Source organism: Streptomyces sp. NPDC046215, from assembly GCF_040646215.1.
Taxonomy (GTDB): Bacteria; Actinomycetota; Actinomycetes; order Streptomycetales; family Streptomycetaceae; genus Streptomyces; species Streptomyces stramineus.
Genome location: NZ_JBEYZW010000015.1, coordinates 56,524 through 109,618, shown reverse-complemented (window position 1 = coordinate 109,618; position 53,095 = coordinate 56,524). Strand labels below are relative to the sequence as shown.

Here is a 53,095-nt window from a genome sequence, read left to right as displayed (position 1 = left end):
GGTTGATAGGCCAGGTGTGGAAGACCGGTAACGGTTGGAGCTGACTGGTACTAATAGGCCGAGGGCTTGTCCTCAGTTGCTCGCGTCCACTGTGTAGGTTCTGAAGTAACGACTGTGTGTGTTCCGGTTGGTTAACTTCATAGAGTTTCGGTGGTCATAGCGTTAGGGAAACGCCCGGTAACATTCCGAACCCGGAAGCTAAGCCTTTCAGCGCCGATGGTACTGCATGGGGGACCGTGTGGGAGAGTAGGACGCCGCCGAACAAATTTTAGCCTCAGGCCCCGAGTTGATACTCGGGGCCTGAGGCATTTTTGCGTTTAGGGTGACCCCATGCGCTATGACCTCGTCATCTTCGACAACGACGGCGTGCTCGTCGACAGCGAGCCGATCGCCAACCGGATCCTCGCCACGTACCTCTCCGAGCTGGGCCACCCCACCAGCTTCGACGACTCCCTGCGCGATTACATGGGCGCCGCGGTCCACCATGTGCACGACGTCGTGCTCGAGCGCACCGGACAGCAGCTGCCCGTCGACTTCGACGACACCCTGCACGCGCGCACCTTTGCCGCCTTCGAGCAGGAACTCCAGCCGATAAAGGGTGCCCTCGAAGTCCTGGAGCTGCTCGTCGCCGAAGGCGTGTCCTACTGCGTCGCATCCTCCGGAACCCATGAGCGCATTCGCGTCGCACACCGGCGCACCGGACTCGACGAGTGGTTCGAAGACGAATGGATCTTCAGCTCCGCGGACGTCGGCAGGGGAAAGCCGGCACCCGACCTCTTCCTCCACGCTGCCCGCTCCATGGGCGTCGAACCGAGCCGGTGTGTCGTGATCGAAGACAGCCCCCGAGGCGTCGAAGCCGCGAAAGCCGCCGGAATGGACGTCTACGCGCTTACCTCCATGACCCCCGGCGACAAGCTCGCCGGCGCCACCGGGCTCTTCGGGGACATGGGGGAACTCCCGCGGCTCCTCGCGTAATCCACGCCACGCCCCGCCCGTCGGCCCCCGGGCGTTCACCCACCGCTTGATCCGGCTCCAGGGCGGACGGCTACCGTGACGGGCATGAGCGGCCGCGCACAGCTGATGTGGGACGAGGCAGTAACCGGATACGACTTCGGCCCCGGGCACCCGATGGACCCGGTGCGCCTCGCGCTGACCATGCGCCTGATCGAAGCGTACGAGCTCGACCGGGCCGTCCACGTGGCGGCGGCCAGGCCCGCCGGAGACTCCACACTGCGACTGGTGCACCGGCAGGACTACGTCGAAGCGGTACGGCGGGCATCGGCGGACCCGGCATCCGCGGACGGCTCGTACGGGCTCGGCACAGCCGACGTCCCCGCCTTTACGGGCATGCACGAGGCCGCCGCGCTGATCGCGGGCCAGTCCGTGGGCGCGGCCGAGGCGGTCTGGCGCGGCGAGACGCTGCACGCGGTGAACTTCACGGGCGGGCTGCACCACGCCATGCCCGGCGGCGCCTCCGGGTTCTGCGTCTACAACGACGCCGCCCTGGCCGTGGCCCGGCTCCTGGAGCTGGGGGCCGAACGGGTGGTGTATGTGGACGTCGACGTCCACCACGGCGACGGGGTGCAGGCGGCCTTCTGGGAGGACCCGAGGGTCCTCACGATCTCGCTCCACGAACACCCCCGGACCCTCTTCCCGCAGACCGGGTGGCCCCAGGAGACCGGCGCCGCGCGTGCGGAAGGCGGTGCCGTGAACGTGGCGCTGCCTGCGGGGACCGGGGACGCCGGGTGGCTGCGCGCCTTCCACGGCGTCGTCCCCGAGCTCCTGGCCGCCTTCCGGCCGCAGGTCCTGGTGACCCAGCACGGAGCCGACACACACTTCGAGGACCCGCTGGCACACCTGGCCGTATCGCTCGACGCCCAGCGGGCGGTGGCGGAGGCGTGCCACGCGCTGGCCCACGAACACGCGGACGGCCGCTGGGTCGCCCTCGGCGGCGGAGGCTACGCCGTCGTGGACGTCGTGCCGCGCTCCTGGACCCACCTGGTGGCGGTCGCCGCCGGCCGGCCCGTCCCGCCGGAGACCGCGGTGCCGGAAGGCTGGCGGGCGGAAGTGTTCCGCCGCACCCGCCAGTTGGGGCCGCTGCGGATGACCGACGGGCGAACCCCGCAGTGGCAGGACTTCACCGATTCGGGGTACGACCCGGCCGACCGCTTGGACCAGGCGATCCTCGCGACGCGGCGCGCGGTCTTCCCCGCCCACGGGCTCCTGCCCTGACGCGTCCCCCGCACCCGCAGTTGGCCGGCCGGTTAGGCCGGGCGTGGGACACCGGGGGTGATTTCCCGCGCGCCGGGCGGCGGTCCGGCAGCATCGTGGGTGTGTTGAGCCCTCGCACCTTGCGTGCACATCTGCTTGCCGCCCGGCTGGCCGGGACCGTGGCCACGACCAGGGAACGCAGTCTCAGCCGATATCGCATGTTCGTGGCCCGGGACCCCCGGGCGCTGATCGGCCTGGAGCCCGAACACGACTGGCGCATGGGGGATTTGTTACGCCTGATGGGCCGGCAGTGTGGGGTTTCGGACGATCCCCGACATGCTTCGGGGCAGGATGTGATCGACCCCGATCGTACGATCGTGGCACTCGATGCCTTCGCCGACCGGCTCGCGGCCGTGGCAGCGGCAGGCGCCCCGGTGCTGATCGGCACCGGCCACCCCCACCGACTCCTGGGCTTCTACGCCGGGTTGGCCGCAGGTCTCTCGGCGGCCGGATGCACTGTCCTCACCCCTGCGCAGGGTCGAAGTGTCGACATAACGACCCGGTTCGGAGTACGTACTTACCGCCTTGACTACGTTCAGGGAGTCGCGATGGTGCGCGAACCCGGCGCACGGGGGTCTCGAAGTGAGCCGGGCGCACATACGCATTCCCCGCTGCCGCTTCGGGTGGCGCTGGCCGCCGTGACGGACGCCGGAGGGCCGTTGCCGGCCTTGGTCATCGGGGACCATGGCTGGGTCTGCGGGGCAGGTCAGCTGGGCATTGAGGCCATCGGGCCGGCCGATACGGACGACCCCGCGCCGTTCGTCGGCGAGGCCGAGGGCCGGGTGTCCGTCGTCGTTCCGCTTGATGACACTGTGCGGTCTGATTACTACCGACCGCTTACTCGCTATGTACTCAATCGAGCGTGTCTGTCACAGTAGGCGGCCGATGGCTGCTCCTCTTCCCCACTCGCATCACCCGCCCCTAATCTGGGGAGTGAGCGCGCAGCGACGAGGAGTCACCGGAGGGGAAGCCGGTGCGCGTCATGTGCGGAAGGTTCAGGTGTGTCATGGCTGCTGGCGAAAGGCCTCTCAACGAGGTCGTGTTCCTGACCGTGGCGGAAGTCGCCGCGGTGATGCGAGTGTCCAAGATGACCGTGTACCGCCTGGTACACAGTGGTCATCTGCCGGCGATCCGGGTGGGAAGGTCGTTCCGGGTCCCAGAGCAAGCGGTGCACGAATACCTCCGAGAGTCCTACGTGGGGGTGGAAACAGCCTGACGGGGGCCTCGGATTACGCTGTTCGCCCGGTGCCGGGTAGGCTGGCCCGATGTAGGTCGTGTGGGCTCGGACGCCCCGCACCGAGTGAATCGATGTAAGCGAGGGTAGTCGTGGGCTCTGTTATCAAGAAGCGGCGTAAGCGGATGGCCAAGAAGAAGCACCGCAAGCTGCTCAAGCGCACGCGCGTTCAGCGTCGCAACAAGAAGTAAGCAGCGTCGCTGTGATCGTCCCGCAGCCCTCCCACCGCTCAGCGGTGGGAGGGCTGCGGTGCGTCCGGGGCCGGATGGCCTCACGGGGGTCGCGTTGAGTGACCTTCTCGCTACGGCTTGAAATGTAGCTCCCCGCATCGGCCGCTCATCACAGCGCGACAACGACCCGCTACGGTGGCGGCCACACCACTCGCGGGCGCGTCCCGAGCCGCCCCGGTGGTCCGCGCAAGCCGAGCAGGGGTGGGAAGGAAGGCGCTGATCTTGGGCAAGGTCGTGCTCGTCACCGGAGTCGCACGGCAGCTGGGGGGCCGGTTCGTCCGCCGCATCCAGCGCGAGCCCGACGTGGACCGGGTCATCGGGGTGGACGCGGTGCCGCCCGAGCACCATCTCGGCGGGGCCGATTTCCTGCGGGCGGACATCCGCCATCCCGCGATCGCCAGGGTGCTGGCCGAGCACGGTGTCGACACGGTCGTCCACATGGACGTCAACGGCACCCCCCTGGGCAAGCGGGGCAGCCGGGCCACGGTCAAGGAGACCAACGTCATCGGCACGATGAGCCTGCTCGGCGCCTGCCAGAAGACCCCGTCCGTGCGGCGGCTCGTGGTCAAGTCGAGCACCAATGTGTACGGCTCCGCGCCCCGCGACCCCGCGATCTTCACCGAGACCACCCCGCCCAAGTCGCTGCCCAGCGGTGGGTTCGCCAAGGACGTCGTCGAGGTCGAGGGCTACGTCCGGGGCTTCGCCCGCCGCCGACCCGACGTGGCCGTGTGCGTGCTGCGCTTCGCCAACATCCTCGGGCCCCGCGCCGACTCGCCGCTCGCGGAGTACTTCGCGCTGCCCGTCCTGCCGACCGTCCTCGGCTTCGATCCCCGGCTGCAGTTCGTCCACGAGGACGATGTGATCGAGGTGCTGCGGATCGGCGCCGGGGAGCCCCGCAGAGGCACCCTCAACAGCGGCACCTTCAACATCGCCGGTGACGGCGTGCTGCTGCTGTCCCAGGCCGCACGGCGCCTCGGGCGGCCCACCCTGCCGTTCTTCCTGCCGACCGTCACCTGGGTCGGCTCCGCGCTGCGCTCGGTCGGCGTGACGGACTTCTCGCCCGAGCAGATCCGGCTGCTCACCCACGGGCGTGTCGTCCGCACCACCCAGATGCGCGAGACTCTGGGCTTCGAGCCCGGCTACACCACCGCGGGAGCCTTCGCGGACTACGCGCGCAGCCAGGGGCCCGGGCTGCTGCCGCCCGAGGTCCTGGCCCGTACCGTCGACCGGATCGCCGCGGCACTGCCTGCCGGCCGTGGCCAGAACTGAGGAGCGCACTCACCATGGCGGACGCGAAGGTCATCCCGTTCGGCGAGGAACCGCGGGCCAAGCGACGGGGTAAGCGCGTGGGCCGGGCCCGTACGGACAGGACGCCGTCGACGCTCGCCCCCGTCCCCCCGCAGCGGGACGAGGAGCCGGCCGCCGCCGCGGACGGTGCCGCCGGGCCGACGGCGGCGGACGGGCGGGGCGGGGACGACGGCTGGGAGCGCAAGCTCGCCCACGGCCTGAGTTTTCTGCGGCGGCGGGTCACCGGCGAGTACGAGGTCGACGACTTCGGCTTCGACGAGGAGCTCACCGACCAGGTGCTGATGTCCGCACTCCGCCCCCTGTACGAGAAATACTTCCGGGTCGAGGTGAAGGGCCTGGAGAACATCCCCGACAAGGGCGCGGCGCTGGTGGTCGCCAACCACTCCGGCACCCTGCCGGTCGACGGCCTGATGCTCCAGGTCGCGCTGCACGACCACCACCCGGCCGGGCGCCACATCCGGATGCTCGCCGCGGACCTGGTCTTCGTGCTGCCGGGGGTCAACGAGATCTCCCGCAAGCTCGGGCACACCCTCGCCTGCGCGGAGGACGCGCAGAAGCTGCTGGAGCGCGGTGAGGTGGTCGGGGTGATGCCGGAGGGGTTCAAGGGGATCGGGAAGCCGTTCTCCGAGCGGTACAAGCTCCAGCGCTTCGGCCGGGGCGGTTTCGTCTCCACGGCACTGCGTGCCGGGGCGCCGATCGTGCCGTGCTCGATCGTGGGCGCCGAGGAGATCTTCCCGATGGTCGGCAACGCCAGGACGCTGGCGCGGCTGCTGGGGATCCCCTACTTCCCGCTGACGCCCACGTTCCCGTGGCTGGGGCCGCTGGGGATGGTGCCGCTGCCGACGAAGTGGACGATCCAGTTCGGCGAGCCGATCCCCACGGACGGCTATCCGCCGGAGGCGGCGGACGACCCGATGCTGATGTTCAACCTGACCGATCAGGTGCGAGAAACGATTCAGCACACGCTGTACAAGTTGCTGGTGCAGCGGCGGTCGGTGTTTTTCTGAGCGGAGTGCGCTCGCGTCGGGTGCGGCCGGTGTCGAAACACCGGCCGCACCCGGCCGCGCGACTGTTTTTCCTGCTCGGCTACTTGTCCTCGTCGCCGCGGATGCCGAGGCCCGGGAGGATGTCCGGGAGGAGCGGCGGGATGGTGATGTCCGGCTGCTTGGACGGCTTGCCGTCCTTGCCGCGGTGGAGCGGGCCGCCGGCCGGGGCGGAGCTGCCGGGGCTGGGCCTGGACGGGATCAGCCCGGTGTCCTCCAGGAGGCCCTTGCGCTCGTCGTGGCCGCCGGGCGCCGAGGAGTGGTGCTGACGGCTCCCGGGGTGCTTGCCGTCGGCGGCCGAGGAGGACGCCGAGGGCGGGGGCGCGGGGTGGCCCGTACGGCTCTTGGTGCCGTGCGAGGACGTGCCGGGGCCGGGAGCGGCACCGTGCTTGTCCGGGACGGGCAGCAGGGACCTGAGCGGTCCGACCTCATCGTCTATGGCGGCGAGGACCGAGGTGACCTCGGCGCCCACGTCGGCCAGCTGGACGGGCAGCTTCTCGCGCAGCTGACTCCAGCCCTCGCGGTGCGAGGAGGTGAAGGAGGAGAGGCGCTGGATCGGGCCGAGGGAGCCGTCGCGCTGGTAGACCGAGTGCAGCAGCCGGTGGCCTTCGGAGACGTCGTGGCGCATGCCGGACAGCGTCTTGCGGATCTCGCTCAGGGACTCGTGGTCGAGATCGCCGGACCGGCCGCGTTCCATCAGGCGCCGGGTCTCGTGCAGCCGGGTGGACGCCCGGTCGAGGAGGAGGCCGCCGCGGTCGGCGTCGTCGTCGGCCATGCCGAGCTTGAGATCCTCTATCCCGCGCTTCAGCCCGTACAGCGAATCGCCGGGCAGGGCGTTGGAACTCGCCGCGGCGACACCGCCGAAGGCCCCGGCCGCCACCCCGACCGTGAGCCCGCCGGCCGCGAGGCCCTTGGACCACCGGGAGCGCGGCTTGAGCCGGCTGAGGGCGCTCGCACGGTGGGCTCCCTTGCCGGCGGACCTGCCGGCCCGGGGCTCGGGAAGTGCGGCGGAGCCCCCGGCGAACTGGGTCTCCATGGCGGCGATCAACTGCGCCCGCTGCACGGTTTTGGTCTCGGGGTCGAGCTCGGGCGCGGGCATGCCGCCGAGCTCGCCGACCAGGGCCAGCAGCTTGCCTTGCTCGGCGTCGTCCACCGATGGGCCGGGCTGTGTGGCCGCCGTGCCCTGGAGTGTTGTGTCCTCCAGCGCCTGGGCGAAGGCGTTTGCCCGCCGGTGCGCCGAAACGTTCGCGATCACAGGCGGCACCTCCTCTCGTCATGACGGTCGACTCCCCTGAAGACCTGGAGGGTTGCACGCCTTGAGAGCATCCACTCGAACGAGTGAGTGGCTGCGGGCATGGCGCGACCGCAGGGAGTCTGCATCCCCCACAACGACTGGCGCGGCGGCCGGGTTACGCGCCCGTAGAGATGTGACCGCTGGTGAGTGAACGAGCGCACAGAGTTAGCGTGCGTCGTCCGGAAGGAGGCGGGCCAGAGTGCGGACGGCGCGGTACTGGAGGGTCTTGATCGCTCCCTCGTTCTTGCCCATGACGCGGGCGGTCTCGGCGACGGAGAGGCCCTGGAGGAAGCGGAGGGTGACGCACTCCTGCTGCTGCGGATTGAGCTTGCGCACCGCTTCCAGGAGGGCGGCGTTGGAGAGGGACTCCAGGACGGAGTCCTCGGGGCTGCGCTCGACCTCATTGGCGTCGAGCATTTCGCCGGTGGTCACTTCGAGCCGGAATCTTGACGACTTGAAGTGGTCGGCGACCAGGTTGCGGGCGATGGTCACGAGCCAGGCGCCGAAATCGCGCCCCTGCCAGGTGAAGGTGCCGATCCGGCGCAGGGCGCGCAGGAACGTCTCGCTCGTGAGGTCCTCGGCCGTGGCCCGGCCGCCCACGCGGTAGTAGATGTAGCGGTAGACCGTGTCGGCGTACTGGTCGTACAGGCGGCCGAACGCGTCGGCCTCGCCGGCCTGGGCGCGCTCGACCAGATCCAGCATGCGGGCGCTGTCGCTGTCGGCGCTCGGGCGGCGGGTCGTAGTGGACGTACCGGCGCCGGCGCCGCGGCGGGCGCGTCTGCCGACCGCCGCGCTGCCCTCGGCGAGGGCGTAGCAGGGGCCGGCGGGGACGGGTGTGGCGAAGGCAGGGACGGCGTACGCGGTGGGGACGAAGCCGCGCAGACGGTCGAGGACCGTTGCGCGCAGCGTAGCCAGGCCCGAGGCGTCAACCCCGACGTGTGGGTACACGGGACTCCCAGAGGCAGAGCTTCCATCACGTGCAGTACGGGACCGTTCACTCGTCGTAGGGACAAGAGGGGTACCGGTTTGCGTCTGAGGAGAATAACGCTTCGTACAGGCGGCACTACACCGAGTTGCTCAAATCACCGTTTCCGTTCGATCTCTTACCGCTTGGCGATCGATCAAATATCGAACTATGAGCGGGAGTTGACCGTATTTGGCGAAGGTGTGGCCGAATGGGCAGCGTGTTGTGGCAATCCGGGCAGGGGAGGACTGGGAGCGGCCGTGTGAGGGTATGACGACAGGATTGCCTGAGGGTGACGGCCGATTACGCAGCGTGCCGGGCGTGCCGCGTCCGTACGACACGCCGGTGGCGTGAAGTGAGCGGTACGGAAGGGACGAAGGTTGACCCCGGCCGGTGCCGGGGCGGCACCGGCCGGGCGGGGCGCCGGTGGCGTCAGCGCCGGCGGCGGTGCAGCGCGATCGCGGCGGCCGTGCCGCCCGCCAGCGCGCCCACCCCGGCCGCCGCCGGGATGCCGACCTTGGCCGCCTTGCGGCCCGTGCGGTAGTCGCGCAGCCGCCAGCCGCGCTCGCGGGCGTGCTTGCGCAGCCGGCTGTCGGGGTTGACGGCGTAGGGGTAGCCGACGATCGACAGCATCGGGATGTCGTTGGCGGAGTCGCTGTACGCCGCGCAGCGCGAGAGGTCGAGCCCCTCGGCCGCGGCCAGCGCGCGCACCGCCTCCGCCTTCGCGGGGCCGTGCAGCGGCTCGCCGACGAGGCGGCCCGTGTAGACGCCGCCGATGGACTCGGCGACGGTGCCCAGCGCGCCCGTCAGGCCCAGCCGGCGGGCGATGATGGTGGCGGTCTCCACCGGGGCGGCCGTCACCAGCCATACCTTCTGCCCCGCGTCGAGATGGGCCTGGGCGAGGGCCCGGGTGCCGGGCCAGATGCGCTCGGCCATGTACTCGTCGTAGATCTCCTCGCCGATGGACATCAGCTCGGAGACCCGGTGGCCCTGGACGATCGACAGGGCGCTGTCGCGCGCGTCCTGCATGTGCTCGGGGTCCTCGACCCCCGCCAGCCGGAACCAGGTCTGCTGCCACGCGAAGCGCATCAGCTCGCGCTTGCGGAAGAAGTGGCGCTTGTAGAGGCCGCGGCCGAAGTGGAAGAGGGCGGCGCCCTGCATGACGGTGTTGTCGAGATCGAAGAACGCGGCGGCTCTCACATCGCCGGCGACCGGGAACTCCGGCTCCGCGGCCCCGCCGGCGGCGGCCGCGGGCTCGCTCTCCCCGGCGCGCCCGGCGGCTTCCTGCGCGGATTTGCGGGCTGCCTCCGCCGCGGCCTCGCCTGCCAGCACGCTGCGTGCGGTGGCGGAGCGCCTGCGCGGAGTGATCCATCCCAGTGCGGCCATGGCGCGAGCATAGCCAGTTTGTTCGGTGCATCCGGAGTCGGGACGATGCGGCGGTGTGAACATCCCGCGACGGTCCGGTTACTCCCCGCGTGTCAGCCGCCCAGGGCCTTGCGCAGGCGGGCCGGATCCACCCGCCAGAAGTCGTGCTGCGCGCCGTCCACGAGCACAACCGGAATCTGCTCCCAATACCTGCGGTGCAGTTCCTCGTCCTGGGTGATGTCCTTCTTCTCCCACCGGGCGCCCAGCTCGCCGCAGACCTCGGCGATCACTTCCTCGGCGGCGTCGCACAGATGGCAGCCGGGCTTGCCGATCAGTGTGACCGTGCTGTCGGCGGGGTTCTTCCGGGCGCGGCGGCTCAGCAGCGGGGTCATGCCCGCCATTGTGCCCGGCCGGGCGCCGCTCCTCGAAACGTCCTGATTGGGTGCCTGAGTCGACTACCATCATGTGGCGATTTATTGGTGTCCGGTGGTATGGCGATGAGGAGTGACGGTCCGTGTCCTCATCGACGTCCTCATCGGCGAAATCCGGGCGCGGGTGCGCCCGGCCCGGCGGTCGCGGTGGTGCGGCCGATGGTTCCCGGACCCGGCCGAAACAGCGCGTGACGCCGGTCACTTTGCCCGGACAAAGCGGACACCATCTTTGTGCACGCGTTCACAAAGGCATAGCCTGCGTTCGACGGGGCGGTCCTGGGAAGAGGCGCCGCCCGCAGCCCCGCTCTACCCGCAGGAGCACCGTGGCAACTGGCCGAACTCACCGACCGGCGACCCGAAGCCGAGGGATTCCCGAGGCCACCGTCGCCCGGCTACCGCTGTATCTGCGCGCACTGACGGCGCTCTCCGAGCGCTCGGTGCCCACGGTCTCCTCCGAGGAGCTCGCGACCGCCGCGGGAGTCAACTCCGCCAAGCTCCGCAAGGACTTCAGCTACCTCGGCTCGTACGGCACCCGCGGTGTCGGCTACGACGTCGAGTACCTCGTCTACCAGATCTCCCGTGAGCTCGGCCTGACCCAGGACTGGCCGGTCGTCATCGTCGGCATCGGCAACCTCGGCGCCGCGCTCGCCAACTACGGCGGCTTCGCCTCCCGCGGCTTCCGGGTCGCGGCCCTCATCGACGCCGACCCCGCCATGGCCGGCAAGCCGGTCGCCGGGCTGCCCGTGCGCCACACCGACGAGCTCGAAGCGATCATCAGCGACAACGGCGTGTCCATCGGCGTCATCGCCACCCCCGCCGGCGCCGCCCAGCAGGTCTGCGACCGCCTCGTCACCGCCGGGGTCACCTCGATCCTCAACTTCGCGCCCACGGTGCTCTCCGTGCCGGAGGGCGTCGACGTGCGCAAGGTCGACCTCTCGATCGAGCTGCAGATCCTCGCCTTCCACGAGCAGCGCAAGGCCGGCGAGGAGACCGCGGCCGCCTCCGCGGCGACCGCCGGCGCCACGCCCGTACCGCCGCGCGTGGCCCGCGCCGCGGGCGGCGGCAGGAAGGGTCCGGACGGGGACGTCCCGGCGGTGATGCCGGCATGAGCGAGCGCATCATCGAAAGGCGCGTCCAAGGCGAAGGCTTGCCCGAGCGAAGCGAGGAAAAAGCATGAGTCTCCTCGTCGTCGGCCTGAGTCACCGCAGCGCGCCGGTCAGCGTGCTGGAGCGGGCCGCCCTCACCCGTGACGCCCAGGCCAAGCTCCTCCAGGACACCCTGGCGGCGGAGCCCGCCACCGAGGCGACGGTCCTCGCCACCTGCAACCGCATCGAGCTGTACGCCGACGTGGACAAGTTCCACGCCGGTGTCGCCGAGCTGTCCACGCTGCTCGCCCGCCACACGGGCGTCGGCCTGGACGAGCTGACCCCTTATCTGTACGTGCACTACGAGGACCGGGCCGTCCACCACCTCTTCTCGGTGGCCTGCGGGCTGGACTCGATGGTCGTCGGCGAGGGCCAGATCCTCGGCCAGATCAAGGACGCGCTCGCCCTCGGCCAGGAGCTGCACACGGCCGGGCGCCTGCTGAACGACCTGTTCCAGCAGGCCCTGCGGGTCGGCAAGCGCGCCCACAGCGAGACCGGCATCGACAAGGCCGGGCAGTCCCTCGTCACCTTCGGCCTGGAACAGCTCGCGGCCGGTGCCCCGGTCGCCGGCTGGGCGGCGGGCAAGCGCGCCCTCGTCATCGGCGCGGGCTCGATGTCCTCGCTCGCCGCTGCGACCCTCGCGCGCGCGGGCGTGGCCCACGTGGCCGTCGCCAACCGCACGGTGGAGCGGGCCCGGCGCCTCGCGGCGATCCTCACCGAGCCCGGTGCCCCCGGCACCGCCGGCTTCACGGCCTCCGCCGTGGAGATGAGCGCCGTCGCCGGTGAGCTCGCCCGCGCCGACGTCGTCGTCTCCTGCACGGGCGCGACCGGCCTGGTCCTGACGGCCGACGCCATACGCGCGGCCCTCGCGGACCGGACGGACGCCCGCGGCGCGGACGCGCTGTGCGCCGTCGACGCCGAGTGCGCCCCGGCCGAGCAGCCGGGCCGCGCCGCCGCGCCCGCGGCCCCCGTCGTCCTGGCCCTGCTCGACCTCGCCATGCCCCGCGACATCGACGCCGCCGCGCACCGCGTCGAAGGCGTCCGCCTCGTCGACATCGAGTCGCTGGCCGAAGCCTCCGCCGACGCGCCCATGGCCGCCGACGTCGACGCGGTCCGCACCATCGTCTCGGACGAGGTCGCCTCCTTCGGCGCCGCCCAGCGGGCCGCGCACATCACGCCCACCGTGGTCGCCCTGCGCACCATGGCCGCGGACGTCGTCGCCGGCGAGATCGCCCGGCTCGACGGACGCCTGCCCGACCTCGACGACAAGCAGCGCGCCGAGATCGCACAGACCGTGCGCCGCGTCGTCGACAAGCTCCTCCACGCGCCCACCGTGCGCGTCAAGGAGCTGGCCTCCACCCCCGGCGGCGCCGGCTACGCCGATGCGCTGCGGGAACTCTTCGACCTCGATCCGCAGGCCGTCGCCGCCGTCAGCCGGGCGGATACGCGGGCCGATCGGCAGAACACAGCACGGGAGCCGGCATGAACGACACCTCTTCCAGGGCGGAGCGGGGGCCGGGGGACCAGCGTCCGCTGCGCCTCGGAACCCGCCGCAGCAAGCTCGCCATGGCCCAGTCGGGACAGGTGGCACAGACGGTGCGCCAGCTGACCGGGCGCCCGGTGGAGCTGGTGGAGATCACCACGTACGGGGACGTCTCGCGCGAGGCCCTCGCGCAGATCGGCGGCACCGGGGTCTTCGTCTCCGCGCTGCGCGACGCGCTGCTCGCGGGCGAGATCGACCTCGCCGTGCACTCCCTGAAGGACCTGCCGACCAAGCAGCCGGACGACCTCGTCCTGGCCGCGATCCCGGTGCGGGAGGACCCGCGGGATGTCCTGATCGCCCGTGACGGTCTGACCTTCGAGAACCTGCCCTCCGGTGCCCGCGTCGGCACCGGTTCGCCGCGCCGCACGGCGCAGCTCAACGCGTGGGCGCGCTCGCTCGGCCTCGACATCGAGACCGTGCCGATCCGCGGCAACATCGACACCCGCCTCGGCTATGTCGCCGCCGGTGAGCTGGACGCCGTCGTCCTGGCCGCCGCGGGGCTCAGCCGGATCGGGCGGCTCGGGGACGTCACCCAGTTCCTGGAGCCCGACGCAGTTTTGCCCGCCCCCGGTCAGGGGGCCCTGGCAGTGGAGTGCGCAGCGACCAACGCGCAGCTCATTGCCCGGCTCGCCGAGCTCGACGACCCGTTCACCCGGGCCGCCGTGACCGCCGAGCGAACCCTGCTCGCCGCCCTGGAGGCCGGCTGCTCCGCACCCGTGGGTGCGTTGGCCGACCTGTTGGCCGACGGGCAGGTTGTCACCGAAATGCGCCTGCGCGGCGTCGTCGGCTCGGCCGACGGCAAGACGCTGGTGCAGCTGTCCACCACCGGTCCCGTACCGTCGTCCAGCGAGGAAGCCGTGAACCAGTCCGTACGGATGGGGCACGAGCTTGCCGCAGCGATGCTCGACAAGGGTGCGGCCGGTCTTATGGGGGAGCGAGTACTTTGAACCCCACCGCCCCGAACCGCCCCGAGCACGGGCACGTCACCTTTCTCGGTGCCGGCCCCGGAGACCCGGGACTGCTGACGCTCCGCGCCGTGGAGGCCCTCTCGGCCGCGGACGTCCTGATCGCCGATCCGCAGGTGATCGACGTGGTGCGCGCTCATGCGCGCGCCAGTGTGGACATGCCTGCCCAGACGGTTACTGATGAGGCATCAAAAACCGTCGGCACCCCCGAAGTACCTGTCCTTCGGGACACGGCCAATCTTGTCATGACGGCCGCGCGCGGCGGCAAGCGGGTCGTCCGTGCCGTCCTCGGCGACCCCGGCCTCGACGGCAACGCCGCCGACGAGATGCTGGCCTGCGCCACCGAGGGCATCACCTTCGAGGTGGTGCCGGGCGTCGCCACGGCCGTGGGCGTGCCCGCCTACGCCGGGGTGCCGCTGCGGGACGGCAAGGGCGCCGACGTGCGCTTCGTGGACGCCCGTACCGCCTCGGCCACCTGCTGGTCCGAGGTCGGCGCGAGCGAGGTCACCGCGGTCGTCTCCACGACCCTCGACTCCGTCGTGGCCGCGGCCGGCGAACTGGTCTCCGCCGGCCGCAAGCCCGACACCCCCCTGTCCGTCACGGTCGCCGGCACCACCACGCGCCAGCGCACCTGGACGGCCACCCTGGGCACGGTCGGCCAGGTCCTCAAGGCCGCGAAGGTCCTGCCGTCCCCGGACGGCGGGCAGCCGGTGATAGCCGTGGTCGGGGAGCGCAGCGCCGCGGCGCAGCGGGACCGGCTCTCGTGGTTCGAGTCCAAGCCGCTGTTCGGCTGGAACGTGCTCGTGCCGCGCACCAAGGAGCAGGCGGCCTCGCTCTCCGACCAGCTCCGTTCGTACGGCGCCGTGCCCAGCGAGGTCCCGACCATCGCGGTCGAGCCGCCGCGCACTCCGCAGCAGATGGAGCGCGCGGTCAAGGGCCTGGTCACCGGCCGCTACGAGTGGATCGCCTTCACTTCCGTGAACGCCGTCAAGGCGGTCCGCGAGAAGTTCGAGGAGTACGGTCTCGACGCGCGTGCCTTCGCGGGCATCAAGGTCGCGGCCGTCGGCGAGCAGACGGCCCGGTCGCTGATCGAGTTCGGGGTGAAGCCCGACCTGGTGCCCAGCGGTGAGCAGTCGGCCGCCGGTCTCCTGGAGGACTGGCCGCCCTACGACCCGGTCTTCGACCCGATCGACCGCGTCTTCCTGCCCCGCGCCGACATCGCCACCGAGACCCTGGTGGCGGGCCTGATCGAGCTTGGCTGGGAGGTCGACGACGTCACCGCCTACCGGACGGTGCGCGCCTCGCCGCCGCCGGCCGACACCCGGGAGGCGATCAAGGGCGGCGGCTTCGACGCCGTGCTGTTCACCTCCTCCTCCACCGTGCGCAACTTGGTCGGCATCGCCGGCAAGCCGCACAATGTCACCGTCATCGCCTGTATCGGCCCGGCCACCGCGAAGACCGCGGAGGAGCACGGCTTGCGGGTGGACGTGCTGTCGCCCGAGCCCTCGGTGCACAAGCTCGCCGAGGCGCTCGCGGACTTCGGCGCGGCGCGCCGGGACGCGGCCCTGGAGGCCGGCGACCCGGTCACCCGCCCGAGCGAGCGGCGGCCCGGATCGCGTAGAAGGGCACGGAGTTGAGCACGTACGGCACGTTCCCCGGGGCTCGTCCCCGGCGGCTGCGGACCACCCCCGCCATGCGCCGCATGGTCGCCGAGACCCGGCTGCACCCGGCCGAGCTGATCCTTCCCGCCTTCGTGCGGGAGGGCGTCGCCGAGCCGGTGCCGATCTCCGCGATGCCGGGGGTCGTCCAGCACACCCGCGACACCCTGCGGAAGGCGGCCGTCGAGGCGCGTGAGGCCGGCGTCGCCGGGATCATGCTCTTCGGCGTGCCCGAGGACGCCAAGAAGGACGCGGCCGGCACCGCCGGGACCGACCCCGACGGCATCCTCCAGGTCGCCATCCGCGACGTGAAGGCCGAGGTCGGCGACGAGCTCGTCATCATGTCCGACCTGTGCCTGGACGAGTACACCGACCACGGCCACTGCGGGGTCCTGGACTCGGAGGGCCGCGTGGACAACGACGCGACGCTGGAGCGCTACGCCGAGATGGCGCAGGTCCAGGCCGACGCGGGCGTCCACGTGGTGGGCCCGAGCGGGATGATGGACGGCCAGGTCGGCGTCATCCGTGACGCGCTGGACCAGACGGGCCACGAGGACGTCTCCGTCCTGGCCTACACCGCCAAGTACGCGTCGGCCTTCTACGGCCCCTTCCGGGAGGCCGTCGGCTCCTCCCTCCAGGGGGACCGCAAGACGTACCAGCAGGACCCGGCCAACGTCCGGGAGTCGATGCGCGAGCTCGCGCTCGACCTCGCCGAGGGCGCGGACATGGTCATGGTCAAGCCGGCCCTGCCCTACCTGGACATCCTCGCCAAGGTCGCCGAGTCGGTGGACGTCCCCGTCGCCGCCTACCAGATCAGCGGCGAGTACGCGATGGTCGAGGCGGCCGCCGCCAACGGCTGGATCGACCGGGACCGGGCCATCATGGAGACGCTCACCGGCATCAAGCGGGCGGGCGCCAACATGATCCTCACGTACTGGGCGACCGAGGTCGCGCGGCAGCTCTAGCCGTTTCGCCGTCCGGCGGTTTCTGGGGTGCACCACCGCTGCGCGGCGGTGTCCTCAACCGCCGGACGGGCTGGAAAGCCCGTCCGGCCCCTCAGAGTTCCCGTGCGACGAGGCGGATCAGGTCGCGGGATCCGGCCGGGTCCAGCGCCAGCTCCTCCAGGCGCCGCAGGAGCTGCCGGTAGCGCTGGAGCTTGGACTCGGCGTCGTGGAAGACGACGCCGTGCGACTGGTCCAGCTGAATGGTGTCCAGGGCCTGCACCGGACCCGTCGCGTAGCAGAGGGTCTGCCCCGAGCCGGGGAACTCGCCCGCCGCGAACGGCAGCACCAGCACCGTCACCCCGGGCCGCTCGCTCATCGTCAGGATGTGTTCGAGCTGCCGGCGGGTGATGTCCCGGCCGCCGAACCGCATCCGCAGCGCGGCCTCGTGGATGATCGCCGTGTACGGCACGGGGTCGTCCCGGAAGAGCACGTCCTGCCGCTTGACGCGGTACGAGATGCGGTGCTCCACCTCCGGCGGCCGCAGCGAGGGGATGCCCTGGCCGAAGACGACGCGCGCGTGCTCCACGGTCTGCAGCAGCCCGGGCAGGGTCGCCGTCTGCGCCGTGCGCAGGCTGGTGGCGTGGTGCTCCAGCTCCGCGAGGTCGAGCTGGCCCGCGGGCAGCAGGGTGCGGTACTCCTCCCACCAGTGGCGGGTGCGGTCCCCGACCATCGCCACCAGCGCCTCGACGAGCTGCTCGTCCGCGCACGCGTAGTGGCCCGCCAGCGTCCGCAGCCGGTCGGCGCTGATCCCGACACGCCCGGACTCCATGTTGCTGACCCGGGCCTGGTCGGCACCCAGCAGGGCACCGGCCTGGGAGGCGGTCATTCCGGCCCGTTCGCGCAGTTTGCGCAACTCCGCGCCCAGCCGTCGCTGGCGTGCTGTCGGGCTACTCCTCGGTGGCATCCAACCCCTCCCGTGTGCGGCCCAGTCTGCCGTGGCGGCCCCTGTGATCCAAGGGAACATGTATTTTCCGGAAGTCGGGAAAACTATGGTCCCGGGGCCCTACGGTGTGTGCCACGCCACTCAGAGTGCGGAGGTGTGCGCATGGACAACGATCCTGAGACCGCCGGGGACTGGGAGTACACCCTGCAAGTCCCGTGCGACCCGCTGGCCCCCTGCATCGCACGGCGTACGCTCCGTACGATCTTCCAGGAGCACGGCTTCCCCGAACTGGCGGACATCGCCGAACTGTTGACGTCCGAACTGGTCACCAACGCCTACCGCTACTCCGACGGGCCCGCCTCGGTGCGCGTACGGCGCGAGGGCCCACGGGTGCGCGTGAGCGTCTGGGACACCAACCCCAAGCTCCCCGGCCTCGGCATCCCGGGGCAGCCCGCGGTGGACGCCGAACAGGGCCGGGGGCTGAAGCTGGTGATGAAGTGCGCCGACAGCTGGGGCGGCTTCGCCCTGCGCGATCAGCCGCAGGGGCTCACCGGCAAGCTGGTCTGGTTCGAACTGGGGGCGGGGTGAGACACCCCGCCCCCGCTCCGGTGGATCAGAGCTGCTCGGGCGTCCGGATGCCCAGCAGGGACATGCCCTGGCGCAGGGTGCGGGCCGTCAGGTCGCACAGGAAGAGGCGGTTCTCGACCTGCTGCGGGGTCTCGGCCTTCAGGACCGGGCACTCGGCGTAGAACGTCGTGTACAGCGACGCCAGCTGGTACAGGTAACCGGCCAGCTTGTGCGGCTCGTACGAGGCCGTGACCTCGGCGAGGTTCTCCCCGAACTGGTCCAGGTGCATGCCCAGTGCCCGCTCGGCCGGGGCCAGCGGCAGCTCCGGGTGGGCCGCCGGGCGGGCCTCGCCCGCCTTGCGCAGGATCGACTGGATCCGGGCGTACGCGTACTGGAGGTAGACGCTGGTGTCGCCGTTGAGGGACACCATCTGGTCCAGGTCGAACTTGTAGTCGCGGGAGACGGACGTCGACAGGTCCGCATACTTCACGGCGCCGATGCCCACCTGGGCACCGCGCTCGGCGATCTGCTCCTCGGTCAGGTTCTGCGCCTTCTCCCGGACGACCGCCGTCGCCCGGTCGATCGCCTCGTCGAGCAGGTCGACCAGCCGGACCGTCTCGCCCTCACGCGTCTTGAACGGCTTGCCGTCCTTGCCGAGCACCGTGCCGAAACCGAGCTGGACGGCCTTGACGCCCTCGGTCAGCCAGCCCGCCCGGCGCGCGGTCTCGAAGACCATCTTGAAGTGCAGGGACTGCCGGGCGTCCACCACGTACAGCAGCGTGTCGGCCTTGAGGCTGCCCACCCGGTCACGGATCGCGGACAGGTCCGTGGCCGCGTAGCCGAAACCGCCGTCCGACTTCTGGACGATCAGCGGCGACGGCTTGCCGTCCGGGCCCTTGACGTCGTCGAAGAAGACGCACAGCGCGCCGTTGGAACGGACGGCGACACCGGACTCCTCCAGCAGGCGGCACGTCTCGGCGAGCATGTCGTTGTAACCGGACTCGCCGACGATGTCCTCGTCGCGGATCTCCACGTCGAGCTTCTCGAAGACCGAGTAGAAGTAGATCTTCGACTCGTCGACGAAGCGCTGCCACAGCGCGAGGGTCTCCGCGTCACCGGCCTGGAGGTCGACGACCCGGCGCCGGGCGCGGGCCTTGAACTCCTCGTCGGAGTCGAAGAGCGTCCGCGACGCCTTGTACAGCCGGTTCAGCGACGACATGGCCTCCTCGCCGGAGACCTCGCCCCCCTTGTGGTCCAGCTCGTGCGGGTGCTCGATCAGGTACTGGATGAGCATGCCGAACTGGGTGCCCCAGTCACCGATGTGGTGCCGGCGCACGACCTGCTCGCCGGAGAACTCCAGGATCCGCACGACCGCGTCACCGATCACCGAATTGCGCAGGTGACCGACGTGCATCTCCTTGGCCACGTTCGGCTGGGCGTAGTCGATGACCGTGGTGCCCGGGTGCTCCGCGAGCGGCACGCCCAGACGGTCGTCGGCGGCGCGCGCGGCGAGGGTCCGGGTGATCGCCTCGTCGGTGATCGTGACATTCAGGAAGCCGGGGCCCGAGACCTCGATGTCCTTGATCAGCTCACCGGCCGGCAGCTGCTCGACGACCTTCGCCGCGAGCTCCCGCGGGTTGCCCTTCAGCTTCTTGGCCAGCGCCAGCATCCCGTTGGCCTGGAAATCGGCCCGGTCGCTTCGTCGCAGCAGCGGGTCGGCGGCGCCGGCCTCCGGCAGGGCGGCCGAGAGAGCGTCCGCGATGCGCTGGTGGAGCGAGGAAGCGAGGGAAGGAACCGAAGCCATGGGGTGGGTGCCATTCCGGTAGAGGGCATTTTCGATACGACCGAGTATCCCACGCGCCCCTCAGGGCCCGGCATGCCGTTTTCGTGTGCTTCGCCCGGCCGCGAGCAACCCCGGAGCCGCCCCGTCCGTCTGGGACAATGGTCATGCCAGGACCGTAAGGAAGGAAGTGCCGCACGTGGCTCAGAGCACCGAGGCCGACTGGGTCTCCCGATTCGCCGACGAGGTCATTGCCGAAGGGGAGCGCCGGGCCCCGGGCAAACCCATCGTCGTCGCCTCCGGGCTCAGCCCCTCCGGCCCGATCCACCTGGGCAACCTGCGCGAGGTCATGACCCCGCACCTGGTCGCGGACGAGATCCGCCGCCGGGGCCACGAGGTCCGCCACCTGATCTCCTGGGACGACTACGACCGCTACCGCAAGGTCCCGAACGGCGTCCCCGGCATCGACGAGTCCTGGGCCGCCCACATCGGCAAGCCCCTGACCTCCGTGCCCGCCCCGGCCGGCTCCGCCTACCCCAACTGGGCCGAGCACTTCAAGGCCGCCATGGTCGAGGCCCTGGCCGAGCTCGGCGTCGAGTACGACCCGATCAGCCAGACCGAGCAGTACACCTCCGGTGTCTACCGCGAGCAGATCCTGCACGCCATGAAGCACCGCGGCGACATCGACGCCGTCCTCGATCAGTACCGCACGAAGAAGGACCCCGCCGCGGCCGCCAAGAAGCCGCAGCAGAAGCAGCAGAAGCCCCTCGACGAGGCCGAGCTGGAGGCCGCCGAGGGCTCCGGCGCCGCCGCTGAGGACGACGGCAGCGGCTCCGGCGCGGGCTACTTCCCGTACAAGCCGTACTGCGGCGCGTGCGAGAAGGACCTCACCACCGTCACCGCGTACGACGAGACGACCACCGAGCTCGCCTACACCTGCGCGTGCGGCCACTCCGAGACCGTCCTGCTGAGCGAGTTCAACCGCGGCAAGCTGGTCTGGAAGGTCGACTGGCCGATGCGCTGGGCCTACGAAGGCGTGATCTTCGAGCCCTCCGGCGTCGACCACTCCTCGCCCGGCTCCTCCTTCGTCGTCGGCGGCCAGATCGTCCGCAAGGTCTTCGGCGGCGAGCAGCCCATCGGCCCCATGTACGCCTTCGTCGGCATCAGCGGCATGGCCAAGATGTCCTCCTCCAAGGGCGGCGTCCCCACTCCCGGCGACGCCCTGAAGATCATGGAAGCGCCGCTGCTGCGCTGGCTCTACGCCCGCCGCAAGCCCAACCAGTCCTTCAAGATCGCCTTCGACCAGGAGATCCAGCGGCTCTACGACGAGTGGGACAAGCTGGCCTCCAAGGTCGCCGACGGCACCGTGCTACCCGCCGACGCCGCCGCCTACAGCCGCGCCGTCCGCACCGCCGCCGGCGACCTGCCGACGACCCCCCGCCCGCTGCCCTACCGCACGCTCGCCTCCGTCGTCGACATCACCGGCGGCCACGACGAGCAGACCCTGCGCATCCTCGGCGACCTCGACCCGGAGAACCCGGTCACCTCCCTGGACGAGACCCGCCCCCGGCTCGACCGGGCCGAGCACTGGATCAACACCCAGGTCCCGGCCGAGTCCCGCACCATCGTCCGCGCCGAGCCCGACACCGAGGCCCTCGCCGCCCTCGACGACCAGGCCCGCGAATCGCTGCGCCTGCTGAGCGCCGGGCTGGACGACCACTGGTCCCTCGACGGCCTGACCACGCTCGTCTACGGCGTGCCCAAGGTCCAGGCCGGCCTTGCGCCCGACGCCAAGCCGACCCCCGAGCTCAAGGTCGCCCAGCGCTCCTTCTTCGCGCTGCTCTACCACCTGCTCGTCGGCCGTGACACCGGCCCGCGCCTGCCCACGCTGCTCCTCGCGGTGGGGGCGGACCGGGTGCGCAAGCTGCTCGGCGCCTGACCCGCGAAAAACGCCGAAGGGCCGCCACCCCGTTACCCGGGTGGCGGCCCTTCGGCGTTTTCGCTCAGCTCTTCTTGTTGGCCTCGGCGACCGCGGTCACGGCCTCCTTCGCCGCGCCCTGCGCGTCCTTCATCAGCTCGCCCGCGTCCGGGTTCTTCGCCCCCTGGAAACCGGCACCGCTGTACTTGACGGTGATCACCACGTTGGCCGTGCGGGTGACGACGATGGCGTTGCGGTAGTCGTCGTCGTCCTTGCGGTAGTCCGAGGCGACGCTGCTGGAGTCGTCACCGAGGTCGGCGACCTTCTCCGTCTTCGCGTCCTTGGCGCCGTCCTCCGTGGCGGCCTTGGTGACCCGCTGGGCGGCGAACGTCTCGGCGCGCTTCTCGCCCGAGCCCAGCGTCGGGTCGGCGACGAAGCGCTTCAGCGAGACCGTCAGGGTACGGAACTGCAGGTCCTTGGCGTCCTCGTCGTTCAGGCCGTTCCAGAAGCAGCTCGCGGAGTCGTTGGCGTCGCTGGCCGGGAGGGACTCGCCCTCCTTCTTCTTCGCCTTCGGCACCAGTTCCTCGGCGGTCTTCGCGGTGACCGCCTTGCACGCCTCGGGCAGCTTGGTGAAGGTGGCCGCCTTCACCGACGGCGTGGCGCTCGGCGTCGCCGAACGGGACGGCGACGCCTTGTCCTTCTTCTTGGAGCCGTCGTCGTCCGAGCAGCCGGTGGCGACGAGCATCACCGGTACTGCGGCGCAGGCGAGGATTCGGGCGAGTCGCGGGGCTGTTCGGTGCATGGGTCCTTCACTCGTTCAGTGTCGGGGGCGGGGTGTGCGCCTGTTTGTCTGGTCGGCACGGTAGCTGGCCGACGCGCGGAGGCGGTCGAAATGGGGCGGTACTCGCCGGGCTAGTTGCCGAAGTGCCCCGCGTCCAGCTCACGGGCCAGGCCGTGGGCCTTGCCCTGGAGGTCCTCGCTGCTGGGGACGTGCTGCTTGTCCGTCGACCACTGGTCGTAGGTGACCTTGACCAGCACATTGGCCGACCGGAAGACGATCGTGATGTCCCGGTGCACCCCCGAACCCGAGGCGGACAGCTTGTCGTCGACGAACGCGTCGTCGCCGATGTCGTCCAGCACCCGGGGGCGGAGGTCGGGGCCGGTGGAGGGCGCCGGAGAGGACGCGGAGGGCGCGGACGAGGGCGCCCCGGGCGTTCCCGACGGGGACGCCGGGCCGCTGGGCTTCTCACTGCCCGAGCCGCCCTGGGCGTGCGGGCCCGGGCTCGCGCTCGCGGCGGGGGAGCCGGAGCCGGACGGGCTCGGGCCGGTGGACGGGCTGCCGGACGCGGCCGGGATGTTCGCGGCGGTCGACTGGCGCTCGTAGAGCTGCTGCGCCCGCTGCTCGTCGCTGACCCCCGCCTGGTACGACACGACGCGCTCGAAGTCGACGGCCAGGTGGCGGGTGCCCTCCGGGGCCTCCTGCCGCCAGCGGCAGCCGACGCGGCGGTCCGTGTCGTAGGTGATCGTCGCCTGGCCGCGGTAGAGCTTCTCCGCCTCGGCCTCGCTCTCGTCCTCGCCGGCGGGCAGCAGGCGGCGCAGCGTGTCGCGGCTGACGTAGCCGCAGGGCTCGGGGAGGCCGCGGTACTTGCCGGGCTCGGCGGCGGGGGCCGACGAGCCGGGCTGCCCGGGCTTCGCGTCGTCACCGCCACTGCTGGTGCCGGAGGCGCCGCTGCACGCGGTGAGCCCCGCGGTGAGCACGGCCGCAGCCAGTGCGGCGGCCGGTGCGTATGCCCTTGGCTGCACGGTCCGTGGCTCCTTTCGCCCGATCTTCGCCCGGCTTTCGCCCGATCGGCTCGGCGATCGCTTCGTCTGCTTCGTCTGGCCGCCCGAAAACGTGTTGCCGCCGGGAAGCGGTGGGCTGGACAGTATGTCTACCGCACAGGCCGCTGCGTCCGCCGGTTCGCTGCCGTGAATCGTGAGATATGTCCGGCTTTTGCGTTATCTTTCTTTTACGGGGTTATGAGGAAAAGCCATGTCCTACACCGAGGTGCCCGGCGCCCGCGTACCGATCCGCATGTGGGCCGACCCGGCCACGGTCGAGGACGTCGCCATGCAGCAGCTGCGCAACGTCTCCACCCTGCCGTGGATCAAGGGTCTGGCCGTGATGCCGGACGTCCACTTCGGCAAGGGCGCCACGGTCGGCTCGGTCATCGCCATGCAGGGCGCGGTCTGCCCGGCGGCGGTCGGCGTGGACATCGGCTGCGGCATGTCGGCCGTCAAGACGTCCCTGACGGCGAACGACCTCCCGGGGGACCTCTCCCGGCTGCGCTCGAAGATCGAGCAGGCGATCCCGGTGGGCCGCGGCATGCACGACGACGCGGTGGACCCGGGCCGGCTGCACGGCTTCCCCACGGCGGGGTGGGACGACTTCTGGGGGCGGTTCGACGGGGTGGCGGAGGCGGTCAAATTCCGTCAGGGCCGGGCAGTGAAGCAGATGGGAACGCTCGGATCCGGAAATCACTTCATTGAATTCTGTCTCGATGAATCAAATGCGGTCTGGCTGATGCTGCACTCCGGCTCCCGGAACATCGGCAAGGAGCTGGCCGAGCACCACATCGGCCAGGCGCAGAAGCTCGCGCACAACCAGGGCCTGGTGGACCGCGACCTCGCCGTCTTCATCGCGGACACCCCGCAGATGGCGGCCTACCGGCACGACCTGTTCTGGGCGCAGGAGTACGCGAAGCACAACCGGGCCATCATGATGGGGCTCTTCCAGGACGTGGTCCGGAAGGAGTTCAAGAAGACGAAGGTCACCTTCGAGCCCGTGATCTCCTGCCACCACAACTACGTCTCCGAGGAGACGTACGACGGCATGGACCTGCTCGTCACCCGCAAGGGCGCGATCCGCGCGGGCAGCGGCGAGTTCGGCATCATCCCGGGCTCGATGGGCACCGGCTCGTACATCGTGAAGGGCCTCGGCAACGCCGACTCCTTCAACTCCGCCTCGCACGGCGCCGGCCGCCGGATGAGCCGGAACGCCGCGAAGAAGCGCTTCTCCACGCGGGACCTGGAGGATCAGACCCGGGGCGTGGAGTGCCGCAAGGACTCGGGCGTCGTGGACGAGATCCCGGCGGCGTACAAGCCGATCGAGCAGGTCATTGACCTCGTACATCGTGCGCCAGTCGGCGGGGTCGGCGCTGCGCACGGGGTCCGCGCCGAGGGCGCCGCCGGCATTGTTGACGAGGACGTCGCAGCGGTCCAGGCCGGCCGCGAAGGCGTCGATCGCCGCGCGGTCGGTGACGTCGAGGGCGTGGGCGCCGGCCTCGTGTCCGGCCGCCGTCAGCTCCGCGGCCAGGGCCTCGATGCGGTCCTCGCGCCGGGCGGTGAGGACGACGCGGTAGCCCGCGGCGGCCAGCTGCCGGGCGGTGGCGGCACCGATGCCGCTGCTCGCCCCGGTGATGACGGCGGTGCGGGTGCTCATGGTGGGCCTCCTGGGACGTGGCGTGACGTGGGTGATCCGGTCGCAGGATATGTGCGGCCCGTCGCCGGGCGCTGTCCGCGGCGTCACAGTCAGCGGGGGCGCGGTGCGTACATGATGATCGCGACGCCGGCGAGGCAGACGAGGGCGCCGGCGACGTCGTAGCGGTCGGGGCGGTAGCCGTCCGCGACCATGCCCCAGGCGAGGGAGCCGGCGACGAAGACCCCGCCGTAGGCGGCGAGGATGCGGCCGAACTCGGCGTCCGGCTGGAGGGTGGCGACGAACCCGTAGGCGCCGAGGGCGGCGATGCCGGCGCCGATCCACGCCCAGCCGCGCCCCGCTCCCGAGCCGCTGCCGCGGACGCCCTGCCAGACGAGCCAGGCGCCGCCGATCTCCAGCAGCGCGGCGAGGAGGAAGAGGGCGATCGAGCGGAGGGTGAGCATGGAAGGAAGGTTAGGGGCCGTGCGTCCGGGCCGGAGTCAGGGCCAGACCAGGCAGTACGGCTGGTGGCCGGCCTCGTGGAGGCGGTGGGAGAAGTCCTGCCACTCGTTGAGCAGGCGGTAGATGGTGAAGGCGTCGGGCGGGCCGCCGCGGTCGGGGACCGTGGACCAGATGAAGGCGGCGGCGCCCACCGATTCCTCGCCGATGCCGCGCAGGGGGTCGACGACGGTCATGGGCAGCTTGACGACCGCGTAGTCGGGGTGGAGGACGACCAGCTCCAGCGGGGGGACCTTGTGCAGGGGTATGCCCTCGATGCCGGTGAGGACCATGGCGGCCACCGTCTCGGGCTTGATCTTCGTGAACATGCCGCCCATGCCCAGCTCGTCGCCGCCGAGCTCCTCGGGTCGCATGGAGATGGGGACGCTGGCGGCCGCGGCACTGTTGGGTGCCCCGAAGTACTTGTAGGTCACCCCCACCCGGCCACCGTTCCTGCTCACGGCGCTCTGTGCGCTCTCCTCTTCGCGCGGGCCCCTGTGGCGCCCCCTGCGGGGCGTCCGGGCTCGCTCGGGGCCCAGGTCATCGGTGCCCTCGCCCACTCCGCCACCGCGATGCATATCTCCACCCGACCGCTTTTTTACGCAGGGCAGCCCCCGCCGCGCAACCCGATCATCGTCTCAGAGACCTCCCCCGTGAACCGCGTGTGAAACGCCCGAAGGCAATCCCCCGCGTGGCTCTGAGACCATGGCTAGCGTGAGCTACCCATATGAAGCCCCAGTCTCGCAGACGCGCGGGGGCTGACGCCCGGTCGCGAGCGAGGGGAACTCCGCACCGCTGCCAGCCGGGGCGCGCGGCCAACCGCCGTCCCTCCCTACGTTTCCGCAGGTCAGGATCAAAGTGCCTTATTCGTATGAAGCCCCGGTCTCGCAGTCTCTGTTCGACCGAGCGGCGGTCGTGACGCCCGGTGGCGTGAACTCCCCGGTGCGCGCGTTCCGGGCCGTGGGCGGTACGCCCCGGTTCATGGTGTCCGGTACCGGTCCGTATCTCACCGACGCCGACGGCCGGGAGTATGTGGACCTCGTGTGTTCCTGGGGTCCGATGATCCTCGGGCACGCGCACCCCGAGGTGGTCGCCGCCGTCCAGGACGCCGTCGGGCGCGGTACGTCCTTCGGCACGCCCGGTGAGGGCGAGGTCGCGCTCGCCGAGGAGATCGTCGGCCGCATCGAGCCCGTCGAGCAGGTGCGTCTGGTGTCGTCCGGCACCGAGGCGACGATGTCGGCGATCCGGCTCGCGCGCGGGTTCACCGGCCGCGCCAAGGTGATCAAGTTCGCGGGCTGCTACCACGGCCACGTGGACGCGCTGCTGGCCGCGGCGGGCTCGGGGCTGGCGACGTTCGGGCTGCCGGACACGCCCGGGGTGACGGGCGCACAGGCCGGGGACACGATCGTCCTCCCGTACAACGACCTGGAGGCGGTGCACGCCGCGTTCCACGCGCACCCGGGTGAGATCGCCTGTGTGATCACGGAGGCGTCGCCCGGCAACATGGGCGTGGTGCCGCCGCGACCGGGCTTCAACGCCGGATTGAAGTCGGCCTGTGAGAAGAACGGCGCGCTGTTCATCTCCGACGAGGTGATGACGGGCTTCCGCACGAGCCGCGCCGGCTGGTACGGCGTCGACGGTGTGGCGCCGGACCTGATGACGTTCGGCAAGGTCATGGGCGGCGGCTTCCCGGCGGCGGCCTTCGGCGGCCGCGCCGACGTGATGGCGCACCTGGCCCCGGCGGGCCCGGTGTACCAGGCGGGCACGCTGGCCGGTAACCCGGTGGCGACGGCGGCGGGCCTGGCCCAGCTGCGGCTGCTGGACGACGCGGCCTACGAGCGGGTGGACGCGGTGTCCGCGGAGATCCGCGCGCTGGTGAGCGAGGCGCTGACCAAGGAGGGCGTGGCGCACCGCCTCCAGGTGGCGTCGAACATGTTCTCCGTGTTCTTCACCGACCGTGAGGTGCGGGACTACGAGGGGGCGAAGGCGCAGCAGTCGTTCCGCTTCACCGCCTTCTTCCACGCGATGCTGGCGCAGGGTGTGTACCTGCCGCCGTCGGCGTTCGAGTCGTGGTTCGTGTCGACGGCTCATGACAGCGCGGCGATCGAGCGGATCGCGGCGGCTCTGCCGGGTGCGGCGCGGGCCGCTGCCGAGGCGACGGAATGATGGACGGCATGACCACCGATATGACCCATGGGGCCGGCAAGGCCGACGGCGGCGGCAGTGAGATCACTGTCGTCCATCTGATGCGGCACGGAGAGGTGCACAACCCGGAGGGTGTGCTCTACGGGCGTAAGGCGGGCTACCACCTTTCGGAGCTGGGGCTGCGGATGGCCGACCGGGTCGCCGAGCACCTGGCGGGGCGGGACATCACCCATGTGGTCGCCTCGCCGCTGGAGCGTGCGCAGGAGACGGCGCTGCCGATCTCCAAGGCGCACGGTCTGGAGCTGGTGACCGACGAGCGGCTGATCGAGGCGGAGAACGTCTTCGAGGGGAAGACGTTCGGCGTCGGTGACGGTGCGCTGAAGAAGCCCGCCAACTGGAAGTACCTGACGAATCCTTTCCGTCCGTCCTGGGGCGAGCCGTATATCGAACAGGTGGTGCGGATGATGGGCGCGCTGGGTGCGGCGCGCGATGCGGCGCGGGGCCATGAGGCCGTGTGCGTCAGCCATCAGCTGCCGATCTGGATCGTGCGGAGTTTCGCGGAGCGGCGGCGGCTGTGGCACGACCCGCGCAAGCGGCAGTGCACTTTGGCGAGCCTGACGTCGTTCACCTTCAGGGGGGACAAAATCGTGTCCGTCGGCTACAGCGAGCCGGCCCGCGATCTGGTGCCGGCGCATCTGCTCGCGGGGGCAAAGCCGGTCAAGGGCGGCTCAAAGGCATTCGGCGCCTGAGATCGTGAACGGCCGGTCCCGGCAAGCGCGACACTACAAAGTCATGTAAAGGCTCGCAAAGACCGGCAAAAATGCGCAACCGCCGTACTCGGCGCGCCCTCTCACGCAATGTCGTTTTATATGGACGACAGAGCGTGGAGGGCACGGCGAGTACGGACGGAGACGACATGCGCGATATCAGCCGACGAGGTCTCCTCGGCATGGGTGTGGGCGCGGCCGCGGCGCTGGGCGTGGCCGGCTGCGCCCACCCGGACCCGGACGTCGAGAACCCCTCGGCCAAGGCGAGCGAACGGGCGAAGGCGAGCCCGATCGGTGACGGTTCTACCGCCGACGCGGGGCCGCAGCCCCATCAGCCGCCCAGGCCCGTGCCGCTGGAGCCGGGGGAGCGGCCGCCACAGTTCGTGATCTTCTCCTGGGACGGGGCGGGCGAGGTCGGCAACGGTCTCTTCCCTCGCTTCCGCAAGCTGGCCCGCGACCACGGGGCGCGGATGACGTTCTTCCTCTCAGGGGTGTACTGCCTCCCCGAGAGCAAGAAGCGTCTCTACAAGCCGCCGAACAACCCGGTCGGGGCATCGGACATCGGCTATCTGACCGATAGTCACATCAAATCGACCCTGGAGAACCTGCGGGCGGCGTGGCTGGAGGGCCACGAGGTGGGCACGCACTTCAACGGTCACTTCTGTTCCGGTTCCGGGTCGGTCGGGAACTGGACGGAGGAGGACTGGGAATCGGAAATCGAACAGGCGATGGCTTTCGTCACGGAGTGGCGGACGAATACCGGATTCACGGATCTGGACCCGCTGCCGTTCGACTACCGCAAGGAACTCGTCGGCGCGCGCACCCCGTGTCTGCTGGGGCAGGAAAATCTGCTGCCGGTCGCGAGGAAACTGGGCTGGCGTTACGACGCCAGTTCTCCCGGCGGACTTCAGATGTGGCCCAAGAAGCGGCAGGGAGTATGGGATCTGCCGTTGCAGCAGATCCCCTTTCCCGGTCATTCGTTCGAAGTCCTGTCGATGGACTACAACATCCTCGCCAATCAGTCGAAGAACACCACGCGCGGGCCCAAGAGCAATTACTCGGCCTGGCGTCGGCAGGCGACGGAGTCGTACATCGCCGGTTTCGACCGCGCGTACGAGACGAACCGGGCGCCGTTCTTCGTGGGCAACCACTTCGAGCAGTGGAACGGCGGCATCTACATGGACGCCGTCGAGGAGGCGTTCAAGTACATCGCCGACGACAAGCGCAAGGACGTCCGGGTGGTCTCCTTCCGGCAGTTCGTCGACTGGCTGGACGTCCAGGACCCCGGCCTGCTGCGCGGGCTCCGCAAGCTCCAGGTGGGCGAGAAGTGGACGGCCCGCCCCGACTGAACCGGCCCGACTGAACCGCCCGCACACCCCCGGCGGCCCCTGGCCAAACCCGCGCCTCACCCGTGCGCGGACCCGTACGAGGGGCCCGCCAGGGGGGTGCGGAAGATCCCCAAAGGTGCCATGCGAAACTTTTCACATGAGTGCCTGCCGCGCCTTTCGACGCCCTGTCCCACGCCGGCGTACCACCCTGCTGGCCGCAACGACCGCCCTCGCGGCCCTGTCCCTGACCGCCTGCGGTTCCGGCGACGGCCCCAAGAGCGGCGGCCAGACCCAGTTCGTGCAGGGCACGGGCGGCGTGAGCGTGGTGAACGACAAGAACAGCCGCCAGCAGGCACCGGACCTCTCCGGCAAGACGCTGGACGGCAAGGCGCTCGACGTCGCCAAGGACTACAAGGGCAAGATCGTCGTCTTTAACGTCTGGGGCTCCTGGTGCTCGCCCTGCCGGGCCGAGGCCAAGAACCTCGTCACCGTCGCGAACGCCTACAAGGACAAGGGCGTGCAGTTCGTCGGCCTCAACACCCGCGACCCCGACCCCGCTCCGGCGATCAAGTTCGAGAAGGAGTTCGAGGTCCCGTACCCGAGCCTCCACGACTCCGGCGGCCGGGTGCTGCTCCGCTTCCCCAAGGGCAGCCTCAACCCGCAGGCCATCCCCTCGACCGTCTTCATCGACCGGGAGGGCCGGATCGCGGCCCGGGCGATCAAGGCCCTGAGCGAGGAAGAGCTCCGCAAGACGCTCGACCCGCTGGTCGCGGAGAAGTGACCCCGTGACCGCCGTCACCACCCTCGCCGCCGCGGGGGACATGAACCAGACCGTCCTGACCGGGGCCCTGCTGCTGGCCTTGCCGGTCGCGGTGCTCGGCGGGCTCGTCTCCTTCTTCTCCCCGTGCGTGCTGCCGCTCGTCCCCGGCTACCTCTCCTACGTCACCGGGGTCACCGGCGCGGACATGGCCGAGGCCAAGCGCGGCCGGATGGTCGCCGGGTCCTCGCTCTTCGTCCTCGGCTTCAGCGCCGTCTTCGTCTCCATGGGCGCCTTCTTCGGCTTCTTCGGCGAGACCCTGCTGGAGTACAAGGACACGATCTCCACGGTCCTCGGGGCCTTCACGATCGTGCTCGGCCTGGCCTTCATGGGTGCGCTGAACCTCTTCGGGCAGCGCGAGTTCCGCTTCCACGCCAGACCCGGCATGGGGCTCGCGGGGGCGCCGCTGCTCGGCATCCTCTTCGGGGTCGGCTGGACGCCGTGCATCGGGCCGACGCTCGGCTCCGTCATGGCCCTGTCCCAGAACCAGGCCAGCGCCGGACGCGGCGCCGTGCTGACGGCCGCCTACTGCGTCGGCCTCGGCCTGCCCTTCATACTGGCCGCGGTGGCCTTCCGGCGCGCTCTCGGCGCGTTCGGCTGGGTCAAGCGGCACTATGCGTGGGTCATGCGGATCGGCGGCCTCATGCTGGTCGTGGTCGGTGTCCTCCTCGTCACGGGGATGTGGGACCGCTTGGTCGCCGACCTCCAGACGTGGTCCAGTTCTTACGTTCCCGAGGTCTGATCTGATGGCTGAGACAGAGACAACCCCCGCCGCCGAGGAGAAGGACATCGGCGACGCCGGGTCCCAGCTGTCCACGGCACCGGCCGAGGAGGGCGCGCAGAGCGTCCCCGGCTCGTTCGGCGGGGTCCGCGCGCCCGGCGCCGTGGGCTACCTCGCCTGGTGCGGGCGGGAGGCCGTCGGCTGGGTGCGCTGGGTCTGGCGGCAGCTGACCTCCATGCGGGTCGCGCTGATCCTCCTCTTCCTGCTCTCGCTCGCCACGATCCCCGGCTCGCTCATCCCGCAGACGAGCGTCGACTCGGTGAAGGCGGAGAACTGGAAGGCGCTGCACACCACCGTCGCGCCGTTCTACGACAAGATCGGCCTCTTCGACGTCTACAGCTCGGTGTGGTTCTCCGCGATCTACATCCTGCTGTTCACCTCCCTCATCGGCTGCATCGTCCCGCGCACCTGGCAGTTCGTCGGCCAGCTCCGCGGCCGCCCGCCGGCCGCCCCGCGCCGCCTGGCGAAGCTGCCCGCCTACACCACCTGGCGCACCGACGCCGAGCCGGAGCAGGTGCTCGCGGCCGCCGGGAAGCTGCTGAAGAAGCGGCGCTTCCGCACCCGGGCCGACGGGGACGCGATCGGCTCCGAGAAGGGCTATCTGCGCGAGGCCGGCAACCTCGTCTTCCACATCGCGCTGATCGTGATGCTCGTGGCCTTCGCGTCCGGGCAGCTGTGGAAGTCCGAGGGCCAGAAGCTGATCGTCGAGGGCGACGAGTTCTCGAACACGCTCACCCAGTACGACGATTTCAAGGCCGGGTCGCTCTTCACGACCGACAGCCTGGAGCCGTTCAGCTTCCGCATGGACAGCTTCGAGGCGACGTACGAGCGCACCGGCCCGCAGCGCGGCACCCCGCGCACCTACGAGGCGCACGTCACCTACCGGGAGGGCGCGGACGGCGCCCCCCGCAAGAAGACGATCAAGGTGAACGAGCCGCTGGAGACCGCCGACTCCAAGGTCTACCTCATCGGGCACGGCTACGCGCCGGTCGTCACCGTCCGCGACGGCAAGGGCGACATCGCCCACCGCGGCGCGGTGGCCTCGCTGCCGCTGGACGGCAACATCACCGAGACCACCGTCCTGAAGGTGCCCGACTACCGGGACAAGGACGGCAAGAAGGACCAGCTCGGCTTCCGCGGCAACTTCGTCCCCACCCTGGACCTGCGGACCGGCCAGATGGCCTCCCAGTTCCCCGCCCTGGACAACCCCCGCCTCGTCCTGACCGCCTACCGCGGCAGCCTCGGCATCGACTCGGGCATGCCGCAGAGCGTCTACCAGCTCGACGTGTCCAAGATGAAGCAGTTCAAGGACAAGGACGGCAGTCCCTTCGCGCAGATCCTCAAGCCCGGCGACACCATGACGCTCCCCGACGGGGCGGGCACGCTGAAGTTCGAGGGCATCAAGCCCTGGGCCACCTTCCAGGTCTCGCAGAAGCCCGGCAACGCCACCGCCCTCGCCGGGGCGATCGCCGCCATGGTCGGGGTGGCCGGGTCGCTGTTCATCCAGCGCCGCCGCATCTGGGTACGGGCCGTCCGCGGCGCCGACGGGCAGACCGTCGTCGAGATGGCCGGCCTCGGCCGCAGCGAGTCCGCGCGGCTCCCCGAGGAGCTCGCCGACCTCGCCACAGCGCTCCAGGGCGACGCACCGCCCGCCGCCCCTTCCGACGCCCCCCGTGATCTTGCAGATTCCGCTGATTCCTCCGAAGGAGCGCGCGCGTGACACCGATCGCTGCCGCAGCCAACGAGAACCTGGCCAATATCAGCAATGTGCTGATCTATTCGGCCATGGCTGTCTACACCCTGGCCTTCCTCGCGCACATCGCCGAGTGGGTGCTCGGCAGCCGCAGCGCGGTCGGCCGCACCGCCGCCGCGCTCACCACCGAGCGCGAGGCCGCGGCCGCCGGTGGTGGTCAGGCGGCCGAGCGGCAGGGCGGCGGCACGGCCGTGCTGGAGCGCCCCAAGGTCGTCACCCGCTCCGCCGCGGGCGGCCGTGACGTCCCCGACGGGCCCGGCGCGGCCGGCACCAGCGAGAAGGGCGACGTCTACGGGCGGATCGCCGTCTCCCTGACGGTGCTCGCGTTCCTCCTCCACGCGTCCTCGGTCATCACCCGGGCGCTGTCGGTCGAGCGGGCCCCCTGGGGCAACATGTACGAGTTCTCCACGACCTTCGGCGTGACCGTCGTCGCGGTCTACCTCGGACTGCTCGTCGCCAAGAAGAACGTGCGCTGGCTCGGTCTCCCGCTGACCACCACCATCCTCCTGGACCTGGGCCTGGCCCTGTCCGTGCTGTACACCGACAGCGACCAGCTGGTGCCCGCGCTCCACTCCTACTGGCTGTGGATCCACGTCTCCTGCGCGATCATCTCCGGCGCCGCCCTGTGGGTGGGCGCCTGCTCCACGCTGCTCTACCTCTTCCGCGACGGCTACGAGGCGCGCCTGGTCAGCGGCCGCACCGGCGCCGGCCTGGACCGCTACCTGGCCGAGCTGCCGCCGGAGCGCAAGTACGCCCGGTTCAAGGCGAAGCTGGCCCGGACCACCGACAACCCCATCTCCCGGCTGCCCGCCGCCGCCAACCTCGACAAGCTGGCCTACCGCGTCAACGCCACCGTCTTCCCGCTGTGGACGTTCACGATCGTCGCCGGCGCCATCTGGGCCGAGGCCGCCTGGGGCCGCTACTGGGGCTGGGACCCCAAGGAGGTCTGGTCCTTCATCACCTGGGTCGCCTACGCCTGCTACCTGCACGCCCGGGCCACCGCCGGGTGGAAGGGCCGCAAGGCCGCGTACATCGCGCTGGCCGCGTTCGCCTGCTACCTCTTCAATTACTACGGCGTGAACATCTTCGTCACCGGCAAGCACTCCTACGCCGGCGTCTGAGCCCGCCCGCGCCCGCCCCACGGCCCGCTGCCCCGCCTTCCGAGGCGCGGGACGCGGGCCGTGGTGGTAGAGCTGTTCCCATGGCGACTCCCGATCCCCACGGAACGTCCGAGACCCAGGGCGATACCCACACCCTCCGCTTCGAGCTGTCCCTGCCGTACCCCGTGGAGGAGGTGTGGGCGGCCGTCGCCACCCCCGAGGTCCTCCCGGCCTGGCTGGCCGCCGCGGACCCCTTCGAGGCCCGCCCGGAGGGCGCGGTGACCCTCCGCTGGCTCAACACCGACCCCAGGGGCCACGCGACCGTCGCCCCCGGCCGGATCACCGCCTGGGAGCCGCCGCGCACCGCGGAGTACACCGTCGACATCCACGGCCGCATCCGGTTCGCCCTCGAACCGGCCGCGGGCGGCGGCACCCTGCTGCACTTCACCAACGAGGTGACGGGCACCGACGCCGTGCGCCTGGACTGCCTGGCGGGCTGGCACCACCACTTCGAGTACCTCCGCGAGGCCCTCGCCGGCCGCCCCGCGAACTGGTCGGCGTGGACGCTGGACCGCTGGCGGGAGCTGCGGGAGGAGTACGAGCTCAGGCCCTCCGGCCCGGCCTGAGCGCCCCGAAGGGGCGCGGGGAACCGCGCGACCAGCCACCACACACCCGCGGCTGAAGCACCCCATTCCAGCGGAGCGCTCTGCGCCCCTCTCCAGCCCGGCGCTCAGCGGCGGGGCCGGGTGCCCTTCTCCTGGTGCGGCGGATCCTGCCGGGCGCCCGGCAGGGTCGGCTTGGGCAGCCTCGCCACGTCCTTCTTGGCCCGCTCCAGCCGCTCCGCGGTGTCGGCGGGCAGCTTCGGCGGGGCCGCCACCGGCGGGTCCGCGAAGCCGAACGCCGAGGTCAGATCGCCGAAGGCGGACCGCCGCCAGTCGCTGATGTTGGGCTCCTTCACCCCCGTCCAGCGCTCCAGGAACCGCAGCACCGACGTGTGGTCGAACGCCTCCCCGGCGGCCCAGCCGCCCACCGTCCACGGCGACACCACGACGCACGGGACCCGGAACCCCCCGCCGATCGGCAGGCCCCCCACGAACTCGTCCGCCGTGCCCGCGGGCGGCACCGGCGGCGGCACGTGGTCGAAGAGGCCGTCGTTCTCGTCGTAGTTCAGGATGAACGCGGTCTTGCGCCACACCGCGGGGTTGTCGGCGATGGCCTCGATCTTCTTCGCGACGTAGGCCGCGCCCGCGGCCGGCAGGTACCGCGGGTGCTCCGACTGGGCCGCCGTGGGGATGATCCAGGAGACGGCCGGCAGCCGGTCGTTGCGGGCGTCGTCCTCGAAGGTCCCCTCGGGCAGCCGCCGCATGCCGCGCTCGTACAGCGGCTCGCCCGGCTTCGCGTTCTTGAAGGACTGGAACTGCTCCAGCATGTTGCACCCGTAGTTGTCCTGCTGCTGGTAGACGCGCCAGCTGACGCCCGCCGACTGCAGCCGCTCCGCGTAGGTGGTCCAGCGGTAGGGCTTGGGGGCGGTGTTGTCGATGACCGGTCCGCCCCGGGCGCCGGAGGGGTCGATGGTGCCCGTCATCCAGTAGAGCCGGTTGGGCCAGGTGGGGCCCAGGACCGAGCAGAAGTAGTGGTCGCAGACCGTGAACGCCTCGGCCAGCGCGAACTGGAAGGGGATGTCCTCCCGGGTGTGGTACCCCATCACGTAGGGCCCGTTCGCCCCGTCCGCCTTGCGGTGCGCGGGCAGCCAGCGGTCCATCTTCCCGCCGTTCCACGCCTCGTGCTGCACCGCCCAGGCGTGGCTCGTGGAGGGGATCGCCTGGGCGCTGGTGCGCCGGGTGTCCAGGTGGAACGGCAGCAGGTGGCCGGCCGGGTTCTTCGCGTCCGGCTGGTGGAAGACGCTCCGGCCGCCGGGCAGGGTGAGGGCGTCCGGGTCGGCGAAGCCGCGCACGCCCTTGAGCGTGCCGAAATAGTGGTCGAAGGACCGGTTCTCCTGCATCAGCAGCACCACGTGCTTGATGTCGCTCAGCGAGCCGGCCCGGGCCGGTCCGGCCGCGACGGCACGCCGCACGCTGGGCGGCAGCGCCGACAGCACGGACAGCGCCGCGGCGCCGCCGACCGCGCCCGCCGCGGAGCCGAGCAGTCTGCGCCGGGTCATGTCGGGCATGGCATGCCCCTCTCTCTGGTGTCCCTGGAGCCGCGTGAGCCACAGTGTGACCCGAGGGACACTCCCGGCACGCCCGTACCGAGGGCAGGAGGGGGCGGGTGAGCGGCGTGTCAACTACCGCTGGAGAGGCGCCCGTTGGGCGCCGCGGCCGTCGACCGGCCCGGCGCGCCTCACCCGATCGAGGGAAGCCTCGCTGCGCCGTCCGGCGTCAGCCCGCGGGCGGCGTGTCGCCCGGGGGGCCGTCGTCCTTCTTCTCGTCCGGCTTCAGCGACTTCAGGAACTCGGGGTTGTCGTCCGGCGCGACCCACCCGCGGCCCCCGCCGCCGCGGCGCCCGTACGGGCGCGGACCGGCCCCGCCGCGCGGCCGGCCGGCGAGCAGCCAGGCGACCGGCCCGAGCAGCACCTCGCCGAAGAGCAGGATGATCAGCACCCAGGCGATCTTCGGCAGGCCCCGGACCTCTTTCTCCGGGGTGTTCAGACAGTCGACGAACGTGTAGATCCACAAGGCCAGGATCAGCAGGAAGGGCAGGATCCTGAGCATGGTGGCGGGCTCCCGGTGAGCGGTGGTGCGGACCGCTGGGCGGCCCCCGTGACGGGTCCAGGGTAGTGCGTGCTTGATACTGGAACGCATGGCTTATGACGATCTCCGCTCGTTCCTCCGGGCGCTGGAGCGCGACGGCGACCTCAAGCGCATCAAGGCCGAAGTCGACCCGTACCTGGAAATCGGCGAGATCACCGACCGGGTCAACAAGGCCGGCGGCCCCGCGCTCCTCTTCGAGAACGTCAAGGGCGCGGCCATGCCGCTCGCCATGAACGTCTTCGGCACCGACCGCCGGCTGCTCAAGGCGCTCGGCCTGACGTCCTACGACGAGATCAGCGACAAGATCGGCGGGCTGCTCAAGCCCGAGCTGCCGCAGGGCTTCGTCGGGATGCGCGAGGCGTTCGGCAAGCTGGGTGCGATGGCGCACGTGCCACCGCGCAAGGTCAAGGACGCCCCGGTCCAGGAAGTGGTCCTGACCGGCGACGGCGTCGACCTCGACCAGCTGCCCGCGCTCTTCACCTGGCCCGAGGACGGCGGCTCGTTCTTCAACCTGGGCCTCACCCACACCAAGCACCCCGAGACGGGCGTGCGCAACCTCGGCCTCTACCGGCTCCAGCGCCACGACAAGCGCACCATCGGGATGCACTGGCAGATCCACAAGGACAGCCGCAACCACTACCAGGTGGCGGCCAAGCGCGGCGAGAAGCTGCCCGTCGCCATCGCCTTCGGCTGCCCGCCCGCCGTCACCTACGCCTCGACCGCCCCGCTGCCCGGCGACATCGACGAGTACCTCTTCGCCGGCTTCGTCTCCGGCAAGCGGGTCGAGATGGTCGACTGCAAGACCGTCCCGCTCCAGGTGCCGGCCAACGCCGAGGTCGTCATCGAGGGCTGGCTGGAGCCCGGCGAGATGCTGCCGGAGGGCCCCTTCGGCGACCACACCGGCTTCTACACCCCGCAGGAACCGTTCCCCGCTCTCACGATCGACTGCGTCACGATGCGCAGGCGCCCGCTGCTCCAGTCCATCGTCGTGGGCCGGCCGCCCACCGAGGACGGGCCGCTCGGCCGGGCCACGGAGCGGTTCTTCCTGCCCCTGCTGAAGATCATCATTCCGGACATCGTGGACTACCACCTGCCGGAGTCGGGCGGCTTCCACAACTGCGCGATCGTCTCGATCGACAAGAAGTACCCCAAGCACGCCCAGAAGGTCATGCACGCCGTCTGGGGCGCCCACATGATGTCGCTGACCAAGCTGATCATCGTGGTCGACGCGGACTGCGACGTGCACGACCTGCACGAAGTGTCCTGGCGGGCGCTGGGCAACACCGACTACGCCCGCGACCTCACCGTCGTCGAGGGCCCGGTCGACCACCTCGACCACGCCTCGTACCAGCAGTTCTGGGGCGGCAAGGCGGGCATCGACGCGACGGCGAAGTGGCCCGAGGAGGGCTACACCCGCGACGGCGGCTGGCCGCACATGGTCGAGTCGGACCCGGAGACATCCGAACGTGTGACGAAGCGCTGGAAGGAGTACGGGCTGTGAGCCGTATGCCGATGATGGTGGAAGGTGCGCGGCCGGGGTCTCCCCGCCCCTGCGGGGATGAACCGGAGTACGGGCTGTGACCTCCGCCGCCGAAGGGGTTCTCAGCCCCGGCCCCGCCCCGTCCAGCGGCAAGGTGAAGGCCTTCCTGCGCCTCGTGCTCATCGAGCACTCGATCTTCGCGCTGCCCTTCGCCTACATCGCCTCCCTCACCGCGATGTACCAGTGGGACGAGAACATCCACTGGACGCGGCTGCTCCTGGTGACCGTCGCGATGGTGGGCCTGCGGACGTTCGCGATGGCCTGCAACCGCATCATCGACCGAGAGATCGACGCCCGTAACCCGCGCACCGCCGGCCGCGAGCTGGTCACCGGCGCCGTCTCCGTGCGGTCGGCCTGGACGGGCGCGCTGATCGCCGTCTTCTTCTTCCTGGGCGCGGCCGCGCTGCTCAACCCGCTCTGTCTGGCGCTCGCGCCGCTCGCCGTGGTTCCGATGGTGGTCTATCCGTACGGGAAGCGGTTCACCCACTTCCCGCACGCGATCCTCGGCCTCGCCCAGGCCATCGGCCCGGTCGGCGCCTGGCTGGCGATCACCGGTGAGTGGTCGTGGGACGCGGTGATCCTCGGCCTGGCGGTCGGGGTGTGGATCGGCGGCTTCGACCTGATCTTCGGCTGCCAGGACGTGCTGGCGGACCGCGCGGAGGGCGTGAAGTCCGTCCCGGCCCGCTTCGGCGTCCCCGCCGCGCTGCACGGCGCGCGGGCGTGCCACGTGGTGACCACGGCCCTGCTGGTCTGGTACGCCCTGGCCACGGACGCCGGGGTGTTCTTCTGGGCCGGCCTGGTGGTGGTGACGGTGGCGTTCGTCTACGAGCACACGATCGTCCGCCCGCACGACCTGTCCCGGCTGAACCGGGCGTTCTTCACGGTCAACGGGTTCATCGGCATAGCCCTTTTCGGGTGCGCCCTGCTGGACCTGCTGGTGCGGGGCCTGACGGTCTGACCCCGCCCGTACCCCGGAAAAAGGGGCGGCCCCACCGCACGGTGGAGCCGCCCCTTTCGCGTGGGTGCGGACGTCAGAGCGCCATGTCGCTGTCGAAGCCGGCCGGCTCGTCGCTCAGGCCCAGGCCCTTGTCCGAGCCGCCGCCCGGGAGCTTGTCGCGGAACATGAGCATGGCCGCGCCCATGAGGTCCTGCGGCTTGAGCTCCTTCGCCCCCTCCGGGGCCTTGACCTTGCCCGCGCCGCCCTTGACGAGAAGGGTCAGCGGCAGCTCGCCCTTGATCTTCTTGTCGAGCTGGCCGAGGTCGACGGTCACGCCGGAGAGCATGCCGTTCTTGACGGCGACGTCGACGGTCAGGTTTTCGTCGGGCTGCTTCTCCAGCTTCGAGAGCTTGCCAGCCTTCTCGCCGAGCGCCTTGGTCAGCGGCTTCAGGCCCTCGGCGAGGTCCTTGCCGGCCTTCTGCCGGGAGACGGTGACCGTGACGTGGTCGGCGCCGTTCTTGCGGCCCGCGTCCTTGTAGGTCGCGTTGTTCAGCAGGGCCTTCTCCAGGGCGTCGAGGACCTGCTTCTGGGTCTTCGTGTCGAGCTCGCCGTCCTTCTTCTTCTGCTTGGCGGCCGGGCCGAACTCCTCGAAGGACTTGGGGTCGAGGAGGACCCACTCGCCCTTGAAGGCGCTCTTGACGGAGTCCATGGAGGACGGCAGCTCGTCGGCCTTCTTGGCGAGCTCGTCGAAGGAGGGGCCGTCGGAGCTCTTGCCGCCCTTGGCGCGCTTCTCCGCCTTCTCGCCCTGGTCGGCGAGCTCGGCGAGGGCCTTGACGTCACCACGGGCGTAGAGCTTGCGCGCGCCGAGCGTCCGGACCTCGACCAGCGGGGCGCCCTTCTTCGTCAGCTTGAAGGAGCCCTGGCCGCCCTCGTCGTCCTTGCCGACGTCCTTGAGCGGCTTGCCGTAGCTGACGCCGTAGGACAGGCGCAGGCTCGCGAGCAGGTCGGCGTCGCCGCGGTCGAAGTCGTCCTGGTCCTTCATGGCGGTGAATATCTTGTCCGCGCTCGCGTCGAAACCGACCTCGGCGGAGAGCGACTTCTGCTTGCCGAGCCGTTCGAACGCGCCCTTGACCTTCGCGTCCGGGCTGGTGTTGTCGTCGGAGTCGCAGGCTACGGAGGCGGAGCCGATGAGGGCGACGCAGCCGAGTGCGGCAAGGGCCTTGCGCTTGCGGTGAATGGTGTGCTCCCCGTGTGACTGGTCGGTGGTCGATCGCAACTGAAATCCAGGACGAATAATCATGTCAAAGGACTTTCCTCTCCGGACACCCCCATGGCGGCCGGGAAATCGGGTCCGGCGGCTGCGGCTAGGCTCGGGCTGTGGAGCCGTACCGAGAGACAGCCGCACATGCGACGCGAGGTCAGGAACGCCGCCCCTGGGTGGTCGGGGTCTCTGGCGCGTCCGGGACACCGTACGCCGCCGCCGTGGTGCGGGGGTTGCTGGCTGCCGGGGAGGCCGTGGACCTGGTGGTCAGCCGGGCGTCGCGGCTGACGCTGCTGGACGAGACCGGGATCGGGTTCCGGGACGCGCACTGGCAGGAGGACCTGCGGGCGTGGCTGGCCCTGGGCGCGGACGGCAAGCCGCACTTCGAGGCGGACCTCGCGGACGTCCGGTACTGGGCGGCCGGTGACCTCGCGGCCGGGCCGTCCTCCGGCTCGTACCCGGTGAAGGGGATGCTGATCGTCCCGGCGAGCACGGCGTGCGTGGCCGGGGTGGCGCTGGGGCTGTCGAAGGACCTGCTGCAGCGGGTGGCGAGCGTGACGCTCAAGGAGCGGCGGCCGCTGGTCGTCGCCGTGCGGGAGACGCCGCTGAGCGGTCAGACGCTGAAGCAGCTGGTGGCGCTGGACGAGGCGGGCGCCGTGGTGCTGCCCGCCTCTCCGGCGTTCTACGCGGGTGCGACGCACATCCAGGATCTCGTGGACTTCGTCGCGGGGCGGGTGCTGGACGCGGCCGGTGTGCCGCACCAGCTCTACCGCCGGTGGAAGGGGGAGCTGGGTGAAGCACGCTCCCCGGGGTGAGGGCTAGCGCTTCTCGGCGCGCGCGGCGGCCCGGGCCGGCTTGGCCTGGGTGGTGCGCTCGGCCGAGGCGGGCCGGTGGGCACGCGAGCGGTTGGCCAGGTCCTGCAGCTCGCGCATACGGGCGTAGGCCATCTCGATCGTGTACACGGGAAGATCACTCCTGAAGGATCGTCGCTGATCTAGGGATCTGTCGAGAGATTCACAGGTCGTAAACCCCTGTATGCCTTAGATTCTACATACAAAGCGGCGAGTTCGCTGATTATTGAAAGGTGCCAGGTTATGGACGCGGTGGACAGGCAGCTCATCCAGGCCCTCCGGGAGAACGGCCGGGCCTCGTACGCGGAGCTGGGCAGGCTCGTCGGCCTCTCCGGGCCGAGCGTTACGGACCGGATCAACCGCCTGGAGGCGGCCGGTGTGATCACCGGATACCGGGCGACCGTCGACGCGGCCTCGCTCGGCCTCGGCGTCACGGCGCTGATCGGCATCCAGCTCTCGGACGCCGCCGACCACGAGGACGTGGCGCGCCGGCTGCGCGACCTGGCGGAGATCGAGGACTGCTGGTTCATCGCGGGCGACGACTCCTACATGCTCAAGGTGCGCGTCGGCGACGTGGACGGCCTGGAGCGGACCATCCGCCGGCTCTCGGGCACCAAGGGCGTGGCCAGGACCCGCACCACGATCGTGCTCTCCACCAAGTGGGAGAACCGCGTCGGGGAGCTGCCGGAGGAGGCGTAGGGCCGTCCGGCGGATCACGGGGGCTGATGTGGCTGGGCTCAGTCGTTGTCAGCCCGTCCGGCGATTGAGGACGCGCCCGCAGGGCGCCCGCCGCCGCAGGCGGCAACGGCGGGCCGCAGCCGAAGTCCCGTCGGGCAGGCCCCGTCGGACAGGCCCCGGCGGCGGAGCCGTAGGGCATGGGCGCCCCTCCCGCCCGAAAAGTGGGGGAGTAGGCTCGACAAGGTTGCAGAAGCGGATGTATGGGAGAGGCGGACGCAATGGACGCTGGGCTCAAGCGTGAGCTGGAGGAGAAGGTCCACGCCGGGGAGCGGCTGACCCGCGAGGACGGCATCGCCCTCTACGAGTCCGACGACCTGGCGTGGCTGGGCGGGCTCGCCCACGAGGTGCGGACGCGCAAGAACGGCGACGTCGTCCACTTCAACGTCAACCGCCACCTCAACATGACCAACGTGTGCACGGCGTCGTGCGCGTACTGCTCGTTCCAGCGCAAGCCGGGCGAGAAGGACGCGTACACCATGCGCATCGAGGAGGCCGTCCGCCTCGCCAAGGCGATGGAGAACGAGAACCTCACCGAGCTGCACATCGTCAACGGCCTGCACCCGACGCTGCCGTGGCGCTACTACCCCCGCTCGCTGAAGGCGCTCAAGGAGGCCCTGCCGAACGTCTCCCTGAAGGCGTTCACGGCCACCGAGATCCAGCACTTCGAGAAGATCTCCGGCATGCCCGCCTCGGAGATCCTCGACGAGCTGATCGACGCCGGCCTGGAGTCGCTGACCGGCGGTGGCGCCGAGATCTTCGACTGGGAGGTCCGGCAGCACATCGTCGACCACGACACCCACTGGGAGGACTGGTCGCGCATCCACCGCCTCGCGCACTCCAAGGGCCTCAAGGGCCCGTGCACGATGCTCTACGGGCACATCGAGGAGCCGCGCCACCGCGTGGACCACGTGCTGCGCCTGCGCGAGCTGCAGGACGAGACCGGCGGCTTCCACGTCTTCATCCCGCTGCGCTACCAGCACGACTTCGTGGACATGAAGGACGGCAAGGTCCGCAACCGCCTCCAGGCGCGGACCTCGATGGCGACGGGCGCCGAGGCGCTGAAGACCTTCGCGGTCTCGCGGCTGCTCTTCGACAACGTCCAGCACGTCAAGGTGTTCTGGGTGATGCACGGCGTCCAGACCGCGCAGCTCGCGCTCCAGCACGGCGCGGACGACATGGACGGCTCGGTCGTCGAGTACAAGATCACGCACGACGCGGACAACTACGGCACGCCCAACAAGCTCGGCCGTGAGGACCTGCTCGACCTCATCCGCGAGGCGGGCTTCCGCCCGGTGGAGCGCAACACCCGCTACGAGGTCATCCGCGAGTACCCCGGCCCGGACGCCTCGCTGCGCGAGTCCCCGCAGCCGATGCGCCTCTGATCTCTGCCGATCTTCTTGCTGCTCTCCCGCGCTGCGGGGAAGCCCCGGCGGTGAACCTGGTCCGGCCAGGTTCACCGCCGGGGTTTTTTCGTTGCGCCGGAGCGGTGGGTAATGCTTGCATGGCGGTCATGACCCTTACGCACGTCCGTGACCCCGAACTGACCCCGGCCCTGCGCGACGCGCTGCACCGCCTCTGGCTGGAGGTGTCACAGGCCGGCGGCGCCGTCGGCTTCGTCCCGCCCGTGACCGCCGACGAGGTGCGGCCCGTCGCCGAGCGGCAGATCGAGGACGTGCTCGCCGGCCGGTCGCGGATGCTGGCCGTGTGCGAAGGGGGGCCGGAGGGGCGGCTGGTGGGCACCGCGTTCCTCCAGTTCAACGCGCACTCCCTCATGCGGCACTGGTGCACCGTGGTCGCCGTCATGATCCACCCGGAGCTCCAGGGCGGCGGGCACGGCCGGCGCATGCTGCGCGAGACCATCGGCATGGCCCGCGAGCAGGGCTTCGAGGCGCTGCGGCTCGGTGTGCGCGGCGGCATGGGCACCGAGGACTTCTACGCCCGCTGCGGCTTCAAGGAGACCGGACGGGTGCCCGCCGGCATCCGTGTCGCGGCCGGTGACGACCGCGACGACATTACGATGTGGCTCCCGCTGGTCTGATCCACTCCGGTCCGTGCTTGACTGGAGAGCGACCCTTTCGGTTGTCGTTGAGAAGAAGGTCCCGTCCGTGAGTAGCCAGAAGTTCGCCTCGCTCCGCTACACCGCTCTGCGCGTCGGCCTGCTCATCGTCTGCTTCGGTGTCGTCTACGGGCTCTGCTGGGCGGGCGCCGTCCCGATCGCCGCGCGCGGCTCGAACCTCGTCTGGATGATCCTGCTCGCGCTCGTCATCTCCGCTCCGCTCAGCTGGGTCCTGCTGCGCAAGCAGCGCGACGCGATGTCCGAGCAGATCGTCGCGCGCGTGGACCGCGCGAAGGAGCGGATGGCCGCCAACACCGGCCAGGAGGACGGGGTGGCCTGAGCCGTCCCTTCGATAAAGGGACGGAACACCCTGTACCGGGTGTAAGTCTCCTCACATCGCCCGACGCCCCGCCCCGGAGCAGCCGCTCTGTGGCGGGGCGTTCGCGTGTCCCACCCCTGCCGCGGCGCCCCTTCGGGCCCGGAACTCAAAGTAGAGCTTTGAGTTCCCCAAAGTTGCAGTGTTAACGTATTCGACATGAAGACAGCAGCAGCGCACCGATACCCCGCGAGCCCCGCGCTCGTGGCGCGCCTGCACGTCGATCTCTGCCGCTGTACGTCCGCGGCCTGTCGCTGCCGCTGACGTATGCCTCCCGCGGCCAGATCCTCGGGGGTACCTCCCGGTCGCACCCGGGTGAGTACGGACCTCCCTGGCGCGTCCCGCCCCTTACCTGACTTCCCCCGGCCCGGTGCCGTGGGTACCCCCAGTCCCCGGAGTATCCGTTGTCATCGACACCCACGTCGTCATCGACGCCCACGTCCCCCAAGACGTCCATATTCGGGCGCCTGCCCAAGGTCCCCTTCTGGGCCCAGATCCTGCTCGGTCTCGTCCTCGGCGCCCTGCTGGGCTGGGCGGCCAAGAGCGGTGACATCCACTGGCTGGAGGTCACCCTCGACAAGATCGGCACGCTCTTCGTCCAGCTGCTGATGGTCGTCATCGCCCCGCTGGTGTTCTTCGCGATCATGGTGTCGATCACCAATCTGCGGAACGTCTCCAACGCGGCCCGGCTCGCCACCCGCACCCTGCTCTGGTTCATGATCACGTCGCTGATCGCGGTCGTCATCGGCCTCGCGATCGGCCTGCTCACCAACCCCGGCGCCGGCACCGGCCTCACCGCGGCCGACGGCAAGGAGCCCAAGAAGCACGGCTCGTGGCTGGACTTCCTGACCGGCATCATCCCGACCGACGTCATCACGCCGTTCACCGAGCTGAACGTCCTGCAGATCGTCTTCATGGCCGCCGCCGCGGGCATCGCCATCCTCCAGGTCGGCGACAAGGCCAAGCCGGTCCTCGACCTCAGCCAGTCCGCGCTGGAGCTGCTCCAGAAGGTCCTGTGGTGGGTCATCCGGCTCGCCCCGCTGGGCAGCCTGGGCCTGGTCGGCACGGCCATCGCCACCTACGGCTGGAACCTGGTCAGCAAGTACGCGACGTTCACCGCGGACATCTACGTCGGCTGCGCCATCGTGATGTTCGGCGTCTACCCGCTGCTGCTCGCCACCGTCGCCAAGGTCAGCCCGCTGCAGTTCTTCAAGGGCGCCTGGCCCGCCATCCAGCTGGCCTTCGTCTCCCGCTCCTCCGTGGGCACCATGCCGCTGACCCAGAAGGTCACCGAGCGCCTGGGCGTGCCCAAGGAGTACGCGAGCTTCGCGGTGCCGTTCGGCTCGACGACCAAGATGGACGGCTGCGCCTCGATCTACCCGGCGATCGCCGCGATCTTCGTGGCGCAGGTCTTCGACGTGGACCTGGGCATCCGGGACTACATCCTGATCGCCTTCGTCTCCGTCATCGGCTCGGCCGCGACGGCCGGTCTGACCGGTGCGACGGTGATGCTGACCCTGACGCTGTCGACGCTGGGCCTGCCGATGGCGGGCGTGGGCCTGCTGCTGGCCATCGACCCGATCGTGGACATGATGCGGACTGCGACGAACGTCGCCGGCCAGTCGGTGGTTCCGATCATCGTCGCGTCGCGGGAGAAGATCCTCGACCGCGAGGCGTACGCCACGGCCGACGGCTCGAAGCTGAACGCCGAGCCGCAGGCGGTTGCGGCTGCGGCCTAGCGGAACGTTCCACAGCGCCCCCGGTCTCCTCGCGGAGACCGGGGGCGCTGTGCGTGGGCGGCTTGGCGTAGTGGTAGTTGACCAGCGCAGTTGGTGTGCTGGCTGCTCGGTGTAGCGCGGCTTCTGGGATGCTGGAAGCTGTTTGCGAGAGGGGCAACTCACATGCACTGGAAGACCCATGGCGAGCGAAAGATCTACACCAACCAATGGGTGAACCTGTGTCTTATCGACGTTGAGCAGCCGGACGGGCGGCGTTGGGAACACCATGTCGTGCGGCTCCGCCACCTGGCCGTGGCGGCTGTGGTCAACGAGCGGCGCGAGATCTTGATGATGTGGCGCCATCGTTTCATCACGGACAAGTGGGCGTGGGAACTGCCCATGGGGTTGATCGAAGAAGGTGAGTCTCCGGAGGAGGCTGCTGCTCGTGAGGTCGAGGAAGAGACCGGCTGGCGGGCGGGCGCCATGAAGCCGTTGATATACGCGGAGCCCGCGAACGGGATCACGGACTCTCAGCACTACGTGTTCCGAGCCGATGGCGCCACACACATCGGCCCGCCGACGGAGAAGAACGAGTCCGATCGGATCGAGTGGATTCCCTTGGACCGCGTGCGCGACATGATCGACCGGCGAGAGATCGTCAGTAGCGGCTCTCTCGTCGGAGTTCTCTACGTGCTGATGGACGAATCGATTCGCTGAGGGTCACAGCAGTGCCGCCCGTAGTCGTGCCTCGAATGCCACGGCTGTGGGCTGCCCTCCGTATGGAGCAAGCTGGTATTGGAAGTCCCGCAGGTGCCCCTTGACTCTCTCGGAGCCCACGGCAGTGGCCGTCTCAAGGGCCGCGGTGGCTGTGTGACATGCCTGGTCCACCTTGCCTCGCTGCAACTGCGTGGTGGCCAGCCAGAAGGAGTGAAAGGCCCGGCCACGTTGGTTGCGGGAGTCCTCACGCCGCAGGGCATCGGAGATCAGTGGTTCAGCGATGTCTGCCTCGCCGAGCCGGCCGTGGGCAATCCCAGTGTCCACAATCAGCTTGGGCTCATCGAAGTAGGCGACCCACGGCGGGTCCGGATCTTCGGTGGAGATTCGCTCGAACTGACGATGAGACTCGGCGATCGCTGCGTGAGCAGAGGTCCGGTTGTTCATGGACGCATGCGCGAACGCTTCGCGCATCGACAGCATGGACATCACCCGTGGGGTTCCGCCATGGTCGCGTGCGGTGTCCTGAGCAGCAGCAGACAGTGCCACGGCGTCTGACGGCCGGTCTTCGTAGGTGGCCTGCAAACTCATGCACGACAGCACGTTGGCCATGAACTGTCGGTCATCGATTGCCTTTGCCAACTGGAGGGCCTCGGTGAAGTAGGTACGGGCCTGGCTGTACTGGCGGGCATCGAAATAGGTCCATCCGGTCAGCCTCGCAAGTTCGGCGGCGATCGCGTAGAGGCTGTGCCGGTGGGTGCCCTGGGCGGCGTCTTTGATCAGACTTACGACGAAACGTAATTGACCCACCACAGCGGGACGCAGCACCTCGCCGCCATGCTCGTCGTCGCGTCGCCAGTAGTCCTCGATGGACGAATGGAGCGCACGCAGTGTCGCCGGGCTCAGCTTGGACCCGGTGGCCACGGCCAAGATGCTGTCCAGGTCCGTGCCCGGGACAGCACTGACGGGTTCACCAAGGGCTTGCGCCGCCAAGAGCCCCGTCGCTTGCCGAGTGGGATGCGCGGGCGTGGGGGGTGCTTCCCATGCCCTCCTGGCCAGCCCCAGCATGTGCCCCGGGATGCGCAGACCATCCGCTACCCGTTCGACGATGGCCATGTCCCTGAGCTGGCGAGATCCGGAGATCACTTCTCCAACCCGGCTGGGTGTCAGGTCGCATCGCCGTGCGATGAGCGAAGGGTAGATCCCGGCGCGCTTCGCAAGGGCAAAAACCTTGGAGAAGTCGCGGGCGCGGCAGGCGGCGAGCATTTCGGGGTGCGAGAGCAACTCGACGGACAGGGCCGGAGGTTCGTTGGACTGAGGCATGCAGGGCGCTCCAGCTCGCGGGTGGCTTGCGCTGATGATCACTGCTGTTCTACCTGTCGCGATGTTACCCACCCTGGGTAAACCGTTGGGCCTTATGCCGTGCTCGCCTGTTCGTGAGTCTGTAGGGCATGAAGAGACGACGGGATGGCGTGAATGGGGATGTGGTGACGCGGCGTTGGGCCCGCTCCCCGCGCTGCGTCGGCCTGGCACGCGCGGAGTTGCGTAAGGCGCTCGCGGACTGGGACTTGGCGTCGATCGAGGATGTGGCGGCCCTGGTGCTCTCGGAGCTGCTGACGAATGCGGTCGTCCACGCGCATGTCTCGCCGGGACGGAAGATCCAGACGTGTTTTCGCAGGCATGAGGTTGACGGTGTGCGGATCGCGGTCGATGACGCGTACGAGGGGCTGCCCGTGCGGCGCGCCCCGGGTGGTGAGGGCGGCCGGGGTCTGGTCCTGGTGGACGGGCTGGCGGACAGCTGGGGCGTGAGCGACCGGGCCGGGGCCGGGAAGTCGGTGTGGGCCGTGCTGTCGGCCCCCGGCGGGAAAGGGCGTGCCTGATGGCGGCAGTGCGGGCGTCGAATGTGCGGCGCAGGGATCTGGTCTGTGTTCATAACCGGTGGGTGGAGGTCAAAGCCAGCCGGCACGACCTGCGTGGTGGCATGGCGGAGGTCGTGCTCGTCTTCCGGTCGGCTCCCTCGTTGCGCGTGTCCGCGCTGGACGTGCTGTGGGTCGTGCGGGGCGGGAAGAGGAGGCGGTGACGGTGGTGAGGTCGGTGTGGCGGTTCGTGGACTGGGTGCTGCGGCTCGATGTGGTGGGCAGTGCGCCGGTGTTCGAGATGGAGTGCACCTCCTGCGGCGCGGGTTCGGAGGCGTCGGAGTCTGCGGTAGAGCCGCAGATGTGGGCGCTTGGGCATGCGGGCCGGTCCGGGCACACGGGGTTCCGGGCGGTGCATACGAGTTTCTTCCGGGCCACTCCGGCAGGCGAGCGGAGTGGTGATGACGGGCGTCGTGCGGCGGATTGTCTTCCGGGTGACCGGGAGTGTGCGGGTGCGCCGGGACTTGATCCGGCTCCGCAGGGAATGCCGGCGGGTCCGCCGCTACCGGGAGGCGGGGTGGGAGTGAGGGATGAGGTGGTGGACGACGCGCTGACGTTGGCCCTGGCCCCGATCCCGTGGGAGGAGTGGCGGGAGATCACCGAACGCGATCTGGAGCACCGTTTGCAGGTCCTGTGGGTGCGTGGTGCTGATGTTCCGCCGGTGACGCCGGAGTTCGTGACGGCCGGGCTGCGGCGCATCGCTGAGCAAGCGACCCGGAGGGAAGCGGAACAGCAGCGGCTGCGGTCGCAACCGCCCCCGTAGACCGGGGGGTGGGGCCGCCAGTACTTGGGAGGGTCCGCACGGCCCCCACCCCCCTTTGACCCCCTCGGCACGGCACCCGCACTGCGGTAACTGAGATAGGCCACAGACGCGGGACGGCCCGGCTGCGCCGGGGGCGGGCGGTGTGTGTCCGTACACCGCCGGCGGCCCTGCTCCTTCGTATAGATGGCGACCGGGGAGCAGGGCCGCACACCACAACCGAACATGCGAAACCGGATCACCCCCGCGCCTGGCTGCGCCCCCGGTCTGCTCGGTCAGCCGTGAGGCGGCGGTTCCCCGTGCTCCAGATACTGCGGATGGCCATGCCGCCGTGCGTCGATCGCACGCGTGACTCTGCGCGCGAGCCTGGGGATCAACAGTTCGTCGAGCGTCTTCGCAGGGTGGAAGTGCGCCTCCAGCAGTTCGTCAGGGGCAAGCTTGATCGCGTTCAGTTCACCGGGCTGTAGCCGGCCGCCGTCGAAGATGTAGAGCACCTTGTCCCCCTCGGCTTCGCTGGGCGCCCAGTCGGCCACCAGGAGGGGGCCGATGGTCGGGGAGATGCCCAGTTCCTCCTGGACCTCGCGTCGGCACGCGGAGAGTGGGGACTCGCCGGTCTCGACGTACCCGCCCGGGATCTCCCACTTCGGTTTGTAGGAGGGCCGGACCAGCAGCACGTGCCCCTGATCGTTGAAGAACAGGGCGCCCGCTGCCATGCGCGGACGGGCCATGCGCCGCTCGTGCTCGGTCTCTGTCATGAGGCGAGCCTACGAAGTCAGGCCCGTCATCCCAGGTAGGGATGCTCCCGGCACTCCAGGAAGTGATGGATGCGCAACCGCTGGGTGTGGTGCATGGGCAGTTCGGCGATCTCGTCGAGGCGGACGAACCGCAGCTCCGTGGACTCGTCGGAGATCGTCAGCTCTCCACCGGTCACCCGGGCGGTGAAGCAGACGTTGAACTGCCGTCGCACTTCTCCGTCGGAGTAGGCGATCACGTGGCGTGGGTCGGTGTACGTGCCGACCAGGCCCGTGATCTCCACGTCGAGCCCGGTCTCCTCCTTCACCTCGCGGACGGCCGTGCCGGGGAGGGAATCGGTCATCTCCATGCCGCCGCCGGGCAGCGCCCACAGATCGTTGTCGCGGCGCCGTTGCAGCAGGACGCGGCCTTGGCCGTCGGTCACGACAGCGGACGCGGCCACGACCAAGCTGTTCGGCTCGGGAGCCTTCGGATCGTCGTAGTACTCGGTGCGCGACAAGATCACTCCTCCTGGGCGGGGCCGCGGTCGCCGGGCGGCGGAAACACAGTGGTGTGCCGCTTCCACCGCGGCAAGCGGACAGGCGGACAGGTGGACAGGCGGACAAAAGGCGACCGGAACGACAGCGGCTGCGCCCCCGGTTGTGAGCCGGGGGCGCAGCCGCGTGGTCGGTGCTACTTCGGGTCGCGGTTGAAGGCCGACTTCGACCAGAAGTAGCCGAGCGTGGAGAGGGCCACGCACCAGGCCACCGCGAGCCACCCGTTGTGGCCGATCTCGGTGCCCAGCAGCAGGCCGCGCAGGGTTTCGATGGCCGGGGTGAACGGCTGGTACTCGGCGATCGGCTGGAACCAGCCCGGCATCGAGTCGACCGGGACGAAGGCGCTGGAGATCAGCGGCAGGACGATCAGCGGCAGCGCGTTGTTGCTGGCGGCCTCGGCGTTCGGGCTGACCATGCCCATGCCGACCGCGATCCAGGTGAGCGTCAGGGCGACCAGTGCCATCAGTCCGAACGCCGCCAGCCACTCCAGGGCCGTGGCGTTCGTGGACCGGAAGCCGATGGCCACGGCGACGGCGCCCACGAGGACCACGCTGGCCACCGACTGCAGCACGCTGCTGATGACGTGCCCGATGAGCACCGAGCCGCGGTGGATCGCCATGGTGCGGAAGCGGGCGATGATGCCCTCGGTCATGTCGTTGGAGACGGAGACCGCTGTTCCGACCACGGTGCCGCCGATCGTCATCATCAAGATGCCCGGCACGAGGTAAGCGATGTAATCGGAGCGGTCGGCACCGTCGCCCATGCCCGCGCTCATCACGTCACCGAAGATGTAGACGAAGAGCAGCAGCAGGACGATCGGCGTCAGCAGCAGGTTCAGGGTGAGGGACGGGTAGCGGCGCGCGTGCAGGAGGTTGCGGCGCAGCATCGTGGACGAGTCGCGCAGGGCCAGGGAGAGGGAACTCATCGGACAGCCTCCTTCGGCTGGTTCGGCTGGGTCGGCCGGCCGGAGCCGGTGAGGGCGAAGAAGACGTCGTCGAGGTCGGGGGTGTGCACGGTCAGCTCGTCCGCCTCGATACCGGCCGAATTCAGCCAGTCGAGGATGGAGCGCAGCTCGCGCTGGCTGCCGTCGCTGGGGATCTGCAGCGACAGCGCCTCGTCGTCCCGGGTGACCTCGCGCAGCGCGGAGGCGGCGGACCGGTACGCGGCGGGGTCGGAGAAGCGCAGCCGTACGTGCCCGCCCGGGATGAGCCGCTTCAGTTCCTCGGCGGTGCCCTCGGCGGCGATCTTGCCGTCGTTGAGCACGGCGATGCGGTCGGCGAGTTCGTCGGCCTCCTCCAGGTACTGGGTGGTGAGGAAAACCGTCACCCCGTCGGAGACCAGGGCGCGGATGATGCCCCACATGTTGTGGCGGGAGCGCGGGTCGAGGCCGGTGGTCGGCTCGTCGAGGAAGATGATGCGCGGGTTGCCGACCAGGGTCATGGCGATGTCGAGGCGGCGCTTCATGCCGCCGGAGTAGGTGGAGGCGGGCTTCTTCGCCGCCTCCACCAGGTCGAAGCGCTCCAGCAGGTCGGCGGCGACGCGCCGGCCCTCACGCTTGGACAGGTGGTGCAGGTCCGCCATGAGGAGCATGTTCTCCTCGCCGGTGATCAGTCCGTCGACGGCGGAGAACTGGCCGGTGACGCCGATCGCGGCGCGCACCCCGTTCGGTGACGCGGTGACGTCGTGGCCCGCGACCTGTGCCTGTCCGCCGTCGGCGGTGATGAGCGTGGACAGGATCTTCACGACGGTGGTCTTGCCGGCGCCGTTGGGCCCGAGCAGCGCGAAGACCGAGCCGGCCGGGATGCGCAGGTCGATGCCGTCGAGGACGGTCTTGTCGCCGTACGACTTGCGCAGACCGACGGCGGAGACGGCGGCCGGCGACGCGTAACCGTCGCTTCGGCTGGATGTGGGCATGACAAAAGAAGGCATGGGGCCCTCCG

Annotated in this window: 54 protein-coding genes, 1 rRNA gene and 2 pseudogenes; 37 read left to right on the top strand and 20 right to left on the bottom strand. The window is 70.2% G+C overall.

Features of this window, described 5'->3' with window-relative positions:
• The first annotated feature begins 146 nt into the window (after positions 1-146).
• The 8 genes from rrf to ABZ951_RS09720 all read left to right on the top strand — a co-directional run bounded on the left by rrf (position 147) and on the right by ABZ951_RS09720 (position 6,050).
• Positions 147-263 (top strand): 5S ribosomal RNA (gene rrf, locus ABZ951_RS09755).
• Between the two features lie 67 nt (positions 264-330).
• Positions 331-975: an HAD family hydrolase gene (locus ABZ951_RS09750; RefSeq protein WP_344087094.1), complete on the top strand. Its 645-nt coding sequence runs from the start codon at positions 331-333 to the stop codon at positions 973-975.
• Positions 976-1,059: 84 nt separating this feature from the next.
• Positions 1,060-2,232 (top strand): acetoin utilization protein AcuC, encoded by a 1,173-nt coding sequence (locus tag ABZ951_RS09745; protein ID WP_344087096.1) that lies wholly within the window; start codon positions 1,060-1,062, stop codon positions 2,230-2,232.
• Between the two features lie 101 nt (positions 2,233-2,333).
• Entirely contained in the window at positions 2,334-3,149 is an 816-nt protein-coding gene (locus ABZ951_RS09740) for a phosphatase (protein WP_344087100.1), read from the top strand.
• A gap of 128 nt (positions 3,150-3,277) precedes the next feature.
• Positions 3,278-3,487 (top strand): helix-turn-helix domain-containing protein, encoded by a 210-nt coding sequence (locus tag ABZ951_RS09735; protein ID WP_067299677.1) that lies wholly within the window; start codon positions 3,278-3,280, stop codon positions 3,485-3,487.
• A gap of 110 nt (positions 3,488-3,597) precedes the next feature.
• Positions 3,598-3,696 (top strand): AURKAIP1/COX24 domain-containing protein, encoded by a 99-nt coding sequence (locus tag ABZ951_RS09730; RefSeq protein WP_003948845.1) that lies wholly within the window; start codon positions 3,598-3,600, stop codon positions 3,694-3,696.
• 261 nt (positions 3,697-3,957) lie between these two features.
• Positions 3,958-5,004 carry an NAD-dependent epimerase/dehydratase family protein gene (locus ABZ951_RS09725; protein ID WP_344087107.1) on the top strand — a complete coding sequence of 349 codons (1,047 nt, stop codon included), beginning with the start codon at positions 3,958-3,960 and terminating at the stop codon, positions 5,002-5,004.
• Between the two features lie 14 nt (positions 5,005-5,018).
• Positions 5,019-6,050, top strand: coding sequence for a lysophospholipid acyltransferase family protein (locus ABZ951_RS09720; RefSeq protein WP_344087109.1), 1,032 nt, complete (start codon positions 5,019-5,021; stop codon positions 6,048-6,050).
• A gap of 79 nt (positions 6,051-6,129) precedes the next feature.
• Here ABZ951_RS09720 and ABZ951_RS09715 read toward each other — a convergent pair whose 3' ends face one another.
• The 4 genes from ABZ951_RS09715 to ABZ951_RS09700 form a co-directional block, all read right to left on the bottom strand.
• Positions 6,130-7,341, bottom strand: a complete 1,212-nt coding sequence (locus ABZ951_RS09715; protein WP_344087111.1) for a DUF5667 domain-containing protein — start codon at positions 7,339-7,341, stop codon at positions 6,130-6,132.
• A gap of 204 nt (positions 7,342-7,545) precedes the next feature.
• The gene (locus tag ABZ951_RS09710) at positions 7,546-8,328 is read right to left on the bottom strand and encodes an ECF subfamily RNA polymerase sigma factor, BldN family (RefSeq protein WP_344087113.1); all 783 of its coding nucleotides are present in this window, start codon (positions 8,326-8,328) and stop codon (positions 7,546-7,548) included.
• 448 nt (positions 8,329-8,776) lie between these two features.
• A complete protein-coding gene (locus ABZ951_RS09705; RefSeq protein ID WP_344087116.1) occupies positions 8,777-9,730 on the bottom strand; it encodes an HAD-IB family hydrolase in 954 nt (317 codons plus the stop codon).
• A gap of 92 nt (positions 9,731-9,822) precedes the next feature.
• Positions 9,823-10,101 (bottom strand): glutaredoxin family protein, encoded by a 279-nt coding sequence (locus ABZ951_RS09700; protein WP_344087119.1) that lies wholly within the window; start codon positions 10,099-10,101, stop codon positions 9,823-9,825.
• A 362-nt stretch (positions 10,102-10,463) separates the two neighbouring features.
• Here ABZ951_RS09700 and ABZ951_RS09695 point away from each other — a divergent pair, with 362 nt between their 5' ends.
• The 5 genes from ABZ951_RS09695 (at position 10,464) to hemB (ending at position 16,416) form a co-directional block, all read left to right on the top strand.
• Positions 10,464-11,249, top strand: a complete 786-nt coding sequence (locus ABZ951_RS09695) for a redox-sensing transcriptional repressor Rex (protein WP_344087122.1) — start codon at positions 10,464-10,466, stop codon at positions 11,247-11,249.
• A gap of 64 nt (positions 11,250-11,313) precedes the next feature.
• Entirely contained in the window at positions 11,314-12,771 is a 1,458-nt protein-coding gene (locus tag ABZ951_RS09690) for a glutamyl-tRNA reductase (protein ID WP_344087125.1), read from the top strand.
• Positions 12,768-13,775 carry a hydroxymethylbilane synthase gene (gene hemC, locus ABZ951_RS09685; protein ID WP_344087128.1) on the top strand — a complete coding sequence of 336 codons (1,008 nt, stop codon included), beginning with the start codon at positions 12,768-12,770 and terminating at the stop codon, positions 13,773-13,775. The genes ABZ951_RS09690 and hemC overlap by 4 nt, the downstream gene beginning before the upstream one ends.
• On the top strand, positions 13,772-15,430 hold the full coding sequence (locus ABZ951_RS09680) for a bifunctional uroporphyrinogen-III C-methyltransferase/uroporphyrinogen-III synthase (RefSeq protein ID WP_344087131.1): 1,659 nt from the start codon (positions 13,772-13,774) through the stop codon (positions 15,428-15,430). Before hemC ends, ABZ951_RS09680 begins: the two co-directional genes overlap by 4 nt.
• Positions 15,427-16,416 carry a porphobilinogen synthase gene (hemB, locus tag ABZ951_RS09675; RefSeq protein ID WP_344087134.1) on the top strand — a complete coding sequence of 330 codons (990 nt, stop codon included), beginning with the start codon at positions 15,427-15,429 and terminating at the stop codon, positions 16,414-16,416. The genes ABZ951_RS09680 and hemB overlap by 4 nt, the downstream gene beginning before the upstream one ends.
• A gap of 91 nt (positions 16,417-16,507) precedes the next feature.
• Here the strand turns inward: hemB and ABZ951_RS09670 are convergent, their stop codons facing one another.
• Positions 16,508-17,359 (bottom strand): helix-turn-helix transcriptional regulator, encoded by an 852-nt coding sequence (locus ABZ951_RS09670; RefSeq protein ID WP_344087137.1) that lies wholly within the window; start codon positions 17,357-17,359, stop codon positions 16,508-16,510.
• Positions 17,360-17,500: 141 nt separating this feature from the next.
• On the opposite strand from ABZ951_RS09670, the gene ABZ951_RS09665 reads away from it, so the two are divergent.
• Complete coding sequence (locus ABZ951_RS09665; RefSeq protein ID WP_344087140.1) at positions 17,501-17,926, top strand: ATP-binding protein; 426 nt, start codon at positions 17,501-17,503, stop codon at positions 17,924-17,926.
• 25 nt (positions 17,927-17,951) lie between these two features.
• Here ABZ951_RS09665 and argS read toward each other — a convergent pair whose 3' ends face one another.
• The gene (gene argS, locus ABZ951_RS09660) at positions 17,952-19,709 is read right to left on the bottom strand and encodes an arginine--tRNA ligase (RefSeq protein ID WP_344087143.1); all 1,758 of its coding nucleotides are present in this window, start codon (positions 19,707-19,709) and stop codon (positions 17,952-17,954) included.
• A 166-nt stretch (positions 19,710-19,875) separates the two neighbouring features.
• Here argS and lysS point away from each other — a divergent pair, with 166 nt between their 5' ends.
• Positions 19,876-21,624, top strand: coding sequence for a lysine--tRNA ligase (lysS, locus tag ABZ951_RS09655; protein WP_344087146.1), 1,749 nt, complete (start codon positions 19,876-19,878; stop codon positions 21,622-21,624).
• A gap of 64 nt (positions 21,625-21,688) precedes the next feature.
• Here lysS and ABZ951_RS09650 read toward each other — a convergent pair whose 3' ends face one another.
• Complete coding sequence (locus ABZ951_RS09650; protein WP_344087149.1) at positions 21,689-22,405, bottom strand: hypothetical protein; 717 nt, start codon at positions 22,403-22,405, stop codon at positions 21,689-21,691.
• Positions 22,406-22,515: 110 nt separating this feature from the next.
• Positions 22,516-23,406: a hypothetical protein gene (locus ABZ951_RS09645; RefSeq protein WP_344087152.1), complete on the bottom strand. Its 891-nt coding sequence runs from the start codon at positions 23,404-23,406 to the stop codon at positions 22,516-22,518.
• Between the two features lie 229 nt (positions 23,407-23,635).
• On the opposite strand from ABZ951_RS09645, the pseudogene ABZ951_RS09640 reads away from it, so the two are divergent.
• Positions 23,636-24,763 (top strand): annotated as a pseudogene (locus ABZ951_RS09640) (RtcB family protein); the annotation flags it as partial.
• On the opposite strand, the pseudogene ABZ951_RS09635 reads toward ABZ951_RS09640, so the two are convergent.
• From ABZ951_RS09635 to ABZ951_RS09625, 3 genes and pseudogenes are all read right to left on the bottom strand, one after another.
• Positions 24,761-25,084 (bottom strand): annotated as a pseudogene (locus ABZ951_RS09635) (SDR family NAD(P)-dependent oxidoreductase); the annotation flags it as partial. The pseudogenes ABZ951_RS09640 and ABZ951_RS09635 sit on opposite strands and share 3 nt — an antisense overlap.
• 89 nt (positions 25,085-25,173) lie before the next feature.
• Entirely contained in the window at positions 25,174-25,524 is a 351-nt protein-coding gene (locus tag ABZ951_RS09630; RefSeq protein ID WP_344087163.1) for a YnfA family protein, read from the bottom strand.
• A gap of 36 nt (positions 25,525-25,560) precedes the next feature.
• Positions 25,561-26,136 (bottom strand): hypothetical protein, encoded by a 576-nt coding sequence (locus tag ABZ951_RS09625; protein WP_344087166.1) that lies wholly within the window; start codon positions 26,134-26,136, stop codon positions 25,561-25,563.
• A 280-nt stretch (positions 26,137-26,416) separates the two neighbouring features.
• Here ABZ951_RS09625 and hemL point away from each other — a divergent pair, with 280 nt between their 5' ends.
• The 8 genes from hemL to ABZ951_RS09585 all read left to right on the top strand — a co-directional run bounded on the left by hemL (position 26,417) and on the right by ABZ951_RS09585 (position 34,875).
• Positions 26,417-27,724 carry a glutamate-1-semialdehyde 2,1-aminomutase gene (gene hemL / locus ABZ951_RS09620; protein ID WP_344087169.1) on the top strand — a complete coding sequence of 436 codons (1,308 nt, stop codon included), beginning with the start codon at positions 26,417-26,419 and terminating at the stop codon, positions 27,722-27,724.
• 8 nt (positions 27,725-27,732) lie between these two features.
• Positions 27,733-28,452 carry a histidine phosphatase family protein gene (locus ABZ951_RS09615; RefSeq protein WP_344087172.1) on the top strand — a complete coding sequence of 240 codons (720 nt, stop codon included), beginning with the start codon at positions 27,733-27,735 and terminating at the stop codon, positions 28,450-28,452.
• 167 nt (positions 28,453-28,619) lie between these two features.
• A complete protein-coding gene (locus tag ABZ951_RS09610; protein ID WP_344087175.1) occupies positions 28,620-29,819 on the top strand; it encodes a hypothetical protein in 1,200 nt (399 codons plus the stop codon).
• A 136-nt stretch (positions 29,820-29,955) separates the two neighbouring features.
• Complete coding sequence (locus ABZ951_RS09605; RefSeq protein ID WP_344087178.1) at positions 29,956-30,579, top strand: TlpA disulfide reductase family protein; 624 nt, start codon at positions 29,956-29,958, stop codon at positions 30,577-30,579.
• Positions 30,580-30,583: 4 nt separating this feature from the next.
• Complete coding sequence (locus ABZ951_RS09600; protein WP_344087181.1) at positions 30,584-31,357, top strand: cytochrome c biogenesis protein CcdA; 774 nt, start codon at positions 30,584-30,586, stop codon at positions 31,355-31,357.
• Positions 31,358-31,361: 4 nt separating this feature from the next.
• A complete protein-coding gene (locus ABZ951_RS09595) occupies positions 31,362-33,116 on the top strand; it encodes a cytochrome c biogenesis protein ResB (protein ID WP_344087184.1) in 1,755 nt (584 codons plus the stop codon).
• Positions 33,113-34,270, top strand: a complete 1,158-nt coding sequence (ccsB, locus tag ABZ951_RS09590) for a c-type cytochrome biogenesis protein CcsB (RefSeq protein WP_344087187.1) — start codon at positions 33,113-33,115, stop codon at positions 34,268-34,270. Before ABZ951_RS09595 ends, ccsB begins: the two co-directional genes overlap by 4 nt.
• An 80-nt stretch (positions 34,271-34,350) precedes the next feature.
• Entirely contained in the window at positions 34,351-34,875 is a 525-nt protein-coding gene (locus ABZ951_RS09585; RefSeq protein WP_344087190.1) for an SRPBCC domain-containing protein, read from the top strand.
• A gap of 104 nt (positions 34,876-34,979) precedes the next feature.
• Here the strand turns inward: ABZ951_RS09585 and ABZ951_RS09580 are convergent, their stop codons facing one another.
• Both ABZ951_RS09580 and ABZ951_RS09575 read right to left on the bottom strand, forming a co-directional pair.
• Complete coding sequence (locus tag ABZ951_RS09580; RefSeq protein WP_344087193.1) at positions 34,980-36,419, bottom strand: phosphocholine-specific phospholipase C; 1,440 nt, start codon at positions 36,417-36,419, stop codon at positions 34,980-34,982.
• A 208-nt stretch (positions 36,420-36,627) separates the two neighbouring features.
• Complete coding sequence (locus ABZ951_RS09575; RefSeq protein WP_344087196.1) at positions 36,628-36,960, bottom strand: PLD nuclease N-terminal domain-containing protein; 333 nt, start codon at positions 36,958-36,960, stop codon at positions 36,628-36,630.
• An 88-nt stretch (positions 36,961-37,048) separates the two neighbouring features.
• Between ABZ951_RS09575 and ABZ951_RS09570 the strand changes: the two genes are divergently transcribed.
• Both ABZ951_RS09570 and mqnP read left to right on the top strand, forming a co-directional pair.
• Positions 37,049-38,500 (top strand): menaquinone biosynthesis decarboxylase, encoded by a 1,452-nt coding sequence (locus tag ABZ951_RS09570; RefSeq protein ID WP_344087199.1) that lies wholly within the window; start codon positions 37,049-37,051, stop codon positions 38,498-38,500.
• A gap of 76 nt (positions 38,501-38,576) precedes the next feature.
• Positions 38,577-39,497, top strand: a complete 921-nt coding sequence (gene mqnP / locus ABZ951_RS09565; protein ID WP_344087202.1) for a menaquinone biosynthesis prenyltransferase MqnP — start codon at positions 38,577-38,579, stop codon at positions 39,495-39,497.
• Positions 39,498-39,570: 73 nt separating this feature from the next.
• On the opposite strand, the gene ABZ951_RS09560 is transcribed toward mqnP, so the two are convergent.
• Positions 39,571-40,752 (bottom strand): hypothetical protein, encoded by a 1,182-nt coding sequence (locus ABZ951_RS09560; RefSeq protein WP_344087205.1) that lies wholly within the window; start codon positions 40,750-40,752, stop codon positions 39,571-39,573.
• A 161-nt stretch (positions 40,753-40,913) separates the two neighbouring features.
• Here ABZ951_RS09560 and ABZ951_RS09555 point away from each other — a divergent pair, with 161 nt between their 5' ends.
• Positions 40,914-41,552: a UbiX family flavin prenyltransferase gene (locus ABZ951_RS09555; protein WP_344087208.1), complete on the top strand. Its 639-nt coding sequence runs from the start codon at positions 40,914-40,916 to the stop codon at positions 41,550-41,552.
• Between the two features lie 3 nt (positions 41,553-41,555).
• Here the strand turns inward: ABZ951_RS09555 and ABZ951_RS09550 are convergent, their stop codons facing one another.
• On the bottom strand, positions 41,556-41,699 hold the full coding sequence (locus ABZ951_RS09550) for a hypothetical protein (protein ID WP_344087212.1): 144 nt from the start codon (positions 41,697-41,699) through the stop codon (positions 41,556-41,558).
• A gap of 132 nt (positions 41,700-41,831) precedes the next feature.
• Here ABZ951_RS09550 and ABZ951_RS09545 point away from each other — a divergent pair, with 132 nt between their 5' ends.
• From ABZ951_RS09545 to ABZ951_RS09515, 7 genes are all read left to right on the top strand, one after another.
• The gene (locus ABZ951_RS09545) at positions 41,832-42,287 is read left to right on the top strand and encodes an Lrp/AsnC family transcriptional regulator (protein ID WP_344087215.1); all 456 of its coding nucleotides are present in this window, start codon (positions 41,832-41,834) and stop codon (positions 42,285-42,287) included.
• A 257-nt stretch (positions 42,288-42,544) separates the two neighbouring features.
• Positions 42,545-43,708, top strand: coding sequence for an aminofutalosine synthase MqnE (gene mqnE / locus ABZ951_RS09540; RefSeq protein ID WP_344087218.1), 1,164 nt, complete (start codon positions 42,545-42,547; stop codon positions 43,706-43,708).
• A 128-nt stretch (positions 43,709-43,836) separates the two neighbouring features.
• Complete coding sequence (locus ABZ951_RS09535) at positions 43,837-44,364, top strand: GNAT family N-acetyltransferase (RefSeq protein ID WP_344087221.1); 528 nt, start codon at positions 43,837-43,839, stop codon at positions 44,362-44,364.
• A 67-nt stretch (positions 44,365-44,431) separates the two neighbouring features.
• On the top strand, positions 44,432-44,722 hold the full coding sequence (locus ABZ951_RS09530; RefSeq protein ID WP_344087224.1) for a DUF4229 domain-containing protein: 291 nt from the start codon (positions 44,432-44,434) through the stop codon (positions 44,720-44,722).
• Between the two features lie 195 nt (positions 44,723-44,917).
• A complete protein-coding gene (locus tag ABZ951_RS09525; RefSeq protein WP_344087227.1) occupies positions 44,918-45,022 on the top strand; it encodes a putative leader peptide in 105 nt (34 codons plus the stop codon).
• A 140-nt stretch (positions 45,023-45,162) separates the two neighbouring features.
• Positions 45,163-46,497, top strand: a complete 1,335-nt coding sequence (locus tag ABZ951_RS09520; protein ID WP_344087230.1) for a dicarboxylate/amino acid:cation symporter — start codon at positions 45,163-45,165, stop codon at positions 46,495-46,497.
• 162 nt (positions 46,498-46,659) lie between these two features.
• The gene (locus tag ABZ951_RS09515; protein WP_344087233.1) at positions 46,660-47,193 is read left to right on the top strand and encodes an NUDIX hydrolase; all 534 of its coding nucleotides are present in this window, start codon (positions 46,660-46,662) and stop codon (positions 47,191-47,193) included.
• Positions 47,194-47,196: 3 nt separating this feature from the next.
• On the opposite strand, the gene ABZ951_RS09510 is transcribed toward ABZ951_RS09515, so the two are convergent.
• Positions 47,197-48,513 carry a hypothetical protein gene (locus ABZ951_RS09510; protein ID WP_344087236.1) on the bottom strand — a complete coding sequence of 439 codons (1,317 nt, stop codon included), beginning with the start codon at positions 48,511-48,513 and terminating at the stop codon, positions 47,197-47,199.
• A 161-nt stretch (positions 48,514-48,674) separates the two neighbouring features.
• Between ABZ951_RS09510 and ABZ951_RS09505 the strand changes: the two genes are divergently transcribed.
• The 3 genes from ABZ951_RS09505 (at position 48,675) to ABZ951_RS09495 (ending at position 49,869) form a co-directional block, all read left to right on the top strand.
• Entirely contained in the window at positions 48,675-49,070 is a 396-nt protein-coding gene (locus tag ABZ951_RS09505) for an ATP-binding protein (RefSeq protein WP_344087239.1), read from the top strand.
• A gap of 62 nt (positions 49,071-49,132) precedes the next feature.
• Positions 49,133-49,270, top strand: a complete 138-nt coding sequence (locus tag ABZ951_RS09500; protein WP_344087242.1) for a hypothetical protein — start codon at positions 49,133-49,135, stop codon at positions 49,268-49,270.
• A 374-nt stretch (positions 49,271-49,644) separates the two neighbouring features.
• Positions 49,645-49,869, top strand: a complete 225-nt coding sequence (locus ABZ951_RS09495) for a hypothetical protein (RefSeq protein WP_344087245.1) — start codon at positions 49,645-49,647, stop codon at positions 49,867-49,869.
• Between the two features lie 272 nt (positions 49,870-50,141).
• Here the strand turns inward: ABZ951_RS09495 and ABZ951_RS09490 are convergent, their stop codons facing one another.
• The 4 genes from ABZ951_RS09490 to ABZ951_RS09475 form a co-directional block, all read right to left on the bottom strand.
• Complete coding sequence (locus ABZ951_RS09490; protein WP_344087248.1) at positions 50,142-50,621, bottom strand: NUDIX hydrolase; 480 nt, start codon at positions 50,619-50,621, stop codon at positions 50,142-50,144.
• A 26-nt stretch (positions 50,622-50,647) separates the two neighbouring features.
• The gene (locus tag ABZ951_RS09485; protein ID WP_344087251.1) at positions 50,648-51,118 is read right to left on the bottom strand and encodes an NUDIX domain-containing protein; all 471 of its coding nucleotides are present in this window, start codon (positions 51,116-51,118) and stop codon (positions 50,648-50,650) included.
• 173 nt (positions 51,119-51,291) lie between these two features.
• Complete coding sequence (locus ABZ951_RS09480) at positions 51,292-52,080, bottom strand: ABC transporter permease (RefSeq protein WP_344087254.1); 789 nt, start codon at positions 52,078-52,080, stop codon at positions 51,292-51,294.
• Complete coding sequence (locus tag ABZ951_RS09475) at positions 52,077-53,069, bottom strand: ATP-binding cassette domain-containing protein (RefSeq protein ID WP_344087413.1); 993 nt, start codon at positions 53,067-53,069, stop codon at positions 52,077-52,079. Before ABZ951_RS09475 ends, ABZ951_RS09480 begins: the two co-directional genes overlap by 4 nt.
• Positions 53,070-53,095: the final 26 nt, after the last annotated feature.

Excerpts from the sequence above, each read along its gene's own strand:
- ABZ951_RS09750 (WP_344087094.1), top strand. The coding sequence starts at position 331 with ATGCGCTATGACCTCGTCATCTTCGACAACGACGGCGTGCTCGTCGAC.
- ABZ951_RS09745 (WP_344087096.1), top strand. The coding sequence starts at position 1,060 with ATGAGCGGCCGCGCACAGCTGATGTGGGACGAGGCAGTAACCGGATAC.
- ABZ951_RS09735 (WP_067299677.1), top strand. The coding sequence starts at position 3,278 with ATGGCTGCTGGCGAAAGGCCTCTCAACGAGGTCGTGTTCCTGACCGTG.
- ABZ951_RS09720 (WP_344087109.1), top strand. The coding sequence starts at position 5,019 with ATGGCGGACGCGAAGGTCATCCCGTTCGGCGAGGAACCGCGGGCCAAG.
- ABZ951_RS09705 (WP_344087116.1), bottom strand. The coding sequence starts at position 9,730 with ATGGCCGCACTGGGATGGATCACTCCGCGCAGGCGCTCCGCCACCGCA.
- ABZ951_RS09700 (WP_344087119.1), bottom strand. The coding sequence starts at position 10,101 with ATGACCCCGCTGCTGAGCCGCCGCGCCCGGAAGAACCCCGCCGACAGC.
- ABZ951_RS09690 (WP_344087125.1), top strand. The coding sequence starts at position 11,314 with ATGAGTCTCCTCGTCGTCGGCCTGAGTCACCGCAGCGCGCCGGTCAGC.
- hemC (WP_344087128.1), top strand. The coding sequence starts at position 12,768 with ATGAACGACACCTCTTCCAGGGCGGAGCGGGGGCCGGGGGACCAGCGT.
- ABZ951_RS09670 (WP_344087137.1), bottom strand. The coding sequence starts at position 17,359 with ATGCCACCGAGGAGTAGCCCGACAGCACGCCAGCGACGGCTGGGCGCG.
- ABZ951_RS09665 (WP_344087140.1), top strand. The coding sequence starts at position 17,501 with ATGGACAACGATCCTGAGACCGCCGGGGACTGGGAGTACACCCTGCAA.
- argS (WP_344087143.1), bottom strand. The coding sequence starts at position 19,709 with ATGGCTTCGGTTCCTTCCCTCGCTTCCTCGCTCCACCAGCGCATCGCG.
- ABZ951_RS09650 (WP_344087149.1), bottom strand. The coding sequence starts at position 22,405 with ATGCACCGAACAGCCCCGCGACTCGCCCGAATCCTCGCCTGCGCCGCA.
- ABZ951_RS09630 (WP_344087163.1), bottom strand. The coding sequence starts at position 25,524 with ATGCTCACCCTCCGCTCGATCGCCCTCTTCCTCCTCGCCGCGCTGCTG.
- ABZ951_RS09625 (WP_344087166.1), bottom strand. The coding sequence starts at position 26,136 with ATGCATCGCGGTGGCGGAGTGGGCGAGGGCACCGATGACCTGGGCCCC.
- ABZ951_RS09615 (WP_344087172.1), top strand. The coding sequence starts at position 27,733 with ATGACCACCGATATGACCCATGGGGCCGGCAAGGCCGACGGCGGCGGC.
- ABZ951_RS09610 (WP_344087175.1), top strand. The coding sequence starts at position 28,620 with ATGCGCGATATCAGCCGACGAGGTCTCCTCGGCATGGGTGTGGGCGCG.
- ABZ951_RS09605 (WP_344087178.1), top strand. The coding sequence starts at position 29,956 with ATGAGTGCCTGCCGCGCCTTTCGACGCCCTGTCCCACGCCGGCGTACC.
- ABZ951_RS09595 (WP_344087184.1), top strand. The coding sequence starts at position 31,362 with ATGGCTGAGACAGAGACAACCCCCGCCGCCGAGGAGAAGGACATCGGC.
- ABZ951_RS09585 (WP_344087190.1), top strand. The coding sequence starts at position 34,351 with ATGGCGACTCCCGATCCCCACGGAACGTCCGAGACCCAGGGCGATACC.
- ABZ951_RS09580 (WP_344087193.1), bottom strand. The coding sequence starts at position 36,419 with ATGCCCGACATGACCCGGCGCAGACTGCTCGGCTCCGCGGCGGGCGCG.
- ABZ951_RS09575 (WP_344087196.1), bottom strand. The coding sequence starts at position 36,960 with ATGCTCAGGATCCTGCCCTTCCTGCTGATCCTGGCCTTGTGGATCTAC.
- ABZ951_RS09570 (WP_344087199.1), top strand. The coding sequence starts at position 37,049 with ATGGCTTATGACGATCTCCGCTCGTTCCTCCGGGCGCTGGAGCGCGAC.
- ABZ951_RS09545 (WP_344087215.1), top strand. The coding sequence starts at position 41,832 with ATGGACGCGGTGGACAGGCAGCTCATCCAGGCCCTCCGGGAGAACGGC.
- mqnE (WP_344087218.1), top strand. The coding sequence starts at position 42,545 with ATGGACGCTGGGCTCAAGCGTGAGCTGGAGGAGAAGGTCCACGCCGGG.
- ABZ951_RS09535 (WP_344087221.1), top strand. The coding sequence starts at position 43,837 with ATGACCCTTACGCACGTCCGTGACCCCGAACTGACCCCGGCCCTGCGC.
- ABZ951_RS09525 (WP_344087227.1), top strand. The coding sequence starts at position 44,918 with ATGAAGACAGCAGCAGCGCACCGATACCCCGCGAGCCCCGCGCTCGTG.
- ABZ951_RS09515 (WP_344087233.1), top strand. The coding sequence starts at position 46,660 with ATGCACTGGAAGACCCATGGCGAGCGAAAGATCTACACCAACCAATGG.
- ABZ951_RS09510 (WP_344087236.1), bottom strand. The coding sequence starts at position 48,513 with ATGCCTCAGTCCAACGAACCTCCGGCCCTGTCCGTCGAGTTGCTCTCG.
- ABZ951_RS09490 (WP_344087248.1), bottom strand. The coding sequence starts at position 50,621 with ATGACAGAGACCGAGCACGAGCGGCGCATGGCCCGTCCGCGCATGGCA.
- ABZ951_RS09480 (WP_344087254.1), bottom strand. The coding sequence starts at position 52,080 with ATGAGTTCCCTCTCCCTGGCCCTGCGCGACTCGTCCACGATGCTGCGC.
- ABZ951_RS09475 (WP_344087413.1), bottom strand. The coding sequence starts at position 53,069 with ATGCCCACATCCAGCCGAAGCGACGGTTACGCGTCGCCGGCCGCCGTC.